Source organism: Microcoleus sp. B7-D4 (assembly GCF_036705125.1).
Taxonomy (GTDB): Bacteria; Cyanobacteriota; Cyanobacteriia; order Cyanobacteriales; family Microcoleaceae; genus Microcoleus.
In genome coordinates this window covers 1-57,671 of the sequence record NZ_JAUBTT010000022.1, presented here as the reverse complement: position 1 = coordinate 57,671, position 57,671 = coordinate 1, and the positions used below count along the sequence as shown (strand labels likewise).

Genomic DNA, 57,671 nt, shown 5'->3' with positions numbered 1-57,671 from the left:
AAAATCTGGGGATACGACGACTTTCGACCACCCCAAGGAGAAATCGTCGGTAGTTTATTAGCCGGAAAAGATACAATTATAATTATGCCGACAGGTGGCGGCAAATCAATCTGCTTTCAACTGCCAGCTTTGTTACAAACAGGCTTAACGTTGGTAGTTTCGCCGTTAGTCGCCTTGATGGAAAATCAAGTGCAAGAATTGCGATCTCGCAATCTTCCCGCTTCTCTCCTCCACAGTCAATTGCCAACAGCGCAGCGCCGACAAACTATGCAGTCGCTGCAACAAAACAAATTAAGATTGCTGTACCTGTCTCCCGAAACATTACTCAGCAAACCTGTTTGGGAAATTATCACTCAGCCACACATCCAAATCAACGGTTTAATATTAGATGAAGCTCACTGCTTAGTACAGTGGGGTGATACTTTTCGACCAGCTTACCGCCGTTTGGGAACAGTGCGATCGGCTTTGTTGAAAGCTAAACCAGCAAATAGTAAAATTGCGATCGCAGCTTTTACCGCTACCGCCAACCCGGAAGCACAGCAGATAATCAAAAATGTCTTGCAACTGCAAAAACCCGAAGCATTTTTGCTAAATCCCTACCGTTCTAACCTGCACCTGCAAGTGCAAACAGTCTGGACGCCGAGAGGACGCAAGCAGCAGTTATTAAATTTTATTAAAGCTCGACCAAAACAAGCTGGTTTAGTCTATGTCCGCACTAGGAAAGATAGCGAAAACTTGGCGAATTTGTTGGAAGCAGCAGGTTATGAAACAGCAGCATATCATGCAGGTTTAAGTCCCGAATCACGGCGAAAAATAGAAAACGCTTGGCTGAACAATGAGCTAAAATTCGTAACTTGTACCTCAGCATTCGGGATGGGAATTAACAAGCCCGATGTCCGGTGGGTTGTTCATTATCAAGCACCTTTGCTATTATCGGAATACATTCAGGAAATTGGTAGAGGCGGACGCGACGGCAAATCGGCGATCGCCCTGACATTGATTAGCGAACCGACGGGTTTGCTTTATCCCGAAGATAAACAAAGAAAGGAATTTTTTCAAGATAAATTGCGATCGCAATACCGAGAAGCTCAGCAATTAGCCAAAAAACTACCAGTTAAAGGTGATATAGAAGCAGTTTCCCGCGAATTTCCCGAAAGCACGATCGCCCTTTCGATTCTCCACAGCAGCGGACAATTAACATGGCAAGATCCTTTTAATTATGCGATCGACAAATCCGCACAGCAAAAAGCGGAAAAATCAAATTTTACCGCCGCTGAGGAAATGGTAAAATATTTGAAACATCGGCAGTGCAGGTGGCAATTTTTGCTGCAAGCTTTTGGGTTTGCAAATGAGGCGAAATCTATGCAGTGCGGCCACTGCGATAATTGTCGGTGAAACCAGTTCGTGGGGGCGGGTTTACGAGATTATAGGTTTTAGGCAATTATTATGGGTGAAACCCGCCCCTACAGGATATGTAGTGCATACAAATCGATCGATTTTAAATTAGCGATTACCGATTACCAAAGAAAGTAAATGATAGAAACAGACACTGCGGCACATATTTACACAGTAGAAAATACAGAGGAATTCGATCGCAGTAATGTCAATCAGCGATTAGATATTTGGCTGTCAAACCAGATACCGGACTTATCCCGATCGCGAATCCAAAGCCTCATATCACAAGGTAACGTCAAAGTCAACGACGAAACCTGCACCTCGAAAAAAATATCAGTAAAAACGGGCGATCGCATCCACCTCACATTACCTGAAGCCCAGCCCACAAAGTTGCAGCCCGAAGCAATTCCCCTCGACATCCTCTACGAAGACGACAGCCTAATTATCATCAACAAACCAGCCGGATTAGTCGTCCACCCAGCAGCCGGACACCAAGACGGTACCTTAGTCAACGCCCTCTTAGCCCACTGTCCCCTAGCAGAAATCGGCGGAGTTCAGCGGCCGGGAATCGTACACAGATTAGACAAAGATACAACAGGTGCGATCGCGATCGCCAAAACCGACATCGCGCACCAACACCTGCAAGCCCAACTCAAAACCAAAACGGCCCGCCGCGAGTATTTAGGCATAGTTTACGGGGCTCCCAACACCGAAACAGGCACAATAGACCTACCCATCGGGCGGCATCCCACAGACCGCAAAAAAATGGCGGTAGTACCAGTAGAAAAAGGCGGTCGCCCTGCAGTTACTCACTGGACAATCAAAGAAAGAATTGGCAACTATTGCTTAATGCACTATCAATTAGAAACCGGCCGCACCCATCAAATTCGCGTGCATACAGCGGAAATAAAACATCCCATTGTCGGCGACCCGATGTACAGTTCCAACCGTTCCATCGGCGTCAATTTAACCGGACAAGCCCTCCACGCATGGCGGCTGACTTTGCAGCATCCCGTAACAGGAGAATTAATAGAGGCGATCGCCCCTTTGCCCGATCAATTCAACACTTTGTTGAAAATATTGCGGTTGCGGGCTAATATTTGATATTTTGGGCAGTTAACACTGGTAATTTCTATGTCTAAATTTGAGGAACTTTGCAAAGCTTACGCCGCATCCCGGCAAGCATACCGCAAATCCTGCGAAGCTTGTCAGGATTTTAGTGAAATTTTTATCAAGCAAATGAGCGATTATTTGGAATGCCCGATTCAAAACCAAAATCATAAATTTGATGACAATGGCATACTGTATTTTGATGGTGCGATCAATGTTTGCGAAAATCCCGAAAATCCCGAAAATGGCGATCGCGAAACAGTCGAAATATCTTTGAGTGTTAACAAAGTTATTGACAATTTCATTCTCACGGTTTATCCTTGGGGTCACGAATTCAAGATTCTCATTGATGAACCCAGACACTTTGAAGAAGCTTTTGAATACATTTTTGATCGACTCCAATCAGCTTATACTGGCGTAAGCCTCTTACCGTCAGAACCTGATCCTGTACCTTTTTAATGACTAAACTCCTTACTATAAACCTTTTTTCCCCTTCCTTTTTTTTCATTAAACTTCTTGCCTAAATCTTTGATGTAAGAGGGAAACCGCAGATGAACGCAGATGAACGCAAATAGTTCAGGGGGTGACAACCCCGTCTTGACCCATAGCTAACAAAGGTTAGACCGATTTATGGTAAAAAAAGATGGGGTCAATTTTATAAGTAACCCTATCTATATGCAATCCTAAATCATTTGCATAATTATTGTAGGGGCAATCCCCCCGTGGTTGCCCGATAGATAGGGGGTAGGCACGGGGAGTAGGGGTAGCACTACCCCTACAAATGTATCTGAATCATTTAGGATTGCTATATATGCAATGTCACCTCCATTTTACCAAAATTGTTTCCCAAGACAACTAAAAAAATGGGTATTCAAAAATATGTGGGGCGCATCAAAGAAGAACCGCGAACTATACGCCGACATAGTATTTTTTGGATGGGATTGTATGGTCATTCTTGGGTAATAGAAATAGAATGTTGTGAAAAAATGATTGAGTAATTAATGGCAATAAGACGGAACAAGCTACCATTTTTTCAGAGGGCTTGAGGGCTATGTCCCTGATGAGACGGACGTTTTGAGGGCGTTGTCACCCCGTGAAGAAAAACCCTTTACTTACATCAAATCTGGCGGCTACTTTCCTAATTGATGTATCACCTTGTTCATAACTTTTAACAAAGCCAAAGCCGTCGCTTGACTGGTGGACTCCCAAATCCAAATAGTCAGCGCAAACGCGGAAATAGCGCTGCCAATCATCGAAGCAGCTTGTCCGAGCCAGAGTTGAATAAATTTTTGCATGAAATAGGCGATTAATAGGATTTAAAATTCCGAGGATAGGGGTTTTTAGGCAGGATAATGACCGAAAGCATCCAGGATACCCGCCACGTGATTCATTCCGAAAGCAGACTCAGGATCCAGAAATAAAAAACCTGTATCCGATGAAACTTGCCCCCCGAATTTATCTCGCGCAAGTCAATGCTTCAATTCTTTAATCTAAAATCTAAAATCTAAAATCTAAAATCGATTGACACCCGCATAAAATCCCACGCCGCTCTCATTAAAACCAAGGCCATTGCTGGCTAAGTGGAGATAATTCTTCATATTGCTGTCTCGCCTCCTTGCGGTAAAATTTCGCCAAATGCCGCTGCCGCCACATCAGGACACCCGTAACAAACAGTACAAACGCTGCTAATCCTGCGATCGCGTGTACCAACCGCAAGTAAATTCCGCCATAGCTGCCAATATGTAGCGGATAAAGTGAGTTGAGAATTCGATTTGCTACAGAAGCTGAATTTACACTGTCAGCCTGCAATATTTCGCCACTGTATTGGTCTATATAAATGGTGCTAACCCCGTTTGGGTGCGGCTCGTTGGGAAATTTTTTACGTACTTTAAAAATTGCTTCAGGCGTCAAAGGCAGAGAAATAAAAGTGGTTGTAGCTTCCGGCCAAACGGTATTAACTTGGTGTAATATTTCATCAATATTTTGCCTCGAACTGCTAGAGTGGAGATGAGAAGTCAAGGCTGGGTGTGGCTTTTCATTCGTTAGCCAATACAGAGTCGATTCAACGGGCGCGTAAAAAATTATCGCTGTCCCTGTAGCGGAGATGAGTATGAGAAAAGCGACCGAGACAATGCCAGAAACGTTATGTAAATCAAATACAGTCCGCTGCCAGTGAGCTTTCCAATTAATAGAAAATCCGCGACCCAAATTGCGCCAACCAGTCCACAATACCAAGCCAGTAAAAGTTAGTCCTAGCATTACTAGACCGCAAATGCCTACAACAAGATGACCGAATTCTCCTGCCGCTAATTCCGCGTGTAACGTAAAAATAAAACCTGTAAAAGTTTCTTTCTTAAGGCGCGCGCCCTTAATTTCTCCGCTGTAAGGATTGACATAAACGTTAACTATTTCCTCACTCTTTGACAGCATCGAAACTTGGCAAACTTCCTTCGCTGATCGCGGCAGCAAGATACTAAGAGCTTGATTTTGCGGATAAGCTTTTTCGACAATTTGCAGGACATTTTCCAGCGGTATCCGTTCGACTTGAGGAATTACTTGCAGGAGTTGGGGATTGAAGAACCGCTCGATTTCGGGACTAAAAACCAGTAAGCTGCCGGTTAAAGCAATTGCTGCTAGAAATATTCCTACTACCAACCCCAAATACAAGTGGAGTTTGAATGCGAGTTTGCGGAACTTCATCTCGAAATTTTCCTCGAAGCCGTTAACTGTTCTCATTAAGGTAAAACCGATAGTCCGACAGGGAATTCATTCCCTGTCTCAAAGCTAAAGTCCTCGCTATGAGGACTGAGAAAAACACTTTTCGACTCATTAGTCCTCTTGAGAGGACTTTAGCTATTAGACAGGGGTTTCAACCCCTGGCGGACTAGCGGGTGGGCGCGAGGACTGGCAGACTAATATCAAATCCGTTAGCATCGGAATAGTAAATTCGAGTTCACTGTTGACGGTTGGCTGTTGACAGTGAACAGTCAACCGTCAACAGTCAACATCATTCCGGTGTAACCGGAAATGATATAACAGCTTAAATTGACACCAATGGGTTCTTGGAGTGTCCCTACGGGGATATTGAATCTACCTCATAAACCTGCAATCTGCTGTAATTACCAGTTAAGGCGGTAATTAACACTGAGAGTCAAACCTCTCCCTGCATAATTAGAGCTGTCCAATCCAAATCCAGCGGAGTATTGCGACAGCACAGGAAAATATTGATTATTCAATAAATTCTCGACTTTGAGTTGTAGCAGCCCTTTTCCCAGTTGAATTGTGCTGATGTAATCCACTGTGAGATAGCTGCTAATCGGGCCGCCATCCGAGCCGTCTTTGAAGGCTTGATCGCGATTTCCAGAATATAATAACTGTAACCGATTGTTCCATCCCGGCAAAGTTTCGTTTTGGAGATAAGCTGTTAGTTTGAGCGGTGGAATTCGGCTGCTATCGATGGCGATGTAACGGTTGTCCTCCTCATATTCGCCTTGAATATAAGTAGCAGTCCCGCCGATCGACCATGTTCGTCCAGGTTGCCAATCCACAGTCCCTTCTAAGCCGTAAATGCGTTCTGGGGCACGGATTAGTTCCAGGCGGCCTGTGTTGCCAACGGGTTGAAAACTGACTCCTAGATCGGAGGTATTGTAAAAAGCGGCAAGCGACATTTGCACGGATTGCCACCCTCCTCGAATGCCAATTTCGTAGTTGTTGACTTTTTGCGGTTGAGTTACTTCTAACGAAGATTCAATTCCAACAAAATTGTCGGGGGGTTGGCGGAGAATGCGGGCGAAATCTGGAACTGAGAAACCTTGAGAAAAGTTGCCAAATATGTTGAAGTTGTCAGTAATTTTATAGACAGCCCCTGTATTAAATAGGGTGGCGTTAAAATTGCGATCGCCTCCTTCGATCTGGCGATCGTTAAAAGTGGTATAATCATTGACGTTTAACCCTACGCGTTCGTGACGTATCCCGCCACTTAAAATGACAATATCGTCAATATTCCATTCCAATTGACCGAAAAAGCCAAGGCTGTCGTAAGTGTAAGGAGGGACGAAAGGACGCTCGGAAATTTTCCGGTAAACCCGGCCACCACTTGCGTCGAATCTCTCCGGATCGTACAAGTCGAAACGCTGTTTGCTATCTTCAGTAATATAGTCAGAACCCCAAGTTAATCGAAGATTTTCGGCGCGGGATAAAGGAGTGCTAATCGCCAGTCTACCTCCTATCTGTTCGCTCTCGGCTCGCGAACGAGTAACACCGACAAACGGCCCAAAGAAGTCGGACGTGCGGTAATCTGAAGGAACACCTACATTGGAATTCGTTCGATAGTAGATTTGACTTTGAAGGGTGCTGCCAAAAAGGTTTTGGTTGGTGTAACTTAGGTTGATCTGTGTACTTTTATTTCCCGGTGTTTCCCCGTCAATATCCAAATCTCCGGTTCGGATGGCGCGGGCTTTTTGCCGTCCTTCCTGGTCGTCAACGCTAACGTCTGGGATCACATTAGGATCTTGGGTTTCGCGATAGTGATTGACCGTTAGTTGCAGCCGCTGGTTGGTGTCCAAATCTACCCCGACTTTGCCCATGACGTTGAAGAGCGTGCTGCTATCTCCGCCGATTTCAAACAAGGGAATGCGATCGCCTTTGGCATCGTAAAAAGCTCCACTTCTAGAGAGCGAGACAGTGCCGGTCATATCGAAATTGCCACTTCGGCCAGAAATCGTCTGCTGAGCGTTAAAGCCTAAAGCATCTCTTGTGTTTGTTAAAGGGCTACTGACGCCCACTTCAGTAACAGCAGTTAGCCTTTCCTCAGTTGGGCGACGAGTAATAATATTAATCACGCCACCTGTAGCCTGAGCGCCGTAGATTGCGGTAGACCCCCGCACTACTTCAACACGCTCGATCGCGCTGGGATCGATGTTTCTGAATTCTCTGCCAAAAGATTGAAGATTGGTCGTTTGTGGCACGCCGTCAATCAGAACGGAAACGTCGCGACCCCGCAAAGTTTGTCCATAAGTGGTCGTAGTTTGAGTGGGCGGCGCAAAACCGGGAACCTGATTTGCCAGAGCTTCCCCGACATTTCTCGATGGCCCTGTGTCCCGCTGAATTTCTTCTGAGTCTACCACCGTTATAGAGCGTGGCACGTTCGTCACTCTTTGTGAGGTTCGTGTTGCAGTGACGACGATTTCAATCGGGGATCTCCCCACCTGTGGCGTGCCAGGTGGCTGCGCTGTCGGCGGCAAGGGTTCTCCGGGTGTCCCAGGTGGCTGCGCTGTCGGCGGCAAGGGTTCTCCGGGTGTCCCAGGTGGCTGCGCTGTCGGCGGCAAGGGTTCTCCGGGCGTCCCAGGTGGCTGCGCTGTAGGCGGTAAGGGTTCTCCTGGTGTCCCAGGTGGCTGCGCTGTAGGCGGTAAGGGTTCTGCGGGTATCTCTACCGACTGCCCTGTCGGCGGCAAGGGTTCTCCGGGCGTACCTGGTGCCTGTGTTGTAGGAGCAGGTGCAGACGGGCGAGCAGTCATCTCCGAGGTGGGTTTTAAGCCCAGAATCAGACCTGCAGCGTTAGGAATCACCCGTGCCACTGGTTGACCCCTCTCGCCAACGACTTTGATTCGGATGCTGTTGTTATCTAAAGGAGTAACGGTGACAGAAGCAATTCCGGCAGCAGGCTTGTCTTGACGAAACTCATTTCCCCCCGGTAGTCGCAGTTGAGCGGTGATGACATCAACTTGTAAAGTTTCGCCAAAGCTGGCGCTGAAGACTTGCAGGGGTCTTCCATCTTCAGTGTCTAGGATGATTTCAATGCCTTCTGACGTGGGGTTGAGGCGAACGCCCGTCACCTGCGCGATGTTGGAAGCGCACGCGGGCCCAGCGACTAACGCCGACACGACTCCTGCCAGCCCAAGGCTATTTAATAATTTCTGCGATCTGTTCATTACTCTTGAATCAACAATTAATGGAACTTCGGATATGTGGTTTGCGTTGCTTGCACAACATGATTTGTGGCAGCGTTGCTGCTCTTCTGTGTCTCTTGAAACTGACCTGCCCAAGATCCGGCCCAGTTGTCGGGCGCAGTTCGATCCGATTCTCCCGTCGCTAGTGGCATTTGTCTGGGAATACAGGAGGCGCGTGAGGGCGAAAGCCTCATTCCGGTGGCGCTCTGGACGATCGACCACGGTTGGCACCGGACTCGGTTAAAGGAAGTAATCGCTGGGCGCTTAATGAGAAAGTGCCTTAATTAGATAACAGAGCACTTGCATCTGTCAAGAGTTAACTAATGAAAACTTTTTGCATTTTACGGATAGGGGGGTGTTACCCCTTACTCTAGTTACACACCACTTGCCTATTATGGTTTATGGTCAGGATCAGACAAACGATCGCCTAAAATGCTAGGGCAAAAGTTAGGAAAGATCATCATATAGGAAACGATAACAGTCAACAAATTGGCTGAAAAACTCTTGATAATTAATGTCATCTAGCCTAATATGCTTAAAGTCGATAGCCGTAAAGCCCCTGAAGCTGATATCGAAGCTGGCTGGGACTGAAATCGCCCCGGAGCCTGCAGCCGAACAGCCCGACAACAAAACGTGAAAACAAGCGCTCATACCCGGATTGAAGACTCAAACGCGCTGATGAGAGACTCGTAACGCCCGACAACTGTTCACAGAAAGTCTATGTGGAAAGAATTTGACCCAACTGGTTGGCGTACTGCAAACAAGATTTATTGGCGTTGCACAATTTGAGGATGATTCTTGTGGGGAGTAGGGGTTAGGCGTCCCGCCTGCTGTGAAAATACACGCCTTCGGGCTCATGGGCCCATCTCACAAAACAATCAAAATCATCCCGCAATTATGCAACGCCTTTTTAACTTCTTCCTTCTTCCTTCTTCCTTGTTCCTTCTGCTATAGTTTCTGGCGCGAACTCAGGTGAGCTTCAATTTCCGATCGCGATCGCCATACAGGGCGCAATTCCTTACGAGCAAAGAGCTGCCACCGATCGCCGGCGTGGGGCGAACCAGGTGGAGTGGCGTTGCCGTAACTGTTTAGCGCCATCGCTTTCACCGGAAGAGAGAACTCAATCGCAGCGACAAAAGAATCGCCCGCAACCGCTTGAAAGCGATCGTCTTTCCCTGGAGCGAACCATACTGAGCGAAATACACCCAAAGCACCGTCAGCTTCATTTGCAGCCAAATTCGCCTCCCCAGGCAATCGGAAGACTAAGGTTATTTTTGGAGCTGTCCCTGTTGCCAATTTCCCTCTACCTTCGTTCCATCTGCATATAGATAAGAACCTTGCCCGTGTTTTTGCCCGTTGAGGAATTCACCTTGATAGCGATCGCCATTGGCGTAAATGCAGGTACCTTTACCGTTGAACTGACCATCGCTAAATTCGCCTTCGCAGCGATCGCCATTCTTAAAAACGTAAACTCCTTTCCCGCTCATCTTACCCTTGACAAAAGTGCCTTTATAGCTATTTCCATTGGCGAACTCACGGACACCTTCACCACTAAATTCTCCATTGTCAAACGGCCCTTGATAACGTCCCCCTTCTTTAAAAGTAAACAACCCCTGACCTTGAGTGTTGCCCTTCACAAACTCTCCTTCATAGCGGTTGCCGTTCGGATATTCGCGAACCCCTTTACCGTGAAATTGCCCTTCACTAAATTGCCCCTCATAACGGCCTCCTTCAGCAAAGGTATAAATTCCCGGCCCGTGAGGCAAGTTATTCAGCAACTCTCCTTCGTAGCGGTTCTTATTAGCATATTGACAGACCCCTTTGCCGTTAACTTTTCCTTCTTTAATATCTCCTTCGCAACGAGTACCATTACTGAAGGTAAAAGCCCCTCGGCCGCTGGGAGAACCATTAGTAAAAGAGCCTTCGTAACGAATGCCGTTAGTTGAGGTAAAAGTGCCTGTACCGTCGAACTCACCGTTTTTAAAAGTACCTTCGTAGCGGTTGCCGTTAGCAAATTCGCGGACACCTTTACCGTTGAATTCACCCAAGGCAAATTCTCCTTGGTATCGACCTTCTTCTTTAAAGGTATAGATGCCTTGACCGTGAGGTTTGCCGTTGATAAATTGGCCTTCGTAGCGATCGCCGTTGGCATATTGACAGATGCCGGAACCGCTGAGTTTTCCCTCACTCAATTCTCCCTCGCAACGTCCGCCATCGGGTAAAGTAATTACTCCTGCCATTGCGCTGTGAGGGTTGGCAAACAACAAAGCCATTCCCAAGTTGGAACCAAGTAAGAGAGCGAGTCCAACTCGCGGAAGTTTACTTAATATTGCTGACGACATTCCCAAATTCATAATTCACAAAAAATTCAACTTTTAATTTTGCTATTCCTTGGACGGTGCTATAGAATTCCCAGCCAAATTGCTAGAGTTTCAAAAAAATCCCTACTTATCGAGCTGGAAGGTAATGGATGCTCTTTCTCCTTTAATGCCACTCTCTGATGAGGCAAGTTTCCATTTTTCTACTGCTTTAATCACTGCGCGATTCAAGTCGTTGTATTTGCTAGGAGTCGAAATCTTGATGTTGAATGGCTTACCGTTGGGGTCAATGTCAAACACGACTTCCACTTCGCCTTGCCGCCCTTCTTCTCTGGCTGCGCTCGGATATTCAGGTCTACCGCAGCTAATGCAAGTGTCGGGAAGCCGGCCGGAAGAGCCCGAAGGACTCCCCCCTCTTCCCGGATTTGTCGGTTTTGGCACTGGCCCGGAACCGCTGCCAAATGGCCCTGACGAACCTCCGCCGCCATTTCCACCTCCACCGGGTGATGAGTTCGACGCACTTCCGACCGGGCTTCCGCCTCCAGGGCCTCCACCTCCAGGGCTACCAGAGGTGGCGAGGTTTCCTAAACCTCCGCTCCCATTTCCAGAATTGCCACCGCCTCCTGGCCTGGTGGCCGTGACTGGCGAGCCAGCTGCAGGTGTTCGGGGCGATCGCCCCGAACCAGTCGCAAATGGATCTGACGAAGGTATGTTGCCATTTTCCCTGGCACCGGATGGTGAGTTCGGCGCACTTCCTCCGGGGCTACCAGAGGAGGAAGGGTTTGTGAGATCCCCGATCGCATTTCCAGAGTTACTACCGCCTCCTGGCCTAGTAGCTGTGACTGGTGAGCCAGCCGCGGGCGATCGCTGTAGGGGCCCGGAAGAAGGATTTAATGGCTCATCAGAAGGCTCCCCGCTACCCGCCGAAGCAGATGACGAGAGCGGGTTATTTTTTTCAGGGCTGTCGGAGGAGTTGGGATTTCCAGCATCTTTTGTAAAGTCTGTGGAACTTCCAGCACCCTTGGGGCGGGAGGCGGTAACGGGTGGTTCGCTTTTTGGAGGATCGGGCGAGGGGGTATCCGGTTCCTTGGCGATCGGGGTTTTAGGAGTTTCTGGGGAATTGAAATCCTGTTGAGGTGGGGGGGAAGGCTCGATGGGAGTTGGTGGCGAAGTTTCCGTTAAGGGCAGCTCTTTCTTAATCTCTGGTGGTGGCGTTACCGCTACGGGTGGCTCCTCTGGAATCGGCGGTGGCGTTACCGCTACCGGCTGCTCCTCTGGAATCGGCGGGGGCGTTGCCGCTACCGGCTGCTCCTTTGGAATCGGCGGTGGCGTTACCGCTACCGGAGGCTCATCTGGAATCGGCGGTGGCGTTGCCGCTACGGGTGGCTCCTCTGGAATCGGTGGTGGCGTTGCCGCTACCGGCTGCTCCTCTGGAATCGGCGGTGGCGTTACCGCTACCGGAGGCTCCTCTGCGGGAGTTGGCTCTGGTGGCGGTTCTGGTTTAAACGTCTCAGGCGGGGGAGATGCCTTTTCTGGAATAGTCGGCTCTGGCTCGGTTTCCTCTACTTTGGGCTCATCAAGCACAACAATTTCAATTGCATCCTCTGCAAATTCCGCAGGTTTGACCAACTTGAGGCTCAACGGCAGTGCGACACCGTGCAGTAAGGTTGAGGCTAACAGACTGATCGCCAGAACTTTTTTGAGAGCTTCTTCTTGTTGTTGTCTTTGCGTCGCCGAAACATTTGAAAAACTCATGCCTTATGAATCTCCTTGATGGATGGGTTGGCAACGTCCTCGCTGGCTCCCCGACATAACCCGAAACAAGCTACCAACTGCGGGTTGAGCTTGCTATCAATGATGAACTTACCCATCCTATAAGAAGACTGTCACCCTGTTCAAGACTCTTGCAATTAATTTTCATTATTAAACTGTAAGATAGCGACTAGACGCTATCAATCAGCATTTCCTTTGGGTGCACGTCGCTCTCGTGGGTGCTGTCAATGTTCTGATTCTGGCAGGGCTAGGTGCCAAAATGCCTGAACGGCAATACTCTCGCCCGTAATCAACCAACGAATTTCCACATTCTCAAGCTTTTCATAAATTTTAATTAATTAGCAAAACCAATTAAATTGATATATTTAATAAATAATGATTATCTTATAGGGTGGCTCATGACTTGACAAACCCTAAATTTTGTGGAAACCTAGTTGAGAATCTTTTGAATTATTGAAGGTTATTGTCAAGTCCTAACGCAAATATTTAGCAAAGAAGCACTGGCAGAACAATCTGTCGCGAGCTCGGTCGGGATCACAGTAGGAGCATTTTGGGTACAGACGAAGATAGTCACATACAGGTAGTGCGATCGCGCTTGCGATCGCGCTTGAGTAAAACAATTCGCAGCCTGAATCACTTGTGCCGACTTGACGCAGAAACTCTACCAGCCTTCTCACGGGCTAATTGCACCATTAGGCAGCTTGCGATCACTCAACAGAGCTAGCGAGAGTACAAAGCAATGGATAGTTTCATTTACATTTTTCGCGCCGCAGGCATTGTTGCTTGGCCGCTGTTTGCCTCGTCAATCGCAGCAGTCGCGCTGATCGTAGAGCGTCTTGCCTTTTGGTTTAGGGTAAATAGGCGGCAGCGGCGAGTGGTGCGAGAAGTGCTACAGCTTTACAGTCAAAACCCCGATTCCGCCATCAAAAAGTTACAAGTAAACGGCGATTTGCCCCTAGCCCGGATTTTTTTAGAAGCTTTAGAATTAGACTCGCCCAACATCGAAGAATTTCGTTTGGCCCTAGAGAGTGGCGCTCAGGCAGAAATCCCCATCCTGAAGCGATTCAATACAATATTTGACACCATTATCAGCCTTTCCCCACTATTTGGGTTGCTCGGAACAGTTTTGGGGTTAATTACCACGTTTTCCTCCCTCAAACTGGGGAATGCCACGGGCACCAATGCCACAGGCGTTACTTCTGGGATTAGCGAAGCCCTCGTTTCTACGGCAATAGGGTTAGTTGTGGCAATCTTTACGCTCTTATTTGCCAATATGTTTCGCGGGTTTTACTTACAGCAGATTGCTTTTATTCAGGAAGCTGGAGGCCAGTTAGAGCTATTGTACCGTCACCGCTACGAAAAATTACCAAGAGAATCTAATTATGCGCCTACCCGATGAACCTGATAGTATTCCCCAGATTAACATCGTGCCAATGATTGATGTGGTCTTCGCGATATTGACGTTTTTAATTGTTTCCTCTCTGTCTTTATCCAAATCCGAGGGTTTGCCCGTAAATTTACCGAAAGCCTCAACCTCTCAAGTTCAGGACTCGCCTGCTAAAATTACCGTCACCATTGATGATCGGGGAAAATTAATGGTTGATAAAAAGTTAGTCAACTTAGAGCAGATTGAGAGTACAGTGCGACAGGTAATGGGGTCAAATCCGAACTCATTAATTGTGCTGAATGCGGATAAAAACGTCAATCACGGAAATGTGGTGGAAGTTATGGATCGATTACGCCGAATTAAGGGAGCTAAGTTAGGGATTGCTACCGCAAAGTAGAGAGCTAATATAATTCCTAATTTGTAATCCCTCATACTTTTAAAGTGAAATTCCTCGGTGCAAATGTACTCAAAAAGCTGGCTGGGTGACTCCCGGCGGCGAATTTGCGGGGCTGTCAACCAAGCTTGTTGAAACCTAATCACTGGCTGTCCACTTTATTCTCAATGACTGGTTGAACCTGTGGCGGCACATTATACGGAATCCGGCTTTCAAAAGTCTGAAACAAATTAGTCAGAGGTTAACCAATGATAGTTGGTTAGATTCCGAATTTCTACCTGCATATTCTCCTGGAGAAACCGACATCGTTCAATTAATATTGTTGGGAGTTCATCTATAGTTTCAACACAAGTATTAGCCAACGGTTCATCCACCAATTTCCATAACCGATCGGCTGGTTGTAACTCTGGAGAATAGAGAGGAAGATGTTCCACCAATACGCTTGGGTTAGTGCTAAAAAAACCGATCGTGCGTAGGTTGGGTTGAAAAACGAACCCTCGGTTTCACTCCGCCCAACATTTGCGTTACAATTTTCCACGGGCCCAAGCGTATTGAGTTAGAACTAGATTTTTGAGTTTTTATAGATTAAAAAGATATGAATCATGCCCGTAAGGTCAATTTTGAGAGTCCTCCAACTGGTTGATGTGCTCCTGACACAGAATTCAGGGTATTTTTACTGACTATTATCTTGGGCTAAGGACTCTCAAGAGGCACCGCAACTGCGTGTGTGCGAGTTGGGGGTGCGGAATGTGGGTTAGATGCTAGTGCAAGTCTGGGATGTACTGCTGTGTGCAAATTGGTTGATGTCCAACATATCAATGTAGCCGTTTATCTCATTTCTCCCAATCTTATCTACTCCTCTAGGTGCGATCGAGTTCTTGCAACCCTGACACCAGATTGCCCAGTTCCATGACCAAAAGAATGGGATACAAGCCCCGTCCTTATAGGACGGCTTTAATTCTATAAATTCTGGAATTAACGTCAAATATATGGTAGTATAAGACAGCAGCCTGCCCAGGTCGAACCATGCTAGTTTTTGAGTTCAAAGCCTACGGGAAAAAGCAACAATACGACAAGATCGATGAAGCTATTCGCACGGGGCAATTTATTCGGAATAAATGCCTGCGGTACTGGATGGACAATCGCGGTGTCGGCAGAAAAGAACTGTATAAATATTGCACTCAATTGCGAGCAGAGTTTGGCCTTGTCAAAGACTTGTACAGTCATGCTTGTCAAGCTGCTGTTGAAAATGCCCAACGCGCGATCGATCGGTTTTTCGACAACTGTAAAAACAAAAAGCCGGGTAAAAAGGGCTATCCGCAGTTCAAGAAAAACAGTCGCTCGATCGAGTACAAGGTTGGTGGCTGGAAACTTTCATCAGACCGGAAACGCATTAACTTTACTGATAAGAAAGGTATCGGGATGCTGAAATTAAAAGGCAGTCGAGACTTGCATTTTTATCAGATAGAGCAAATTAAAAGGGTACGGATTGTCCGACGTAGTGATGGGTATTACGTGCAATTCTGTGTCGATGCTCCTCGGAGCGCTCTCAAAGATTGCAAGTCATCCAATCGTGCGGTAGGAATTGATGTCGGAATTAAATACTTTTTGGCTGATAGTGAGGGAGGGATAGTCGAAAATCCTAAATTTTATCGCAAATCAGAAAAGCAATTAAACCGCGCCAACCGGAAAAAGTCCAAAAAGTTCAAAAAGGGTAAACCGCAATCTAATAACTACAAGAAGGCCAAAAATCGGTATGCTCGGAAACATCTAAGAGTAAGTAGGCAGCGAGAAGAGTTTGTCACTCTTAGTGGCACTCCGTTACGTCCAATCTAACGATTTGGTCGCCTATGAAGACTTAAATGTTCAGGGCATGGTAAAGAACCGAAAACTGTCTAAGTCGATTAGTGATGCCGCTTGGTCTAAGTTTCGGACGTGGTTGGATTATTTTGGGAGCGTCTACGGAACAAAAACCGTAGCTGTATCGCCCCACAATACCAGTCAGAATTGCTCGAATTGTGGCAAAAAAGTCAGTAAGTCTCTATCAACTAGAACGCACATTTGTCCGCATTGCGGGTATTCGGCAGATCGAGACACCAACGCAGCAATTAACATCTTGAAACGCGCCCAAAATACGGCGGGGCACGCCGAAATTAACGCTTGGGGAGAGATGCCCTCTAGTTTAGTTGGGGAAACCCTGCTAGGTTATGGCGACTCATTGAACCAAGAATCCCCGTCCTTATAGGATGGGGAGTGTCAAGTAAGCACCCCTAATCTTCGTTTTGTTGCTAAAACTCACCTTGGCATCGCTAAATACAACTACTGGAGTGACCTTGGTTAACTTCTTAGCTTTTTTGATGGCCGTAGCTTGGTTGGCAATCTGTGCCAGAAAATCTTTCTTAAAATCTATCAATTTCCCGTAAGATTGACGCTTGAGCACATCCCCATCCAACAGAACTACGGTTGAGTGAGACTTCACATCGGGAGCATCTCACCTTTGCAGCCCTCCGCTAGAAATTGGAGTTTTGAGGCAGGAGGCAGGAGGCAGGAGGCAGAAGGAAAGAGGCAGAAGGAAGGAGCCAGAAGGAAGGAGCCAGAAGAAGTATTTTTACAAATATGAGATGCTCCCCTTCACATCAAGGATAAAATTGACTCCTTTAGGCGATCGCAGCCACACATCGATATCGCCTACTTCCGGCAATCTTAAGTTGTACTCAGCTATCCATCCAGATTGGATTAGGGACTTCAAAACTTGCTGAATCTTTTCTTCACCACAGGCCCCTTGGTCAAATCTCTGAGACGACTTCCAAAACGTTTTCCCGTCCTCAATCAACGGAAGGGCGATTAATGCCCCTATCAAAATAGCCGCGACCAAAAATAAAAATAAAGGAGCAAAAGGTGCTACCGCGTATACCAGCAGTGGCAACAACACCAACCCTGTTGCGGCACCTTACCTGTATAAGGCTTTGGTACGAAGCTCTTTAGCATGGCGACGCAATGATTTTCCAGCATTTTCGTTATATTGCGGCTGCATAAATGCACCTATGCACTTATAGTTAACAATGAGAAAAGGTCGAATTATTTTTCTTCCTAATGACTAATGACTAATGACTAATAACTAATGACTAATAACTAATGACTAATGACTAATGACTAATGACAAAAAATTATGAGTCCCGAGTTTTGGATTCCAAGTTTATCAAAAAACTCAAACCTCAAAACTCAAGACTCAAAACTCTCTCAGCCTAAAAGCCGATCGATTCAGTCGATCGCCCGACACAAATAATCGCATCAGGGCAGCATCAATTACCGGCGACGGGGAACCATCGTCTCGATATTGATATTAGCCAGAGCCACGCGCTGCGGCGGAGTAGTAGGAATGGGCATATTGCGCGCCATACCCAAATAGTTGGACGGATCGCCAGCCTTCGCCTGCTGTTCTTGAGGAACAAAACGGCGGACACTGGTTTGCCAGATGATTTGCGGGAAGCCAAGCTGCGAACGGTGGTACTCACCGTAGCGGGGCGTCTTCAAGTTGAAAGGAGTGTCCCCTCCAACTCGCTGAGGCAAAATTCGGCGCTGCTGGTAAGGTATTGTGTCATAGCCGAACTTTTCCAGGTACTCTTCGCTATTGACCAACTCGTCAATAAAGCCTTGAGGCCCCTTATTGGCTACCACGATCGACCAAGCAATCTTTTCGCGCTCGCTGTACACATCCCGGCCCAAAATGCGCTGCACGCACATTTCCACAAACCGGTAATTGCTGTTAGTTTGATAATTCCGCTCCAAGAAAGGAGAAGAAGTCGCCAAACCGCGAATAAAGTCCCGCACAGTAATTTGGCCGAACTTGAGTTGCGACTCCAAAGACTTTTGGCGGTTGCTCTTGAGGATTTGGTGTTCGCTGTAAATCTGGCGATATCCAGCCCAAATCAAATTTTCCATGTCTCCAGACGAGAGCACATTTTCAGTTGTGAAAATTCTCGGCTGCTCGTCGCCGCCTACTTCAAAACCCGCAACGCGCTGGTTTTGGCTCTTGGGGGCGTAGCTTAATAAAGGAAGCGCCACGTTAAAATCTCCGTTATCTCAAATTTCAGAAATAGTTGACACCGTGAGCTGCCAGCATAACGGATACAACTAACCAACATACAGATTAGGGGATTCCCGCAATCTAAATCTGATTTTCCTGAATTTTTGCAACAATCTGTAACATTTGTTGACTGTTGTCAGTTGTCAGTGGGCAGTGGGCAGTGGGCAGTGGGCAGTGGGCAGTGGGCAGTGGGCAGTGGGCAGTGGGCAGTCAGCAGTCAACAGTCCACAGTCAACATCCAACAGCCAAATTACCAACCCAGAGCCGAATAAAACTCGCTGGCGGCCACTTGATCTGCTGCCGCTTCTGATGTTGCATCCGAGTCTGGTTGCACCCGAATTTCGGTACAAAAAGTCGATGTGCTGAAACCGCCAAAGCGCTTTACGGTACTCGTCCGCATCCGCACGTTCGGATTAGCAAACCAGAAACGCTCGATCGAACTCATCGTCTCGTATTCCGTAATCAGCAGCAGCCCATCCTCGTCATCCATCTCAAAACGGCCAGCCACCGGCACAATTTCCGCATAGCCGCGTTCCCGCAACATCAAACCCTGCCGGGGATTTTCAGGATCGGGGACGATCGCGAACACCGTAGACCCTTTATGATTCTCATCATCCTTATCCCACGCCATCGAGCCGTGCCAAGTCACAAAAGCCCCCCCAGCAGCCCGGCTCGGATCAACTTCGTGCATCTTGCAAATATCGGCCACTCGCGCGTCATCCGCACCCAGCGCCGTTACCTGAATATTTGAATCCCCAATCTCCGCTTGGCGGAAAGCGAGGTGGTGAGTGCTGCGCTGAGAACGCCACTCCCCAGCACTGCTTTGAAAAAACTCCATTGCATCCATACGAACTAGCTCCTTTGGCTTAGGCTTCCCTGTCTTTACGCCTTTTTATGATAAGGCTCCCCCCACTTTGATGTACTTTTGCGACACAAATTAGTTTCAAAATGTCTACTTTGGACATATTGTCAAGGGAATGTTATGATAGTTTACAATGTAGGAGACACAACAAATCCTGCGAAACGTCATTGCGATCAATTTCGCATTAATCTCAGCAAACTGGAGGAGCGATTTATGGATATGCCTACAACCAGCCTCAGCATGGAACAGCAGTTCAAACTTCAAGTGCTGCGCGAAGAAGTCAAAAGGTTAAGCCAAGACCAAGCTCAGGAATACTTGCTCGAAGTTATGCGGCAAAGTATGGTTAAAGAAAACCTGTTCAAGCATTGGATGAAGAATATTTGACACTCCCCGCGCTGAAGCTGCGGGGATTCTTAAGACCATAATTTAAGTCTTAAAGGCGCTGACAAAGCACCCCTACCGATTCCGCTTAGATCGAGTCCAAGCATTATCGCTACTTTTCTACCAATGTTCCCACAACCATTGCAATCTGCATTAATCAACCAACCTTGAGCTGTTCTGTACAAACCACGCTTAACTCGTTTGCCAGTTGGAAGCCACCCTTCGGGTTTTTCGCCGAATGTAGGTAGCGAATCATTATCAACAAACGACGCTTTGGATGAATAAGATTCTTCCGTTTCCACAAATTTCAATCCGTACTGCTCACAAAGTTGAGCAATTCTATCTTTTAATCGGCCCGTAGGGATTTGCACAAACTTTTGATTAGTTGTGTTTCCCATATTGGCAGATTTTTTTTGTCCCTTATTCCAGCCGAATACAATCGTTCCTATCCGATTTTTTAAGCTGTGGTTTATTACCTTCCTTGCTGCCTTGTTGACGGCATCTCGCATTTGGCGGTTACGTTTCTCTGTTAAGCAGGCAAGTCTTTTAGACCAGAATTCATTAGCTTTTCCCTTCATCAGAAATGCCACCCGTTTGTTGTATCCCTGATTGAGCGATTTTAAATGCCTGCCATCAACAATAAAACTTGTACCGACATTGCTCACGCAAGTTAGCCAGTTATCTACGCCGTGGTCAATCATTAAGCACTTAGTCGGGTCTATATCTGCCTGTATTTGGTTTACTTTGTAGACCAATTCTAGGTAGAAACAGCCGTTACGAGGAAGAATGCGATACTCTCGAATCGACTTAAAATCAAGATTAGAGGGTATCGGTAAAAAGAACGCATCTAAGCCGAACCACGCTTTAACCTTGCTTCCAAGGGGGAATCTCAACATTCCATCTTTGAGTTTTACCGACCTACCTGTAAATGTCACAAGTGCCCTTCCGCCTTGACGATATTTTGGTAGTTTCGGGCGTTCCGTAATTACCCCACTTTTAAAAGCTCTTAGTAATCCCATAAATGACTTAAAAGACTCTGCTACGCCCGTCAATATTTGTTGGGCAGTATCAGAGTAGAACGCTTGATAGTGTCGGTTCCGATTTTCAGTCCCCAAAACTTTGTGCAACTGAGCACGGCTTGGGATTTTACCAGTTTTAAAGTATAGCTGGCGGCCATAGTAAGTTCCGCAATTAGAAAGCTTGGCAGCTTCGGAACACAGGTATTCAAGAATAGCTTGAACATCTGAATCAGCCCGAATTACATTTTGTTGACAGCCAAACATGAGTAGTCCTCCTTGTTGTAATATAATACAGCAAAACACCGGAAAAGAGCGTGAACAAACGTTGAGATTTTTTAGAGGCAGGAATCTAAATTGGCACTCGTTGAAGATCGCTGCAAATCTGTAGATAGAACTAAAACTGATGTATTTATAGTCAATCAGGAGCCTCAAGGTTAAGGAAAAGCCGTCCTGAAAGGACGGGGCTTCAGCCCTCCGCTACGCTCCGCCCAGTTTTTTGGTGAACTCTTCGAGCATTTCTTCACAAAAATCAGCGGCTTGTATCTGCAAAAAATGCGATCGAGCTATTAAACATAAAACCCAGAATCCCGCCTTCTCCAAGAAAGCGGGATTCTAAATTCAGAAAAGTTTTACGAGGTTTTTTTTGTCGCTACCAGACTCAGTAAATTAAATGTTTTTAGTCTCTTAAAGAGGGACGATAGTTTTTGTAGCGACACGTTTCAACCTGTCGGGGACTCAACCAAAACGGCCACTCACATAATCTAAAGTAGACTCTTCCTTCGGAGTTTGGAAAATTACCTCAGTCTTGTCACACTCCACAAGATAGCCAAACCGCTTCCCATCGTCAGAAAGTTTAGCATTGAAAAAAGCTGTGAGGTCAGAAACCCGAGAAGCCTGCTGCATATTGTGAGTAACGATCACAATCGTATACTTCTCCTTGAGTTCCCGCATCAACTCCTCAATCTTAATCGTAGAAATCGGGTCAAGAGAAGCGCAAGGTTCATCCATTAACACTACATCAGGATTAATCGCGATCGCCCTAGCAATACACAAACGCTGCTGCTGGCCACCCGAAAGAGAAAAACCGCTTTGCTTCAACTTATCCTTCACCTCATCCCACAAATAAGCTTGGCTGAGCGATTTTTCCACCAGCTCATCCATATCCCCCTTATAATTGTTCACCCTCGCACCGTAAGCAATATTGTCATAAATCGACTTCGGGAAAGGATTCGGCTTTTGAAACACCATCCCAATCTTGCGGCGCACCTCCACAGCATCAATATCAGGATCGTAAAGATTTTGACCCTTGTAATCAATTCTACCCTCTAAACGAAAACCGTTAACTAAATCGTTGAGGCGGTTAAAACATCGCAGAATTGTACTTTTACCGCAGCCAGACGGCCCAATCAAGGCAGTAATGCGATTTTTAGGAATTTCCATTGAAACATTTTTAACCGCGTGAAAAGCGCCGTAAAAAATATTGATATTCTCTGTCCGCAAAACTGTTTCCGTTTGCTTGTCTAAATCCATCATCATACAGGTAACAATCCTCTCAAATTTTACTCAAAACCTGGGTTACATTCGGCCTTCACCATAAGTGCATGAATGCCTTTTTAAAACTCACCCTTTAATACACTTTTTTGTGAGTAGCCCAGCGAGAAAGAATACTCGTCAGCAAAACCATAAACACCAAAATCAAAGATGCAGCCCAAGCCAATTCTTTCTGTGCCTTAAAAGGAACCGTTGCAAAGTTGTACACCAAAACCGAAAGACTCGGAGTTGGCTTATCAAATCCTGCCGGCCAAAAAGGCGAATTCAGCGCCGTGAAAATCAAAGGAGCAGTTTCTCCAGCAGCGCGAGCAATTGCCAGCGTCACACCCGTTAAAATAGCCGGAATTGCCGCAGGCAAAACCACCTGCAACACCGTTTGATAATTAGAAGCACCCACACCAACCGACGCCCATCTAATATCTTGCGGGACGATTTGTAGAGCTTCGTCAGTAGTCCGCACAATCGTCGGCAACATCAGCACGGCCAGCGCCGCGCCCCCTGCAATTGCCGAAAAACCTCCCATATTTACCACGAACAAACCGTAGGCAAATACCCCTGCAATAATCGAAGGAACGCCGCTGAGGACATTAGTAGCAAAGCGTACCCAGCGAGCTACTTGGCCGCTGCTGAATTCCGACAAATAAACGGCGGCCAATACGCCAAAAGGAACAGCAATTAAAGAAGCAATTCCCACCGTCATCAATGTACCGAGAATTGCATTAGCAATACCGCCTCCCGATAGTCCGGGCGGCGGTGGCAGCTTGGTAAACAAGTCTAAATTCAGGCGATTGAAACCTTGTACGGTGACATAGGAAAGAACTGCAAACAAAGGCAGCAGAGTGATGGCCAGACTAGCTCCAGCCAATACAGTCATCCCCAGACTAAACAGCGCTTGCGGGCTGTTTTTAACCTTCTTTAAACTGCCTGTTTTCGATACCAAAGGATTCTCATCGGAGACGCTATTTGACATAAACTAAAAATATGTAGGAAATGGCGGCAAACTTCTAGTTGTACTTCGCTCTTACTTGAGAAACAATCCACTCTGCCAAAATATTAACAATCAGTGTCATAATAAACAGAATTAGCCCAGTGTACATCAGAGCTGCTACTTGCAACCCGGAGGCTTCCGCAAACTGATTTGCCATCAGAGAAGCAATTGTATTTGCCGGAGCTAGCACAGAAAGACTTAACTGATTGGAATTGCCAATTAACAGAGTCGCAGCCATTGTTTCTCCCATCGCGCGACCGAGCCCAAGCATAATTCCGCCGACAATGCCGGAAAAAGCCGCCGGTACGAGTACCCTAAAAATCGTTGTCCACCGAGTAGCCCCTAAACCTAGAGATGCTTGTCGCAAATCGGGCGGGAGACTTGCCAAAGAGTCGCGGGAGATAGCAGTAATAATGGGCAAAGTCATGATTCCCAAAATTACTCCTGCTGGTAACATTCCCGGCCCAACTGGCGAGGTGCTAAAAATCGGCAGCCATCCGAAAGTGCCGTTGAGAAACTTGCCGAGAGTGGTAATCAGGGGAATCAATACAGCAATTCCCCACAAACCGTAGACTACGCTGGGAATGGCAGCTAAAAGTTCTACTAAAAAAACCAAAGCTGTGCGGACTGGCAGCGGCAAAAAATCTTCACTCAAGAAGATGGCAGTCCCTACTCCTAATGGTACAGCAATTAGGAGCGCGATCGCCGAACTGACGATCGTCCCGTAAATCATCGGCAGTGCACCGTACTCTTCTTTAACCGGATTCCAGCTACTGCCAAATAGAAATCCCAAACCGTACTCTTGAATCGCCGGTAAAGCCCTGTAACCAACGGTGAGGGCGATTACCAGCAAAATTACACCAACTCCTATTCCCAAAATCCGCGTCAGCCAGATAAAGCCTTGATCTAAGGATTTTTCTGCCCCAGAGCGCGATCGGCTCTGTGATGGAGCGCTGTTATTATCTGAAATCATAGAAAAAAAAACCAAATATATAGTAGCGGAAAATAGCCTGTTTCGGAAAAAGCTAGAAGGAAGCAGAAAGAAAGACGATAAATAAAATCAAAGAGGGGCGGGTTTATTAATCCCCTGACTTTTCAACAAATATTTCTGGTAAAACCCGCCCCTACAGAAATATCTCTCTTTTTTTCTTCCTTCTTCCCTCTTTCTTCTTCCGTCTTCCTTCTTCCTTCTTCCCTCTTCCTTCTTCCTTCAATTACTATTTGGCAACCTCAATCTTGTAGTCTGGGCTGATGCCGTCAGCGGCCGCGGCTACTTTTTCTTTAACGTTTTGGGGCAGAGGAACGTAGCCCAATTCGGAACTAACTTTTTGACCTTCATTCAAGCCGTATTCAACCATTGCCTCGATGGTTTTGGCTTTGTTGGGGTCAGTAACTGTTTTGGGGACTAGCATCCAAGTGTAGGTGACAATTGGATAGGATTGAGCGCCTTCGGGGTCTTCGATAAATGCTCGCAGGTTTTCCGGCAGCGGCACAGTCGCTAAAGCTTGAGAAGCTGACTCGTCGTTAGGTACTACAAATGTGCCTGCTTTGTTTTCCAAAGATGCAAATTTGAGATTGTTGTTTTTGGCGTAGCCGTATTCTACGTAGCCGATGCTGCCGACGGTTTGCAGGAGTTGGGCTGTGACGCCTTCGTTGCCTTTTGCGCCTACGCCTACGGGCCACTGTACTGTTTTGCCGTCGCCTACTGCACTTTTCCAGTCGGGGCTGATGGCACTCAGGTGTTTGGTGAAGACGGCGGTGGTACCGCTACCGTCGGAACGGTGGACGATGGTGATGGCTTGGTCTGGCAATTTAGCGCCCGGGTTTGCCGCTGCAATTTTGGGATCGTTCCAGTTGGTAATTTTACCGGCGAAGATATCTGTGTAAACGTCTCTCGGCAGTTTCAGTGGTTCGGTTAAGTCTGGCAGGTTGTAGCCCAGGACGATGCTGCCGGCTGTCATGGGCAGCAGTATCACGCCTTTGTCTGCTGGAACTTTGGCGATTTCGTCGTCTTTCATGCCGGTGTCGCTGGCCCCAAAGTCTACTGTGCCTTTGGTAAATTGTTCGACTCCGGCCCCGCTGCCTACTGATTGATAGTTAATTTGTACTTTGGGGTTGATTTTGTTGAAGTCTTGAAACCAACGCTGGTACAGGGGGGCGGGGAATGAGGCGCCGGCTGCGGTGATGGCTACGTCTGAGGCTAGGGCGAGTTTGGTGTTTTCCGCTGTGCCCGTGGCTGCAACGGGGGATGCGCCGGGGGATGCTGCGGTGTCGCCGCCGGGGCTGGGGCTGGTGCTCGTGTTTGGGCTGTCACTGCGGCAAGCTGCTACACTGAGGGCGATCGCCATTACGGTAATTGCTGTAGTCAGACGCTTTGGATTAATCAAGTTGAGACGAAAAAGCATAGGTATAAAAAATCTGCGATCGTTATATGGGTGTCCCGCATCAGCATAGCGCGCAAAAGTAAAGGTTAGGTTAAGAATCTTTACACTTAATGGCAATTTAATATTAATTAATATTATTAATGTTATATATGAGCTTGACAAGTGTCAACATATAAGGTATATGGCAGAAACCGAGCTACGGAAACAAGCAGTCGATCGCCCGTTAGCGAAGCCCTCGAAGAGGATCGCGAAAAATTCCCTATTAAATTATCACAAGATCGAGGCTTGAGAATCAGAAAACAATACAATGGTGGTTATTTTGATAGTAGTGCTATTATTAAGAATTTAAAAGCTGCGGGCATGGAAGCTTGCATCTGACAAATACATTCTGAGGAATGCCGTTTGATGATATAGCAACCGCCCTGACGGTTAGGACGTTCTTAATTGCACAAACATAAACGGTCGATTGCAACTTCGGTCTTCCTTCTTTCTTCTGCTATAATGCCTGCTCCTATTGAATTAATCTGGGCTGTTATTGGTTTGCTCCTGACGATAGGAGGCACTTTTTTGCCTGCATCTGTCACAATTCCGATTGGGTTGTGGGACGATCGAGGACTTCAGGCGTACTCTTTAGGTGTTACCTATCAAATTGGAGCCGTTTTGCTAGTAGGCTGCATGGGGGGGAAAAATGCTGCGGCTCTCTCGCAAATTGCCTATTTGGCATTAGGATTAACTTTGTGGCCAGTTTTTTCTCAAGGCGGCGGCATCGGCTATCTCAAAGAAGCGAGTTTTGGGTATTTGCTGGGTTTTGTGCCTGGTGCTTGGGTGTGCGGCTGGGTGGCTTTTAAGGTGGCTTCGCGGCTGGAATCTATGGCTTTTAGCTGTTTGTGCGGTTTGTTCACTGTTCACGCGATCGGCTTAATTTATCTAATTTTTACTTACTTGCTGCCTCCGGCAAAAACAACACCTTTATTCGATGAGATTCTTAAATATTCGGTTTATCCCCTGCCGGGACAATTGGCGGTAGTTTGTGCGATCGCAGTGCTGTCATTTACTTTGCGCCGCTTGATGTTTTATTGATTGCGAAGGAAGTTCGGCAACGGATTATGTAACGGATGTAACGGATGTAACGGATGTAACGGATGTAACGGATGTCAGGAAGAAGAAAGAAGGAAGAAGGAAGGAAGAGGGAAGAGGGAAGAGGGAAGAAGGAAGAGGGAAGGAGGAAGAGGTAACAGGTAATTGTGCAAAATAAGGTTATACTATACATTGCCAAACGGGAGAGTCATCTCGCTGCGGCTGGGATTGCTTTTATCCACTGCATTTTGCTCGCAATGACAAGTGAGATTGGAGTAAATTCTCTCATGTCCGATGCCCCATTTTCTATTGCTTAATTCATGCGTTTTAAAAGAAATCCCTTGTTCTGGGTTGCTGCTGTTATCAGTTTAGTTTTAGACCACCTGGCTAAGTTTTGGGTGGTGCAAAATTTTGAATTGACGGTTCCTCCGCAAACGCAGCCACTGTTACCTGGGGTGTTTCACTTCACTTATGTTGTTAATACCGGTGCGGCTTTTAGTCTGTTCAGCAATGGCGGGGCGATTTGGTTGCGCTGGCTGTCTTTGGCCGTTAGTGTCGGATTGATGGTACTAGCTTGGTTCGGGCCGCGAATTAACCGCTGGGAACAAGCTGGCTACGGTTTGATTTTGGGGGGAGCACTGGGGAACGGGATCGATCGATTTGTTTCGGGCCACGTTGTAGATTTTATCGATTTTCGGATAATTCGGTTCCCGGTATTTAATCTGGCCGATGTGTTTATTAATGCTGGGATTATCTGTTTGCTGATTGCAACTTTTCACAGTCCACCGCCGCCGAGAAGGCAAGACGATGGCGATTCTATTTCAGAGTAAATTTGAAGAAGCAATAAGGAAGTTCGCCAACCGATTCGCTTTCTTCGGATGTAACGGATGTAACAGCTAACTAACTGTAGGCTGCGTCAGGGGGGAGATTCTTAGTTTGTGGTCGCCACATTCAACCCTGACGCACCCTACAATGACTTTGGAAATGGCTTAAAATGAGATAAGAACAGACCTATTGTTAAAACTAAATTTGCCCGTGAATCCTAATCCATTTGCTCAAGAACGCTTACTATTTGCCCCAGCAACCCCCGATGCTGATGCTATCCCGACTATTTTTGCTTTTCCCAACGAGTACACGGTGGGTATTACCAGTCTCGGCTATCAGATAGTGTGGGCAACTTTGGCTGTGCGATCGGATATTGAAGTGGGCCGTTTATTTACTGATATCCGCGAACAACTTCCCCGACATCCAGAATTACTGGGATTTTCGCTTTCTTGGGAACTAGACTATGTAAATATTCTAAATTTATTGGAATCTCTCGAAATTCCGATTTGGGCTTCTAAACGAACTGATAATCATCCGATAGTATTCGGCGGGGGCCCGGTTTTTACTGCTAATCCAGAACCTTTTGCCGATTTTTTTGATGTGATTTTGCTGGGAGATGGCGAACATCTCATTGATAATTTTATTGATGCTTATAAAGAAGTCCGTACCGCCGACAGACAAACTAAATTGCGGCATTTAGCCCAAGTTCCGGGAGTTTACGTCCCCAGTTTGTACGAAGTAACTTATCTGGATGCGGCTGAGGGTATTAAATCGATTCAGCCTGTCGATTCGGGAATTCCCAGTATGGTTGAAAAACAGACTTATCGCGGCAATACTTTATCTGCTTCCACTGTGGTGACAGAAAAAGCGGCTTGGGAAAATATTTACATGGTGGAAGTGGTTCGGAGTTGTCCAGAAATGTGCCGTTTTTGTTTGGCAAGTTATCTGACTTTGCCGTTTAGAACTGCGAGTTTGGAGGCTTCGCTAATTCCGGCGATCGATCGCGGCTTAGCTGTGACTAATCGTTTGGGTTTGTTGGGTGCTTCGGTGACTCAGCACCCGGAATTTGAAGCGTTGCTGGATCATTTGAATCATCCGAAATACGACGGCGTGCGGCTGAGTCTTTCTTCGGTAAGGACGAATACGGTGACAGTTAAGCTAGCAGAAATATTGACAAACAGAGACAGCAAATCTGTGACAATTGCGGTGGAAAGCGGGAGCGATCGCATCCGCAAAATCGTTAACAAAAAACTCACAAATGACGAAATTATCCAAGCGGCGAGCAATGCTAAGGCTGGCGGCTTAAAGGGAATTAAACTTTACGGTATGGCGGGAATTCCCGGCGAAGAAATGGAGGATTTAGAGGAAACGGTGGCGATGATGCGGGCGATTAGAAAAGCTGTTCCCGGTTTGCGGTTGACTCTGGGATGCAGCACTTTTGTCCCGAAATCTCACACTCCTTTTCAGTGGTTTGGAGTGAATAAAGATGCGGAGAAGAGGCTGAAGTTTTTAGATAAAGAATTGCGGAAGTTAGGTTTAGAATTTAGACCTGAAAGCTATAATTGGTCGGTGATTCAGGGTTTGTTGTCAAAGGGCGATCGGCGGTTGTCTCGGCTGTTGGAATTAGTTCGGCATTACGGCGATACTTTGGGCAGTTATCGGCGGGCTTTTAAGGAGTTGCGGGGACAGTTGCCTGATATGGATTTTTATGTTTTTCAAGAGTGGGAATTGGATCAGGTTTTGCCTTGGATTCATTTAAAAGGGCCGCTACCGGAGGCGACTTTGAAGAAGCATTTGGCTGAGGCGATGAGTCATACAACACGACAGCCAAATCAAGAATGTGAGAATTCACTAAGTCCCGTTTAGTAAAAAGGAGAACTGGAAAAATGACGACGGGTTTAAAAACTCCTAGTAGCTACTATATGGAGATCATCACAACTTTTCCACCGCGTCCAATTACTTGTGAAGCTGAGTTAATCGCTACACAAAATCGGATTGATTCTATTGTGAGTCGGAGCCATCTCACGCAGGACGATCGAGATTACTTAAACGTGTTGGGTACTCTTGTTTATGATTACGAACAAAAACATGAGCCAATGCCAGTCTTGAAAGGTATCGCACTACTCAAAGCATTGATGGTTGAAGACAATATTCAAGAAAAAGATTTGGTTGATATTTTTGAATCCGAGTCTTGGGTATCTGAGGTGATGAATGGAAAGCGGGAACTGACGGCGAGTCAAATTCAAAAGTTAGCTAAGTTTTTCCATCTTTCCCCTGTAGCATTTCTTGAGTATAATTAATTGCCAGGATACTGGGATGAGTGACGCACTATAATATAATTATGCCCGAAGTCCAACCGAAAGAAATTCAGCGTTATACTACGCCAGACAACAGAGTGCCTTTCGATCAGTGGTTTGATTCACTGAGAGATATAAATGCTCAAGCCAAGATTATATCTAGGCTTAACCGAATTGCTGATGGTAATTTAGGAGACTATCGCTCCGTGGGGGAAGGCGTATGCGAACTCAAAATCAATTATGGGCCTGGCTACCGAATCTATTTTGGACAAATAGGAATGACAATTGTGATTCTCATCTGCGGAGGCGATAAAAGCACTCAAGACAGAGATATCCGCCAAGCTAAAGAATACTGGACCGATTATAGGAGTTAAGACAATGCCTAAAAGCCTACCTTATCATCCATTTTTGATTGAATCTCTCAGAAAAAAGCCAGAACTAGCAGCAGCCTATATAACGGCGACATTAGAGGAGGAAGAGCCGGAAGCTGAACTGCTAAAACGAGCTCTCAGCGATGTAGCAGAAGCTTTGGGTCTACCAAAAATGACTCCAGAACAATATGAATTGCACTTAAAAAAACTGGATGAATTGCTGTCACAGCAAGGAAGTGATGCGATTTATAATCTGGGAACTTGGCTGAATGCTTTGGGATTGAAACTAACTGTTGCTGTTTGTACTGATACAGAGGATAATACTGCAAATGCTGAAACGCGATCGCAAATAACTGTTTAACTTAATCTAGAAAATGCCCAATTTTAAATATTCATCCTTAATTAATGCTACCGTTGAAGCAGTCTGGAACTTTCACGAAAGGCCGGACATTCTGCAACTTTTGACTCCGCCTTGGCAACCGGTGAAAATCATTCGCCGCGAAGGGGGACTCGATGTGGGTGCTGTATCAGAATTTCGCCTGTTATTGGGGCCGATTCCTGTAAAATGGGTGGCGACTCACACTGAGTGCGAACAATATCGCTTGTTTGTTGATGAACAAACTGAGGGGCCGATGGCACGTTGGACTCACCGACACGAGTTTACCTCAGAAAATGGCAAGACTAGATTGACAGATGCGATCCTCTTCGAGGGCTTCGCTAACGCATTTTCGATACCGGGCGGCCCAATTGTCGATTTGTTGTTAGGTTGGTGGGTGGAAATGCGGTTAACAGATATGTTTCGCTACCGCCACGAAGTCACAAAAAGAGAGTGCGAGAAAGATGCAAACAACGGCTGAATATTACTGTGCTTTCTGCGGCGAACCGAGTACAACTTTTGTTGATATCAGCGGTGGTATGGAGCAATCTTATATCGAAGATTGTCAGGTTTGCTGTCGCCCGAATGTTCTGTATGTCAGAATAGATGAAGATACCCTGGATATTGAAATAGATACTGACTATCAAGAATAAGTGACTATCCAAATGTATGAATTGTTTGTGATGCTGACTTGGTAGAATTCATAAATTTTGAAGCTGCTGCTTCTACGAAAGCCTGAAAAATTCGAGAGTTAAATGAACAGTTTGGCGACATTTCCGGGTGCCATTGAATTGCTATCATCCAAGGGTGATAGCAGTGTTCCATTGCTTCTACCACAGTGTCAGGTGCATCGGCTACAATTCGCCAATCGGATGTTACCTTCCGCACTGCTTGATGATGCCAGGAAACAACTGTTGTTGAAGTTTTTCCCATAATTTTTGCTAGCCGACAGGTTGGCTCAATTTCAATGGTATGCTCGATCGCACGCGGGGGAATTCCCGATCCGTGATTAACCTCATCTCCGTAAGCATCCGGTACGTGAATCACCAAACTGCCGCCGCTGGCTACGTTCAAAATTTGCATTCCCCGGCAAATCCCCAACACAGGTATGTCAGCCTTCAAAGCTAGCTTTGCTAAGCTTAATTCAAAATTGTCGCGTTCTGCATTAACCGAGTAAACTGTGCGATCGACATAACCGCCATACAGTTCTGGGTTGATATCTCCGCCCCCGGAAAAAATCAAACCATCTACTGCATCCAAAATACTAGCCGGATCTAATTGATGGGGCGGCAGTAAAATCGGAATGCCACCAGCCGCCTGAACTGCATCAATATAAGTTCCATTTAAGCGATATTCGCCTGCTGAACAGCGGTTGTATGTTGTGATGCCAACAATAGGAAATTTTTTCATTTGCTAGAGACTGGGAGATAATTATTTACATTAATACTCAGATTTGGCAGTATTTGTAATCAGTGTTTCATGGGCGGGCTACTAGGAGCAACGACCCACAATAAAACTTACTTATGGTTGTGAAACAGGCATCTTGCCTGTTTCTTGTCTGATTACTTGTGATGGATTTCTAGATTAAACTGAAAATTCCCTGCACTGCTGTCTAATTTGTAACAGTTTCAGTATTAATTTCCGGTAGGGGTTTGCGCGTACACAGATAAGCCAGCGGCCCGAACAGCGGTACTAATGTTACTGCCCAAAATGCTGTAGAGTTCTGCATTCCTCGGCGCGCCATATCGTCTCCTAATAAGGCAGGAAATAGTAGGCAAAGCATACAAAAATCTAAACTCATTACATGGATAAAGCGGCTAGTCTGCCACTGCTGAATAAAATCAGACCAATCGCCGTTTGTCAAGCCAAAGGCAACTAAACCAACCGCAGCTAATGTTAAGAAAATTCCAGTAAAACGGGAGTCTAATATCTTTAAAAAGATATTTTTATGACCGGGAAATTCTGGATTCGGTTCGCGCAGGGCTAAATAAGGCAGCAAGGAAAAAGCGCCGACGCCAAAGGATAAAGTGGCAAATAACCATGCAGGTATTTTCTGGCCCCTGCCGTCAGCAAATAAGACGCAACTGTAGATGAGCGGCCAGACTCCCATGAGGTTGAATAACGCTACAATTAAAGGGTTGATGTCTGCTATTTTGCCTGTGGAAATATTGGTAATTAGTGTGATGGTTTTTTCTGGGCTGTCGGGTGGTGCAAATACAAAGGCGTAGGTGATAAATGCAATCCAAAGCAGCCCAAATCCAATTTTTCTGAACATAGTTAGTTTTTCTTACTTCTGATATTACTATAGCAAGCTTAAAGGGTTTTTCAATAAGACTTTTTTTATTTACCGCAGAGGACGCTCTTGACACAGAGGAAGAGAGGAGAATATCTGAATGTCTTGCTATTTGGTATTGCGGGTTTTGGGCAGATTGCTAAATTTTTGCATAAATTGGCGATCGATCCAATCTTTCCAGTACCACAGCAGCGCCGATTCCCACATCAAAGATCCGCGAGATGCGATCGCCCTTTTATTCCCAGTACCAATTAAGCCTAAGTATTGTTCTTGCGGTACAAAGGGTTTCAGCGGTTTTCCCAATAAAAACTGCTGCAAATTTTCAAACAGCGGTTTGCCCTGACGCACGGCAAACACGCCTGCTTTGGGACGAGGATAATTAACCATCGCAGCTATATCGCCCGCCGCAAATACGTTGGGGTGAGAGACTGATTGCAAGCAATCGTTGACTTGCATAAAGCCGTTTGAGTCTGCTGCTAAACCGGATTCTCTTATCCAATTGGCTGCCGATGCTTGTGTCACCCAAAAAATGATCTCGCACTCTAATTCTAAACCTGATTGACAGGAAATTTTGGCATTGGGCATTGGGCATTGGGCATTGGGCATCGGGCATTCTTGATTATCTTCTATGTCAATCGTTTCTGGCTTTTCTATAACACTAACTTTTTCCATTAAATGCAGTTTAATCCCACGACTAATCAAAATTTCTTTCAGGCGGCGACGCACTCGCTGGTTATGTGCCGGCATTAATTCAGCACCGCTGTGAAACAAATGAATTTCTGATGATAAATTTTCTAAATTTTCTTCCCTCTTCCTTCTTCCCTCTTCCTTCTTTCCTCTTCCTTCTTCCCTCTTCCTTCTTCCCTCTTCCTTCTTCCCTCTTCCTTCTTCCCTCTTCCTTTTTCCCTCTTCCTTCCCCAATCGAGATTGCATATTTAAGGCTAATTCTACGCCGCCTGCACCGCCGCCGACAATGGCTATCCGCAGCGGTTTTTGGGGATGATTTTGCCTTGCGGAAATTAACTGATTCCAGCTAGCTAAAAACTCCGGTACGGGTTTAGCTGCAATTGCATATTCTGCCGCACCCGGTACAGATAAAGTCGCAGGAGTGCTGCCGATATCCACAGAAAGCACATCAAAATTAATCGGAGGACGAGTTTGACAAATAACTAAATTTTTGTTAAGGTCGATCGCGATCGCCCGATCGATTAATATTTGACATCCGGCAAATTCAGCGAGCGATCGCAAATCGATGTGACATTCATCATAATCGTAAAACCCGGCAACGTGTCCCGGCAGCATCCCCGAATAAGGCGCGTGCAGCACATCGCTAATCAGAGTCAAACGCACTCCCGGCAGCGGGTTGATACCGAACATTTTTAATACTATAGCATGACTGTGACCGCCGCCAATTAACACTAAATGTTTCACAATTACAGATGTTCGATCGAGATATTCCAGCACCGATATTGTACAGCACTTGCACTCCTTGGGCCGCAGAGTCCGGTAAGGATAGCTGGCAGTGCGTAATTAATGATTTCCCAGCAGTTAGACAGAATGCTGTCACTTACCCTCTGTCTCAGAGATTATACTGAGCTCAGTTGCGATCGCATAATACCAATTTTTTATGAAGTTGCACATATCTCGCTCCCCCTAAATCCCCCTGATTGTTGGGGAGTAGGGGTTGACTTTGAGAAGAATCTTGTCCCCCCCTTAGTAGGGGCGGTGCCAAGAGTGCCCGCCCTCTTGGCTAGGGGGGATCGGATTCTATGCAACCTCATAAAAAATTGGTATAACATCAATTCACCCATTTCAGTTAACCGATCCCACATTCAGCGCAAATGGCTGTAGACTGTAGAGCGAGCAAATTTTATCACCAAATTATGCCGGGGTGTGTTTCAATAACTAACTCACCATTCAAAACTATGACATTACGCATCATTCCGCGCAGTTGGCAGCGATCGATTAAAACTCTTTTCCCGCTTCTGTTTGCCCTCTCATTCATTATAGTATTGCTGGCGAACAACTTCATTCCGGCGATCGCCCAGCAACCCCGCCAGGAAATTCGCGGCGTTTGGATGACGACAAACGACAAAGACATCCTCAGAGATCGTCGCAAACTAGGAGATGCTGTCAGCAAACTAAAACGGTTAAATTTCAACACAATCTATCCCGTTGTCTGGAATTCTGGCTATGCAATGTATCCCAGCGATGTAGCGCAGCAAAAAGACATTCAACCCTTTGTTTACAGAGGGTTAGAGGGACAAGATATGATCGGAGATTTGATAGCTCAATCTCACCGCCAAGGCCTGCTAGTAATTCCTTGGTTTGAGTTTGGTTTCATGGCTCCTCCCACATCAGAATTAGCCTTAAATCATCCCGATTGGCTGACACAAAAACAGGACGGCAGCCAAACATCAATCGGTGCAGGTGGCGAAGTAGTTTGGCTCAATCCATTTCATCCAGAAGTGCAGCAATTCATTACCCAACTCGTACTAGAAATCACCACTAAATATAACGCCGACGGTATTCAATTTGACGATCACATGAGTTTGCCGTCGGAATTTGGATACGATGAGTACACAGTTGCTTTGTATACCAAAGAAACAAAAAAAGCTCCGCCCAAAGATTTTCAAAACCCAGCATGGGTGCAATGGCGAGCCAATAAAATTACCGCTTTTATGTCGCAGCTAAATCAAGCCGTCAAAGCAGTCAAACCCAATGCAATTTTCTCAATTTCTCCCAATTACTACGAGTTTGCTTACAAACATCACCTACAAGATTGGCTGACTTGGGTGCGTTTGGATATTGCCGACGAGCTAATCGTGCAAGTCTACCGTTCCAATCTAGAATCATTTGTAGACAAGCTTAACCGTCCAGAAATGCAAGAAGCGCAGCAAAAAATTCCCACCGGAGTTGGGATTATGACAGGTTTGAGAAATAACCCAGTACCGATTCAGCAAATTAAATCTCAGGTGCAAGCAGTCCAAGAATACGGCTTAGGCGCCGCTTTCTTCTACTACGAAAGCTTGTGGGAATATGCACCAGAACCTCTAGCAGTTCGACTTTCTCAATTTAGCGGTTTCTTCCCGTCTTCTGCATTCCGAACAGCGCTACAAATACCCAGACGCGCGGCGACTTTCCCTCCGCCTGCACCACCAAAACCAGACCCGAAAGCTAAGCCAGAGCAACCTACCAAAAACAGCCCACCTTCGCCCTCGCCAACCACGTAAAAGAATTAAAGAGTCATCAGTCATTGGTAATTTAGTAGGGTGTGCCATTTGTCCGACAGTCCGACAGGGGTTTAAACCCCTGTCTCATAGCTGAAGTCGTCTAAAGACGACTGTAGCAATTCTATCAAAGCTGTTTTTGTATAGAGTTAGCGCAGAATATATGTGTAACTCTAATTTTCAAAATTGAAATTACTATTTGAGTCGGTTTTAACCGACTTATGCTATTAGACAGGGACTTGAGTCCCTGGCGGCCCGTGGCAGAATGAAACAGCTATACTGGGGGCTAGGCGATACCGAGTTATGTTCCTATAAAATATCCGTATTACCAACAACTACCATCAATAAAAATGCCAACTAACCAAAAACTTTTACTTCCAAAAATGGGCTGCGGCACTTGGGCTTGGGGCAACAGATTGCTCTGGGGCTACAATGAAAGTATGGACGAGGAATTGCAAGCCGTTTTCAATCTTTGTGTTAGTAACGCCGTCACTTTATTCGATACCGGGGACTCTTACGGAACAGGGAAATTAAATGGCCGCAGCGAGCAGCTTTTGGGGCAGTTTTCTCAACAATATCAAGGTGCAAATAAAGACAGTATTTGTATTGCGACAAAACTAGCTGCTTATCCTTGGAGACTGACGCGACAATCAATGATATCGGCTTGCAAAGCCTCGGCTGCGCGCCTCGGAAAAAATGTAGATTTGGTGCAAATGCACTGGTCTACAGCTAATTACGCTCCTTGGCAAGAGGGGGCTCTTTTAGATGGTTTGGCTGACCTTTACGAGCAAGGATTAGTTAAGGGAGTGGGCTTGTCTAATTACGGGCCGAAACGGCTGAAATGGGTGCATCAAAGATTTAGCGATCGCCAAATTCCTATTGTTACTTTACAAGTGCAATATTCGCTACTTTCCACCTATCCGGTGACAGAACTCGGGTTGAAAGATGTTTGCGATGAATTGGGGATAAAATTGATTGCTTACAGTCCTCTAGCCTTGGGGTTGCTGACGGGTAAATATTCCGAAAACGGCTCTCTTCCTAAAGGTATCCGAGGTTTGGCGTGCAAGCAGCTACTTCCGGGAATGCGATCGCTTTTGGAGTGTTTGCGAGAAATAGCGGCATTCAGAAACAAAACTGTTTCGCAGGTAGCAATCAACTGGTGCATCTGCAAAGAAACTATTCCGATTCCGGGGGCCAAATCTGCGACACAGGCGAGGGATAATATTGGTGCTTTGGGCTGGGAGTTAGACTCCGGGGAGATTGCAGAATTGGATAAGGCGGCGGCGAGTGTAGATAAAAAAATGGTGCAGAATATTTTTCAAACTCGGTAAAAAGACTCTCGCGTGGGGTGGGGGCGGGTTTATTTAAGCTGTCTGCATTCTTTAAATCTTTTGGTGAACCCGCCCCTACAGTTTTTTGACTGCGGGTGCAAGAGATCGGGTTAAATAGATATGATTGCTGTAGGGGCGGGTTTTACAAACTATCATTGCCTAAAATCAATAATCTCATAAACCCGCCCCCACCGGATGACACAATCTTTCATTGATTCACACAAAAATTTTCCACGCAGCGCACAAACATTTCTACACCCATCCCCAGCGCAGTTTCATCAAAATCAAAACGCGGGTGATGGTGCGGGTAAGCCAAGTTTTTCTCTGGATTTGCTGAACCCAAAAAGAAATAGCAACCGGGAACTTCTTGCAAAAAGAACGACATATCCTCGCCGCCCATTGTTTGACATTCTGGAACGATTCCCGCAGGAGTTTCTACAACTGATTCTGCCACGTCGCGCACCAATTCAGCTATTCTCGAATCATTAATAACTGGCGGATAAAGCGCACAATAATCTAATTGGTAATTGGCCCCATGACTCTGACAAATTCCGGCAATTACTTGCTCGATCCGCTGTGCAAAATAACCTTGATATGCTGGATTGAAATAGCGCACCGTGCCAGCGATTTGAGCAGTATCGGCAATCACATTGTGGGTGTGGCCTGCGTGGAATTTGCCGACAGTTACTACCGCTGAGTCGATCGGGTCAATGTTCCGCGCGACAATTGCCTGCAAAGCGCTGACAATTTGGGCTGTAACTACGATCGAGTCCACAGTCTGATGTGGCATTGCGCCGTGTCCACCTTTCCCAAAAATCGTGCAGTCAAAAACTTCCACAGCCGCCATCAAAGCGCCGCTGCGGACGCCTACAGTGCCCAAAGGTAGATTGTTCCACAAATGCAAGCCGACGATCGCATCAACATCAGGATTCTTCAAAACACCCGCTTCAATCATCGGTTTTGCGCCTCCTGGCCCTTCTTCGGCGGGCTGAAATATAAATTTTACTTTACCCGAAAAGCTGTGTTTGTGCTTTGCGAGATAACAGACAGTACCGAGGGCGATCGCAGTGTGGCCGTCGTGACCGCAAGCGTGCATAATTCCATCATGCTGCGATCGATAATCCACCTCATTTTCTTCTTGAATAGGCAAAGCATCCATATCCGCCCGAATTGCCAAAACCCGCCCCGGTTTGCCACTGTCTATAGTGGCGACAATACCAGTTTTAGCAATATTAGTTTCATGCTCAATTCCCCATTCCTGCAACTTTTGCGAGACAAACTGCGCCGTTAAATTTTCATCAAAACTCAACTCCGGTCTTTGATGCAAAAGGCGACGCCATTCGACTAGCTGAGGCTGCAAATTTCTAATTTCCAGCCGCAACTGAGATAAATCGACAGAGGTGAAATTCGGTAAAGTAGAAACCATTTTTTATTCTCCTTATAGCAATTCTGAATGAATAATTTGTGAAACTCTCTCTTCTCTTTCTCTGTGCTCTCTGCGCTCTCTGCGGTTAAAATAAAATCTTAGTTTTTAACCGCAGAGGACGCAGAGTACGCAGAGGAAGAGAAGAATGAGAAAGAGAGGTGTTGAGAATAGGGTTATTTAGAAGTCTGAGGAACTAAATTAACCCCTGGCAGTAACTGTTCTAAATCTAAATCTGAAGCAATTTTAGCTAATTTAGCAAGGTCAGTCGGGTCATCTAAATGCGGCAAAATACCCAACACAGGTATTTGAGTCAGCGACTGGATCAAATCAACGGGCGCTAAATCGGCAATTTCTTGTTCAGAATAAGCTTTAACGCAATTGAGCACAATTCCTCTCAGCTTAAAACCAGTGTGTCTGGCGAGAGCAACATTCGCCACAGCTTGCCCGATCGCCCCCAACCTCACAGGTACTACCAAAACCCCCCTCAGCCGCCAATCCCTGGCAATATCTGCCACAGTCAGTTCCCGCGTTACAGGCGATCCCAGCCCTCCCAAAGCTTCCACTAATACAAAATCCTTGCGCTCAGAGAGGCTTTGCCACGCCGTCCAGACCTTTTCGAGCTCGATACGTCTCCCCTCCCGTTCCGCAGCAATCGGCGGTGCTAGAGGCGCATCAAAGTGCAGCGGATTGAGTTCTTCGGGGGATTGGTCGAGGGAAAACAAACGGGTGTAGAGTTCGCGATCGCCCGTTCCTGTTTGCATGAGTTTCATAAGTCCCAAACTGCGATCGGGAAAATACATTTGCCAATAAGCAGCCAGAGCGCTGGTCAAAACAGTTTTGCCCGCGTCGGTATCAGTTCCAGCAATTAGCAGCGAGTTCATTGACAAATAGCTAACAAGTAATTGGCCTCAACCTCAGTCTAGGGGAATTTTGCCAGAAGTTTAGAGTTCTGGCGATGGTGCGGGTGTTGGTGCTGGTTCCGGTTCCGGCGCTGGTTCCGGTTCCGGTTCCGGCGACGGTGCAGGAGTTGGGGCAGGTTCCGGTGACGGTGCGGGAGTTGGGGCAGGTTCCGGCGATGGTGCGGGTGTTGGAGCCGGTTCCGGTGTTGGCGCGGGTGTTGGCGCGGGTGTTGGCGACGGCGCGGGCGTCGGTTTGGGTGCGGGAGTTGGTGCGGGCGCCGGTTTGGGCGCCGGTTTGGGCGCGGGAGTCGGCGCGGGCGTCGGTTTGGGTGCCGGAGTTGGTGCCGGAGTTGGTGCTGGGCTTGGTTCCGGCAAAGGTTCTGGGTTCGGTTCCGGCAAAGGTTCTGGGCTTGGTTCCGGCAAAGGTTCTGGGCTTGGTTCCGGCAAAGGTTCTAGGGTTGGTTCCGGCAAAGGTTCTGGGCTTGGTTCTGGCACAGGTTCTGGGCTTGGGGTTGCCAAAGGTTGCGGGGTTGGGGTTGGCAAAGGTAGCGGGTTTGGTATCGGAGTTAGTGTCGGCGTGGGATTTATGAGTGCTGGCGTAGTCGGAGTGGGTTTGGGGCGCGAATTGTTGAGAAATGAGCCGACTAAAGCCCAGGAACCGAAGCCTGTCAAGATGACTAAGCCGGCCAGCAGTCCGATCGCAGCAATGGGATTGTCCCAAAAAGACTCGGCAGCAGGCTCAATTAACGGGTCTGGCTGGTTTTTTTGCGGGTGGGAACTCTGGGCGACGGGCTCTGGCGGTCTGCCCACGGCCACCGTTGCTATTAGCGAAGGGTTTGTCGGTACCACTGCTGGCGGCGCGGGCGGTACAGTTGGCTGGCTAGGTTTAGGATTAGTTTGGGCGTCGAGTGCTTGGGCGACTTCGCTGACAGATTGATATCGATCGCCCGGAGACCGGCTCAACATCCGATTGAGCACCAAAGCCAAACCCGTGCTCACCTGCGCTTGCTGCTGCCAATTCCACTGCAGCGTTGTTTGATCGAGCAATTCCTGCGGTTCTTTGCCTGTCAGCAGGACGATCGCCGTTACAGCTAAAGCGTAGAGGTCGCTGCTGGCTGTTGCCCGCCCGCTTTGCAACTGTTCCATCGGCGCGTAGCCGATTTTACCGACAGTTGTTGCGTGGGCTGTTCCTTCGGGAGACTGGACTTTGGTGGCGAGTTCCTTCACCACTCCAAAGTCAATCAGCACCGGCATTTGGTCGTTTTCGCGCCGAATTATATTTTCTGGGGAGATGTCGCGGTGGATGATGCCGCGGGCGTGGATGTGAGCGAGTACCGGCAGCATTTGCCGGATAAATACCAAGACTTCGGCTTCGGTGAAGGTGCGACCATTTGAAGTTCGATCGAGCATTAGTTCGCGGTAAGTCATCCCTTCCACGTAATCCTGCACTAAAAACAAACGCTGGTTTTCTTCAAATATTGCCCGAAACTGGGGAATTTGTGGGTGCCCAATTTGGTAAAGTATTGCCGCCTCTCTTTGAAACAATTCCTTCGATTTTTCCAAAACGTATGGCCCGCTTTGCACCGGAATCAATTCCTTCAGGGCGCAGCGTTCTTGAAACCGTCCCAAATCTTCTACTAAATAAGTCCTGCCAAATCCTCCTTGACCTAAAATATTCACCAAACGGTAGCGGTTTTGTAGGAGAGTTCCAATAGCAATAGGTGGCTGCATAAGTTTAAGTAGAAACTGTTAAAAAATAGACGATCGCTCACAGACTTAGTAATGCTAGGTCTTTAATGCTCTTGAGCAGACTTCACTCTCTGTAGTCCCCAGTCCCGACCAAAGTTAGTATTTTACATTTTTTTGACATTCTTGGACGCCATGATGGTCAGAAACCGGGTTTTTTCACGAAAACACAGAGGTTGCCACCTGCATATCCGATCGAAAACCCGGTTTCTGCGTCAATATCTCAAGGGAGAAATGCACGATTTTTCGTAGAAACCGGGTTTTTTGGCCTTAGCCCTAATAAATTGTCGCCCCCCGGCCTAAGCCCTACATCTCTATAAAGCTTGAGATTATTTATGGGAGATGTCTACTGACTACTGTCAACTGCCAACTGCCAACTGCCAACTGTCAACTGTCAACTGTCAACTGTCAACTGTTAAGCTTTGCTTTCACCATGTCTTGAATTCTGTTACCGTCTGCTTTGCCCTTAAGCTGCTGCATTGCCTTACCCATCACCTTGCCCATATCTTTTGCAGAAGTAGCGCCAACCGAAGCAATCACTTCGTCAACGACTTGACTCACCTCTTCGTCTGACATTTGCGCCGGCAAATACTCTTCAACAATTGCCAACTCCGCCTCCTCTTGTGCCACTAAATCTTCGCGGCCACCTTTGCGGTATTGTTCGATCGAATCCCGGCGCTGTTTGGCTATTTGCATCAAAATTTCCATTTCTTGAGCTTCTGTCAGCGTTTCTTGCCCGGAGGGACGAAGGCTGACTTCTTTTTCGAGAATAAATTTCTTGATGCCGCGAACTGTTTCCAAGCGAACTTTGTCCTTGGACTTCATGGCTGCTTTGATTTCTGCGTCAATGCGTTCTCTTAAGCTCATCGATTTCTACCTTGCTTTGCCCGATATCAAAAATCTGGAGTATGCTCCGATTCTTAACTTTTTTTACAGTATTTTTCCAGTTTATTGCCTGTTGGTGGCATTTTTATCGCCTTGAACCCGGATGCCTTGGGCTTTCGCCTGAATTTGGGGTGGCTGCACTTGCAGCCTCAGCCCCAAATTGACTCTCGCTAGAATTTTTAGACGCAGGGGCACAAGTGCGATCGTACTTCGGCCAGTACAGAGTTCGCTAGAACTCACATCTTGCACCATTCTCAAGAACAGGCAAGATGCCTGTTCCACAAAGAGTAGATTTTCTTGTGGAACAGGCCGAAAAGCCTGTTCCTAAAAAGCTTATTGACAATGGTGCAACTTTTCAGCTAGAACCCACATTCCACACGCTGGGGGTGTCACACAGCATAATTACGCAGAATGCTCTATCTTTACAGTAATAAATTATGCCCTTAAAAAGTAATTTATCCGTTAATGTACGGTATTCTAGTATAACTTATAGTTTTATTAGTGGATAAAAATAAGTAAAAACCGATTGTGACCGTTGAGGGTGCCGAAAGTGGGCTAGAAACCCGGTTTCTCGGACATATTTCTGCAAGTGCTATTCAATTGGCCTAACTTAACACTTGTGGTCGCCTCGAAAGTTAAATCTATTAAAAAATTGGCTAATATTTCTAGTTTCAGATGGTAAGATAGCGATGGAATAAACGTCCTGCAAGAGGCCTGCTGTGATCCGTTCTGCTACTTTACCGCTTCCGCTTCCCGAGCCGCCGGTTTCCGCTCATGACCGTCTGCGGCTGTTCTCCGGTTCTGCTAATATTCCCCTCGCCCAAGAGGTGGCTCGCTATCTGGGGATTGATTTGGGGCCGATGGTTCGCAAGCGGTTTGCTGATGGGGAACTCTACGTTCAAATTCAAGAATCGATTCGGGGTTGCGATGTTTACTTGATTCAGCCAACTTGCTGTCCGGTAAACGATCGCCTCATGGAATTGTTAATTATGATCGATGCTTGTCGCCGCGCTTCGGCTAGACAAATTACTGCTGTCATTCCCTATTACGGATATGCTAGGGCTGACCGCAAAACGGCCGGAAGAGAGTCGATTACGGCAAAATTAGTGGCTAATTTGATTACGGAAGCTGGGGCAGGTCGCATTTTGGCGATGGATTTGCACTCGGCTCAGATTCAAGGTTATTTTGACATTCCTTTCGATCACGTTTACGGTTCGCCGGTGCTTTTGGATTATCTGGCGAGCAAGCAATTGACGGATATTGTTGTGGTTTCGCCGGATGTTGGCGGAGTCGCTAGGGCGAGAGCTTTTGCCAAAAAGCTTGGTGATGCTCCCCTGGCAATTATTGACAAGCGCCGCCAAGCTCACAACGTGGCAGAAGTGATGAACCTCATCGGTGATGTCAGGGGCAAAACTGCTGTGTTGGTGGACGACATGATCGATACTGCCGGCACGATTTCTGAAGGTGCGAGATTGTTGCGCCGCGAGGGTGCGAGGCAGGTTTATGCTTGTGCTACTCATGCGGTGTTTTCGCCTCCGGCGATCGAGCGTTTGTCTAGCGGGATTTTGGAAGAGGTAATTGTTACAAATACAATTCCTGTGCCGGAAGAGAACCGTTTTGAGCAGTTGACGGTGCTTTCGGTAGCGAATTTGCTCGGAGAAACTATTTGGCGGATTCACGAAGATAGTTCTGTAAGTAGTATGTTCCGCTAGACAGGAAAGGCGCTTTTTGAATGTTTGTTTTAGGGTGCGTTAACAAGAGTGTAACGCACCGTTTTTTTGCCCAATAGTGCGATCGTTTCCCGCAAGTAATCAGCCCAGGCGCATCTAAATTTTACTGTCAAGTCCCATCAAATTCTTGTGGAGTCGGCGTCCCGCCCGCCCGGAAAATACAATTTAGATGCCCAACAGCTTATCCAGTTCCTCGGTAAAATAACGGTTATAAGTTTGTAGTAAGGACTCAAGTCCTCATAAAATTCGCTCGGACTTTAGTTCTCACTACGAACCAATGTGACGATCGCCGATCGATCGCACTTGGTACCACCGGAACAAGAGATGGTAGAATTCTATCTTGTTGTTGGAAGAGGGCGACTTTTTTATATTCTAGATAAGTCTCATCACAATAAGGAGCCAATAGGGAAAAATCATGAAACATTCACTTGTACGAACAGTGGCCGCACTGGCAGGTTCAGCAATTTTAACACTTGGCGCGATCGGTTCGGCTAAAGCATTTACTTTTGACGAAACCGAAATTAACCAAGACCGAGTAATTGTCATCGCCCAACCCCGCCCTTTCGGCGGCCACCAATTGCTAATTGTAGAACAAGTATCTGACAAGCGAAAATGCTGGAGCGAAAGCGGATCTAATCCCGTGAAAGTCGATCCGTTATTAGTTACTTTTGATTTTACCGGTATTTGTGGCCGCGCAACAGACAGCAACGGCTTTTCAATTCGCATGGCCGGCACAGATTTAGCATTAAAATACACCCTGACTTTGGAAAGTGTTGATGGTAACGTTCTACTAATGGGAACCCCGGTAGATTACCAAGGTAAATCTGTGATTATCGGTCGCACAAATGGCGATCTTAACGAATTCATGAAAATTACTCTCGATCCTGCTTGGCGCTTGAGTAAAAGAGCTTATCAAGGCCGCACATTAGGTCACTTTTATTTCACTACCAATCAATCCGCACCGGGAGAAATTGGCAATGCCGGAGGCAATACCGAAGTAATACCGCAGCCAACACCGCAGCCAACACCCCAGCCAATACCGCAGCCAATACCGCAGCCAATACCAATACCCATACCGCAGCCAGTACCGCAGCCAGTACCGCAGCCAGTACCGCAGGAAATACCAATACCGTAGGCAATACTGGCTTTTCTACCATTCGGAGATAGCTACCGATGATATGATATCTACGCTTCGGAAATCAAAGAAGCTGTGGGCTTTGGGTTTGTAGCCCGGTTTTCTCAAAATAATACTTTGCGGCCGCAACTTGCTGTTACCAGAGAGCAATTGGTATCTTTAGTTGGGGAATCTTTGAAATGAATACAAGGTGCTAATATCACATTTCCTAGCCATATTTCTCTCCCTCAATTTAGCGACGTTGATATTTCCCGCTGGAGTGCCGGAAAAGTTCTATTTGCGCGAGACAACAAGATAGTTAGCGGCTATCAAGATGGAACTTTTAAACCTACGCAGCCCGTCACCCGCGCTGAATTGATGGGGTGCGCCATCGAGGGGCGGAATTTGCTTTGTCGGCGGGAATGCAGCCGAATTTAGTTGCTAAAGAGTGGTCTAAAACTTTTTCAGACATTCAGAATTATTGGGCTGCTTCTATTATTACTCAAATGTCTTCTTAGGAATGAGAATTAAATAAAATCCACTTTTCCTGTTTGTTGTGGGATGGGCGTCCCGCCCGTCCCCGATAGACGGGCGGGACGCCCATCCCACAAGAAAAAAGGGAAATTATTTAATTGAGGATCCTTATTGTTCTGTTGCTGCCACTATTAACGAAATGGACTCGGTTTGCTTTCGAGAATTCTGCAAAGCGCAATTACGCGGTGGCTACTTTGCGGATGCTGAAATGCGTCAACGCTTAGTAGGATTATTGTAGGGTGCGTCACGGAAGCGAATGCAAAATAATTGGGATTTTCCCAAGTGACTCACCCTACCTGATAATAGTACGTCACAGGAGGAAGTACAAAATAATGGGTGTTTTCTATCTAAAGAGACGGGCCCTATATTAAGTGGACATTTGTCAACTGTCAACTGTCAACTGTCAACTGTCAACTGTTTACGCTACACCGTAATCAGTATACGGCCGTTTGTATGGGGGTTGCAATCCCAAAACAATATCCTCTCTCGGTACTCCCATTGCAACTAATTCCTCCGCCGGATTTTGGTCGGTTAAATTTTGCTGAAGCCAGATTTTTCCATCTTTGATGTCAATGTGAATGATGCTTCGATAAATCCGGGTTAAGTGTTCCCAGCCGACATTCATCCACTGATAATGATCTCGTTCTGTGTCGCAGATAAGTTGCACTTCGACTTCATCATCGGAAACATCATCTTCGGCATAACGGGTGATTAATGTCTGAACATATTGACGATATTGAGCTAGTTTGTCCATTGCACAATTACCTCATTTGTTGGATCGTATACGATTAGCAACACCTGATACTGTTGTACCGCAGTTTGAGTAAACTCATACTGAAAAAATGTTCTATACACTTCAAATGGAACTGCCAAGTACAATTTGCGATTGGGTTCCACCGATGCCAAGGCAAGCCGATAACTGAGAAATTGCCCCAATGCAGCATAAAAGTCTGTAATCGCAGAGGAATTGAGGAAGCTTTTGATTTCGACTGCAATTTTCTCCCCACCTCGCTCCGCTGCGACTAGCCTTTCTGCTCCCAAATCGACCTGAAAGTTAACATTACCAAACTTAAACTTTAGTGGATCGGCAGTAATCACCCACTGTTCTTTTTGAAGGGCCCGTTTTACGGATTCGTGGAAGGTATCTTTGGCAGACACAAACAAATTCTCAGCGCGATTGCAAATAACTATTAATTATACCGAAATCGCGGTATATTGTCAATCGGTACAATACTAATTGTATAAATAGTTTCAATTTTTAAGTTAATTAGGACTAAAGTCCTCATATTACTTGTTTCCTGACTCTGTTTCCTTGCGTTTCTTCTTAGAGGCTGGTTTCCGATTTTTCGGAACCGGGATTGTCTCTGATTCTTGCTGTGCGATGTCTGGGGTTACTTTACACAAGTCATTTAAGGAAAGTTTTTGTTGCGATTCGAGTTCGTTTAGCAAGTTGGAGGCTGTTTCTAATATTTGTTTTCCCTGTCTAGCTTGAATAGTAGTTTTATTTTCGATCGCATCTAGCAACACAAAAACTGAGACTGTTTGCCAAATATCTAAATCGTCGCCGACGACATCGCAAGCAGAGACAATTTTGCCGTTTTGTGGGGCGTGAATTCCTAAGCCGGAATCTTGAATTAACGGCTGGATTTCTGCTAGACTTAAATTCGCAAGGTCGCTAATTTTATGTTCGAGCGATACTAAATCTGCTAAATCTGGCAAGTTGACCGATTCTGCGGCTAAAGCATCGAATTTAAAGGTAAGAGTTTGATTCAGCGGATCGGAAATGGCATAAATTGATTGAATTTGCGATCGACTAACCGCACCTTTAGCGAAAAAATCTCTACCTTGCGGGGCGATCGCAATTTTCCCATTTTCAGCCACCTCCAAGCTTTCCAAACTAACCAGAGTCGCCGCCGTAGTCTTCACAAAAATCTCGTCTAACCCCAGCAAATCCGCCAATTCCTTCAAAGTTGGTGCAGGTTCAAACTCAACACCCGCCCGCAAAATGAACTCTTCCAACACGTTAAACTCGCGCGGTTCGCTAATCGCCACCTCCAGCGGAGTTTGGCGGATTGCAAAGCGGAATTGACGCGCCGCCAACACAGACAAACCCGGATTTTGTTGCTCAATTTGTTCGGCTAGCGAACTTAAATTCGAGTCAATTGGTTTAGTTGAGGACGCTAGAGACATCTACAAAACCTCCGCAGTGACGCACCGTTTTTGAAACTTCCTGATACATTTTTCCCACTGTACCTGTTTGTTGGGTAAATAAATCGTGGCAGCCGACAACTACCAGCAATTCTTGAGCGCGGGAAAATGCCACATTCACCCGTTCCGGTTCCTTAGCAAATCCAATATCGCCCCTAACATTATTGCACACTGTGCTGACAATAATTACAGGCCTTTCCATGCCTTGAAATATGTCAACCGTACCAGTGCGGATGCTCAAAGCAGGGAATCTATCGCCTTCGATTCTGTCTTTAATTGCATTTAATTGAGCAGCATAAAAAGTGATAATTCCGATTTCTTTCGGTGGTTCACCGTCGGCAACTTTGGGCTGCCAAGCTATCTCCATTTGTTCGCACAAACGCTCGATCGCATCAATCTCCTTGACATTCAACCGCGAAGTACCCTGTTTTTCCTCTTCAAACCCTTGTGCCACGGGCGTTTTCACCCACAGAATGTGATTATTTTCTTGAATGATTCTACCTGCGAGGTTGTGGGCGCGTTTGGTGTCTGCTTCCTGAATGCCACAGTTGAGCTTTTGCTGGTAAAACTGATTGATTGCGCCCATAATTTGCGGGTGCATTCGGTATTGAGTTGTCAGCATCTTTTTGATGCTGTCGCTGGCAGTTTCAAACAATACTTTGAACAAAGATTCTTTTATGAAGCTAAGTTCGTCTCCGGTACAGCCGATGTCTTCGGCAATATCGTCGATCGTACTTTGATTAAACATCGGCGGCAATTGCCGATGATCGCCCACTAATACTAACTTTCTACCTTTCAAAGCGGGGATTAACAACTCTGGGGGAGTGCATTTGCTAACTTCGTCAATGATGACTGCATCAAAGCTGGGAAAGTTTTTAGTAAAATCGAAACTGGCAGCTTGCACGCAAGTAATGCCGATAACGTTGGCATTGTCAATATAAATTTGCTTTAAATCGTTGCGGTCTTTTTCTGATGGATTGCGGAGTTTTTGAATCCAATCTGTCACAAAGGTTTGAGAACGATTTAGCGCTGTTTCTTCTTGTTCTAATTTCCTCTGCCAAGTTTTGAATAAACGCTTAATTTTGTTCAAAAAAGCTACGGTGAATAATCCTGTATTCGGAACTTCTGGCTGATATTGAGTCGGGATAGTTTGCCATGCTGACTCCCACCAATTTCTTTCGACAAGTAATGCTGCTGTCGGTTGCTGCTGTTGCAGTTGAGCGTTAATTTCGCTCAACTCTGCTTGAAGTTCGGCGAGTTGCTGCTGCGAAGTTGCAGCCGCAGTTTGCAGCGGGGATAAATGCTCGTCAAGACTATTTTTGATAGTCTCCAAAACCCCAAAAGGATCTAAGTCAGCAATTGATTTTTCAAGCTGAATCAGGCTGGCTTTCCAAGCCTCAACTTGCTTGACAAACTGCTGCGGTTGCTCCCAAATATTCGATTTTTGGGCGAGATATTGTTCGGCTAAAATTCGCAATTTTTCAGGGACGTTTGGCTGTTGGACAATTGCTTGCAATAAATTAGTAACTTCGCTAATTTTTAAGTTTGCCTCTTGCTGCGCTGTTTCTACCTGAAGTTTAGCGGCGGCTATTTGCTGCTGGCTTAATGTTTGACCGATTTTATCTAATAATTGTTGCTGTTTGATAAGCTGCTGTTCGGTTTCGGTTTTCAGGGGAACCACGCACTGACGCGCATTGGCGAGGATACTGTGCAGCAATTCTTTGACTAGGCGATCGAAGGTAGCCTGGATCTGATTTGGCTGCAAGGATTGACTGTAAAATTGTTGAATGCTACCTAAGAAAGTGCGAGCTTTTTCGATGATAAATTTGCGCTGACTTTGGCTGACTTGGGAGTAGCTGGCGAAGTCTTTGGCTAGTTGCTGCCACTGTGTTCGATCGCCCGCAGAGAGCACGATCGGCGTTTGACTCAAATTTAGGTGCAGAAACTCGCTAAACCGGAACTGTTGCCCTTGTAGATCCTTAAAACCTGCGGTTTCTTCGTGGGATATCGCCTTTTGCAACCGATCCAAATCGGGCAAATTGATTTTGCATTTGGGCGGCACGATCGGCAATTTGAGCGATCGGGCAATTTTCAGCAATCCTGCGGGCAATTCTACCATATCATCCGTCAGCATTGCGCCCGTTTCCCAGCAAGTTTTCACAACTTCATAGAGCCCCGTATCAGCCGTCTCAATCCACTGTGCAACAGCGACGACAACGGCTGCAATTTCCGCTTTTCGCAGTTCCAAATTCTTGATTTTCTGTTCGAGATTTTGGCGGTGTATCTGATTTTGCCGATCGCCCAATTCGAGTTGATTCACAGCCTCAGACATCTGCCGCGACACCCGCAACGACTCTGCAACCGTTGACATAGCGTGACAAATATCATCAGCGCGATCGAATGCCGTCTTAAATTCCGATATTTGCGCCGCTACAGTTTCCTGCAGCCAAACAGCAATCCCAAACGCGCCGCAAGCAGGGCGATCGAAGCCTATTTGAATAGCATGGCTAGCGGCAATCCGCACATTTGCCATAAAGTTTTCTACTAAAACATTGCCTTCTGAATAGGGTTTTAGTCGGGGCATAAACTCGGCAACTTCGGGAGATTCCCAGTTGACATTAGGCGCATCCAGCAGATTTTCTAACCCACTAACTAGAGATTCAAGCTCGCTTTTGTCGGTTAAATTCCGTTCATAATCTGCTGCTTGCTGGTTGCACTTTTCCTCAATATTTGCTTTACTGTCGTGCAGGTGTTTTAATTCATTAAAAAAATCTCTCTCTGCGGCACAGTAGGCGGTAAATCGCTCTGAGTCTGCCACCAACTGCCGCAAAGATTTGACATTAGTCAGGCGCTGCGAGAGCTTTTGTTCGCAGTCAGTCGCCGTATTTTGCAGCCAAGTGCCGATCGCATTTTCCTCCAAAAACGGCTGCCCTTCTTCCTGCACCTTATGAGCTTTTCCCTTCCGCAAAGCCCGAATCGCCGGATTGTGAACTAACCGACTCAAAGCATTGTCTACAGCCAAATTTGCTTGGGAAGCAATGAGCGTTTTGCCACCCTGACGGGCAATTTGATAGCAAATCTCCGCAATCACAGTCGTTTTGCCCGTTCCCGGCGGGCCTTGAATCAAAATTAAATCCCGCGCCGAAAGCACCGTTTCTACGGCGGCCAGTTGATCGTCATTAGCATTGCGATTTAATAAGTTTTCCCGATCCAATTTAATCATTTTTTCGGGCATTCTCGCCTGAGAAGAGTCGAATAAAAACTCACTCAAATAGGGATTTTGAGCGCGGCCATCTGTCAGCATTTTTAAAGCTTTTTTCTTACGTTCAATCTGACTGATATCGCCCGCCGCCTCAAAATACAAGAATCCTTGTTTGGGCATTTGATATCTGCCGCCCGCCATGCGAGATCCTAAATCAACATCTAACTTAATCCGTAATTTACCATGTTCAAAGTCTATTTCGGCGATGCTGCCTAATGTCTCTCCATCGCGGCTGCTTCTGCTTCCGGGCGGCGAATCAAACAGGATAATTTCTTCATTTCTGGCTTTTTTCAGCCTTTCGCGAAAGTCGCCCAATTCTAAGGGATTTTCCTCATAGCCATCAAGAGTTGCGGAATTACGCTCAATTTCAAAAGTGACGATTTTGAAGCCGGAACCGTAATTGTGTCCTCGGAAAGGTACACAAAATTGACGCGCTTCGGCGATGCGTTTTTCCACATTTAAAAAAGTATGCCAAACTTTTAGTTGTTCCGTAGTTGGTATGTGTCTGTCGTCCCAAAATGGCATTTGTTGGACGCGGGCGATCGACTTTACAGGAATTGGCGCTCTACTGTTAGCCAAAAGTCGCAACTGAACCGGCAAAGAATACCCATCTTTCCTCCCTCTGGGAACCGCCACCAAACCAGCATCCAGCAGTTTTAAACCGCCAATTCCGTCTTCACAGCGTACAGTTGCTAACAACCGCAAAGTGCGATCGGCTTTTTGCAACAATTGGGGTAATTCAAAATCATCTCCATCCGTAGCAAGCAGCAATTCCCAGATTTCTTCTTCCGAAAATCTCTCATTTACCTTTTGGCGACGCACGTAGAAAAGATTGTGGGATTTGCCAGCTATCTCCGACATCAGAATTTCCGCACGTTCTCTGCATTCCCAATCGCAATATTTCCCTAAAGCCGCTTCTCCTTCTATATCCCGAATAAACTTATTAATTGTGCGATCGCCACTAAATTTATATCCCCAATCTTCTGTTACTAAAGATGGCATATTTAGATTTTAGATTTTAGATTTTAGATTTTAGATTGGATTTAAGATTAGCACATCGGAACTTGTACCGACACATTGGTGTCAATAACCAGCCTGAAACCCCTGAGAAATCTCGCTTTTCGCTGAGTCTAGATCCCCCTAAATCCCCCTTAATAAGGGGAGTAGGGGTTGACTTTGAGTACGCTCTTGTCCCCCCCTTATTAAGGGGGGTTAGGGGGGATCGCTCCCTAACTGTCAAACAGCAGACCCATACTACTTTTAACGTTAAGTTGACACAAATGATGCCGACAGAACCGCTAAATCCCAAAGATTAAGGTGTGCCGAAGCCCACCCGGAGGCGATCGAATTAAACAGTTGAGAATCAAAAGGGCGAACGATGGGACTTGAACCCACGAATGGTGGTACCACAAACCACTGCCTTAACCACTTGGCTACGCTCGCCGTATCTGTTTTAACTATAGCATCATATCTCAGCACAAGTCTAGGGGTAAGGCAAAAATATTTTGAAATATTTCTGAGCGTCCCTGAACCGGACAGATCGATGGTGCCTCAAGTTCCAAGCACAGTAAGACTATAGCACAATTTTCGCTCCGCGCGATCGGCCTGTGCGATCGGCAATTATCTCGCCCTCAGCACTTATGCGGCGTGGGTTCGGCAGCTCTGGCAGCGTCCCGATTCGATCCAGCGCATTAAAATAGCCTTATCAGCCCAGGCGCATCTAAAGTCCAGTTTGGTAAAACTCACCTCTGGCACCATTTTTAAGAACAGGCTTTCCGGCCTGTTCCACAAAGAATGAATTTCTTTTAGGGTGGGCTCTTCTAGCCCGCCCCTAAAAGCCTGATTGAGAATGGTGCAACATCTCAGATGAAATGCTTGTGGGGTGTCCAGCCCGAAAAATACAACGCCAGAAGCGGGACAGTTATGAACCCTCTCTCTTCTGTCTCTTCTCTCTTCCCTATTCCTTCGCGCCGCTTCGCGTCTTCGCGGTTCGTTTAAAAAAAACTCTTCTCCGCAATCCAAAATCTAAAATCTAAAATCTAAAATCGATATGAGCTACTGTATCAACCCAGAATGTCAAAATCCTCAAAACTCCCACACCGCCAAATTTTGCTTAAACTGCGGCTTTAACCTGTTGCTGAGACAGCGATATCGCCCGATTGAACTTTTAGGTAGAGGCGGATTTGGTAAAACTTTCCTAGCAATTGATCAAGACATCCCATCTGTACCGCGCTGTGCAGTCAAGCAATTTTATTTTTACGACCGTGACCCCGAAATTTTCAACAAAGCCGTTGAATTATTTCGCCAAGAAGCCGTCCGTTTAGACGAACTAGGAAAACACCCGCAAATCCCCACATTATTAGCCTGCTTTGAACAAGAAGGTCATATTTATTTAGTTCAAGAGTTTATAGAGGGAGCGACTCTTAAACAAGAATTAGACAAGAGTGTATACGATGAAGAGCAAATTTGGCAAGTGCTGCAAGACTTATTGCCCGTGCTGCAATTTATCCACGACAAGCGCGTAATTCACCGCGACATCAAACCCGAAAATATTATCCGCCGACAGTCAGACAACAAACTCGTATTGATCGATTTCGGCATAGCCAAACTGCTGACTGATTCAGCGATACTCCGTTCAGCAACGCTCATCGGCAGTCAAGATTATGTAGCTCCCGAACAAATGCGCGGCAAAGTATTTCCTGCTAGCGACCTTTACAGTTTAGGGGTTACTTGCATTCGCCTAATGACGCAAGTTCCTCCCTTGGATATGTACGACTGCAACAACGAGCGCTGGTGGTGGCGCGAGTTTCTTCCCAAAGCCACGAGTATTAGCGATGAGTTAGGTGAAATTTTAGATAAATTGCTGCAAACTCGTCTCACTCAGCGGTACAGTTTTGCTACGGAGGTTTTGCAAGATATCACAGCAGCTTTAGATATTCGCCATCAACATTTGCTTTCGCCCAAAAAGCCGATCGCTCCTGCTCTTAATCATAGCGACAACTCAACCGATATCAGCGCGCTACAAAGTCCTGATTCTCGGATTTTACCCACAAATGCCGTAGCCAATTCCGCAGAAACTTTTCCCTTATCTGTTACTTCAAATCTCGATCAAACCATGATTTCTGCACGGGGAATTAATTATACCAAACTACGAGATTTTTTGTCAAACAAAAAGTGGAAAGAAGCCGATCGCGAAACTTGGGGCTTGATGTGTCAATCTCTTTCCCAGCAACCGGGAACTCAGCTAGAAATTAGCCAAATTTACCAGATCCCCTGCGAAGATTTGCACACAGTCGATCGCCTTTGGCTGCACTACAGTCAAGGTCGGTTTGGCTTCAGCGTCCAAAAACAAATTTATGAAAGCGTTAAGGGAGACTATATCAGATTTTGCGATCGGGTCAACTGGCAAACCTACAATTCTGCTACTACTTTAGGGCAGATTAAATTTAGTCAGCAAGCACCAATCGGACACCTCCCCTCTCGCAGTTGGGTTGGCGGCATTCAGTGGCTGCGACACCTCGATGCCCTGTCAGCAAAATTAACCGAGTGCGACAATAATCCTGCTTGTAAATTGTAATTTGGTCTACCGACTCACTAAGTAAAATTTCATATTTAAACTCTACCTGAAAGCAGAGAAATTTGTCGAGCTAGATGTATCCATCGACCGAGGCTCGGTGCGATCGCTTGTCGCACAATGGATTAAGGCGAACACAGATAAAGTCTGCCATCCTTGAGACTTTAACAACAGAACTAAAAAGAGGTACCGATCCATGTTTTTTCATAAAAAAGAATTAATGGCTGCAGTCACAGTAGACGAAGCCAACCCCCGTTTTGCCCAATTGCTGCTAGAACAGTTTGGCGGAGCAACAGGAGAACTGACAGCAGCTTTGCAATACTGGGTGCAGTCATTCCACTGTGAAAATCCAGGGATTAAGGATATGCTCCAAGATATTGCGATCGAAGAATTCAGCCACTTAGAAATGGTGGGCCAACTCATAGAAATGCACACCAAAAACGTTGACCAAACAGAAGCTTACAAAAGCACTTTGTTTGCCGTGCGTGGCATAGGCCCACACTTGTTGGACAGCCAAGGTCAAGCTTGGACAGCAGCTTATATCAACGAAGGCGGGGATGTGGTGCGCGATTTGCGCGCTGATATCGGCGCGGAAGCAGGAGCCCGCCAAACCTACGAAGAGTTGATTAAACTAGCACCGGATATGGGAACGAAAAAGACGTTGCAGTTTTTGCTGACTCGCGAAATTTCTCACACTCAAATGTTCATGAAAGCTCTGGAATCTCTCGGTAAACTCACCGATCCGATGTTCGGCAACATTCCGCCAGATAACACCGTAGATCTCTACTTTAACTTGTCCACAAATGGCAAGGATGAACGCGGCCCTTGGAACTCGGAACCCACTTTCAAATACATTGCCGATCCCGCTCCCAAAGGTTAATTTGTGAGTTGTGTAGCGTGTGTGGCTTAGAAGATTTAAGCCCAGTGTTAAGTAATTTTTAAGCCGCACACCTTCTTTTTGAGGGTGTGCGGCTTAGAAGATTTAAGCCCAGTGCGTAGGTTGGGTTGAGGAACGAAACCCAACATTTTCTCTACAATTTTCCTTAACTGAACCTTATTGATTTTTAAGCCACGCACCCTAGGATATCGAACTTTTGTGTTGAGTATTTTTCAAGTCACGCGCCCAACGGTGTTATAATTATTTGAAATCCGGCTCGAACATTAACATCAAATCTATATTGAAATTGCGATCGACCTATTTATTAGTCTCTCACGGCAGCCGTGACCCCAGACCCCAACTAGCTTTGGAAAACCTAGGTCAACTGCTGTCTCAAACATTGGCTGACTCATTCCCCGCAGTCGCAACCGCCACCTTAGAACTCGGCCCCGCACCGCTGCACGAACAAATTTGCAGTTTTGGCGAACGTACACTGTCCCTGGGACTGACAGAATTGCAAATACTGCCTGTATTTTTATTGCCGGGAGTTCACGTCGCCGAAGACATACCGGCAGAGGTGGAAATTGCCCAACAAACTTTTGGTGACAAGCTAAAAATTGAATTGCGCCCGCATTTAGGTTCTCAGGAAGCAGGCTTAACAAAATTGGTGAAAAGTCAGATGGAAGAGGTGGCTTTTCTCCCCAATCTGCTATTGCCAAAATGGATTTTATTATCTCACGGCAGCCGTCGGCCCGGAGGTAACTCGACTGTTGAGAAAATCGCCAGCAAACTCGGTGCACAGACCGCTTATTGGTCGGTAAAGCCGAGTTTGTCAGAACAAATTGACAGTTTGGTTCGTGGTGGACAGCAGCAAATAGGAATTGTGCCATACTTCTTATTTAATGGAGGAATTACAGATGCGATCGCCAAAAATGTCGCACAGCTAAAGCAGCAATTTCCTGCGGCGGAACTTCATCTCGCAAATCCTCTAGGCCCAAGTGTACAATTAGCAGACTTAATTGGGAATTTAATTCAAAAATGAACCGCAGAGGCACAGAAGAGGTAAAGGAAGCAAGAAAAATGTCTTTAGGAAAAGTGTATTTAGTAGGTGCGGGGCCCGGAGATCCGGGTTTGATGACCTTGAAGGGAAAAGCTTTGTTAGAGTGCGCGGATGTGGTGATTTACGACGCTTTAGTCAGCCCTCAAATTTTGGCAGCAATCAACCCCCAAGCAGAACGAATTGATGCCGGAAAACGCAAAGGGCGTCACTCGTTAATGCAGGACGAAACAACTCAGTTAATGATAGAAAAAGCTGGAGATAATGCGATCGTAGTTCGTCTCAAAGGCGGCGATCCGTTTATCTTCGGCCGCGGTGGCGAAGAAATGGAAGAGTTGGTAAAAGCTGGAGTGTCGGTAGAAGTTGTGCCCGGTGTAACTTCTGGGATTGCGGCCCCTGCTTATGCAGGAATTCCTTTAACACATCGATCGTACAGTTCCTCAGTCACCTTTGTCACCGGTCACGAATCAGCGGGAAAATATCGACCGGAGGTAAATTGGCAGGCGATCGCCCGTGGCTCCGAAACCATTGTAGTATACATGGGAATCCACAATTTGCCTTACATTATCGGCCAGTTAACAGCAGCAGAATTAAGTGCAGAAACGCCCATAGCGTTAGTGCGCTGGGGAACGCGGCCGGAACAAGAAGAATTGATCGGGACTTTGGGTACAATTGTAGAGCAAGTTGAGGCGATCGGATTTGCAGCACCTGCGATCGCCGTAATCGGAAATGTCGTCAATTTGCACTCGATATTGTCTGGCTGTCGGCCCGTTTCTCAGACTGTAGAATAAGCGGGGAAATTGCCCCTAAATCCTCGTAGGGTGCGCCGGGCCGCGCACCTTACTGCTAAATCTATTTTTGGCGATTAGTTATGCTCGCCAACAACTAAGGATCGCGAATTAAATAACTTACAATTTTAATTGTTATTGTGGGATGGGCGTCTCGCCCGTCCAAAAAGGACG

At 46.4% G+C, this 57,671-nt stretch carries 56 protein-coding genes and 1 tRNA gene (1 of these 57 running past the window's edge); 29 read left to right on the top strand and 28 right to left on the bottom strand.

The features are described 5' to 3' along the window. The 3 genes from QUB12_RS11445 to QUB12_RS11435 form a co-directional block, all read left to right on the top strand. On the top strand, window positions 1-1,395 hold the 3' portion of the coding sequence (locus QUB12_RS11445; protein ID WP_333306777.1) for a RecQ family ATP-dependent DNA helicase. It extends 54 nt beyond the left edge of the window; only the last 1,395 of its 1,449 coding nucleotides appear in the window; its start codon lies beyond the left edge, outside the window; its stop codon occupies window positions 1,393-1,395. Window positions 1,396-1,533: 138 nt separating this feature from the next. After that, window positions 1,534-2,499 (top strand): RluA family pseudouridine synthase, encoded by a 966-nt coding sequence (locus QUB12_RS11440; protein WP_333306775.1) that lies wholly within the window; start codon window positions 1,534-1,536, stop codon window positions 2,497-2,499. A gap of 30 nt (window positions 2,500-2,529) precedes the next feature. Continuing rightward, window positions 2,530-2,964: a hypothetical protein gene (locus QUB12_RS11435; protein WP_333139528.1), complete on the top strand. Its 435-nt coding sequence runs from the start codon at window positions 2,530-2,532 to the stop codon at window positions 2,962-2,964. A 671-nt stretch (window positions 2,965-3,635) separates the two neighbouring features. Here the strand turns inward: QUB12_RS11435 and QUB12_RS11430 are convergent. The 6 genes from QUB12_RS11430 to QUB12_RS11405 form a co-directional block, all read right to left on the bottom strand. Continuing rightward, window positions 3,636-3,800 (bottom strand): hypothetical protein, encoded by a 165-nt coding sequence (locus QUB12_RS11430; RefSeq protein ID WP_333139526.1) that lies wholly within the window; start codon window positions 3,798-3,800, stop codon window positions 3,636-3,638. 259 nt (window positions 3,801-4,059) lie between these two features. After that, on the bottom strand, window positions 4,060-5,205 hold the full coding sequence (locus QUB12_RS11425) for a PepSY-associated TM helix domain-containing protein (RefSeq protein WP_333300294.1): 1,146 nt from the start codon (window positions 5,203-5,205) through the stop codon (window positions 4,060-4,062). 419 nt (window positions 5,206-5,624) lie between these two features. Beyond that, window positions 5,625-8,435: a TonB-dependent receptor domain-containing protein gene (locus QUB12_RS11420; protein ID WP_333306772.1), complete on the bottom strand. Its 2,811-nt coding sequence runs from the start codon at window positions 8,433-8,435 to the stop codon at window positions 5,625-5,627. A gap of 966 nt (window positions 8,436-9,401) precedes the next feature. Continuing rightward, the gene (locus tag QUB12_RS11415; protein WP_333300296.1) at window positions 9,402-9,689 is read right to left on the bottom strand and encodes a penicillin acylase family protein; all 288 of its coding nucleotides are present in this window, start codon (window positions 9,687-9,689) and stop codon (window positions 9,402-9,404) included. A gap of 32 nt (window positions 9,690-9,721) precedes the next feature. Next, window positions 9,722-10,795 carry a hypothetical protein gene (locus tag QUB12_RS11410; RefSeq protein ID WP_333139518.1) on the bottom strand — a complete coding sequence of 358 codons (1,074 nt, stop codon included), beginning with the start codon at window positions 10,793-10,795 and terminating at the stop codon, window positions 9,722-9,724. A 102-nt stretch (window positions 10,796-10,897) separates the two neighbouring features. Then, on the bottom strand, window positions 10,898-12,526 hold the full coding sequence (locus tag QUB12_RS11405; RefSeq protein ID WP_333139516.1) for a TonB family protein: 1,629 nt from the start codon (window positions 12,524-12,526) through the stop codon (window positions 10,898-10,900). Between the two features lie 568 nt (window positions 12,527-13,094). On the opposite strand from QUB12_RS11405, the gene QUB12_RS11400 reads away from it, so the two are divergent. The 5 genes from QUB12_RS11400 to QUB12_RS11375 all read left to right on the top strand — a co-directional run bounded on the left by QUB12_RS11400 (window position 13,095) and on the right by QUB12_RS11375 (window position 16,570). Then, window positions 13,095-13,268: a hypothetical protein gene (locus QUB12_RS11400; RefSeq protein WP_333139514.1), complete on the top strand. Its 174-nt coding sequence runs from the start codon at window positions 13,095-13,097 to the stop codon at window positions 13,266-13,268. 15 nt (window positions 13,269-13,283) lie between these two features. Next, complete coding sequence (locus QUB12_RS11395) at window positions 13,284-13,943, top strand: MotA/TolQ/ExbB proton channel family protein (protein WP_333139512.1); 660 nt, start codon at window positions 13,284-13,286, stop codon at window positions 13,941-13,943. Then, window positions 13,927-14,328, top strand: coding sequence for a biopolymer transporter ExbD (locus tag QUB12_RS11390; RefSeq protein ID WP_333139509.1), 402 nt, complete (start codon window positions 13,927-13,929; stop codon window positions 14,326-14,328). The genes QUB12_RS11395 and QUB12_RS11390 overlap by 17 nt, the downstream gene beginning before the upstream one ends. Before the next feature lie 1,023 nt (window positions 14,329-15,351). Then, window positions 15,352-16,161 (top strand): transposase, encoded by an 810-nt coding sequence (locus tag QUB12_RS11380; RefSeq protein WP_333139508.1) that lies wholly within the window; start codon window positions 15,352-15,354, stop codon window positions 16,159-16,161. Continuing rightward, window positions 16,124-16,570, top strand: coding sequence for a transposase (locus QUB12_RS11375; protein ID WP_333300298.1), 447 nt, complete (start codon window positions 16,124-16,126; stop codon window positions 16,568-16,570). Before QUB12_RS11380 ends, QUB12_RS11375 begins: the two co-directional genes overlap by 38 nt. Here the strand turns inward: QUB12_RS11375 and QUB12_RS11370 are convergent. Next, entirely contained in the window at window positions 16,565-16,804 is a 240-nt protein-coding gene (locus tag QUB12_RS11370) for a hypothetical protein (protein ID WP_333139504.1), read from the bottom strand. The two genes, QUB12_RS11375 and QUB12_RS11370, sit on opposite strands and share 6 nt — an antisense overlap. A gap of 18 nt (window positions 16,805-16,822) precedes the next feature. Between QUB12_RS11370 and QUB12_RS11365 the strand changes: the two genes are divergently transcribed. Continuing rightward, window positions 16,823-16,945: a hypothetical protein gene (locus QUB12_RS11365; RefSeq protein ID WP_333306770.1), complete on the top strand. Its 123-nt coding sequence runs from the start codon at window positions 16,823-16,825 to the stop codon at window positions 16,943-16,945. Here QUB12_RS11365 and QUB12_RS11360 read toward each other — a convergent pair. The 3 genes from QUB12_RS11360 to QUB12_RS11350 form a co-directional block, all read right to left on the bottom strand. Beyond that, window positions 16,934-17,251, bottom strand: coding sequence for an NERD domain-containing protein (locus QUB12_RS11360; protein WP_333139502.1), 318 nt, complete (start codon window positions 17,249-17,251; stop codon window positions 16,934-16,936). The two genes, QUB12_RS11365 and QUB12_RS11360, sit on opposite strands and share 12 nt — an antisense overlap. A gap of 380 nt (window positions 17,252-17,631) precedes the next feature. Further along, window positions 17,632-18,390 (bottom strand): phycobilisome rod-core linker polypeptide, encoded by a 759-nt coding sequence (locus tag QUB12_RS11355; protein ID WP_333139500.1) that lies wholly within the window; start codon window positions 18,388-18,390, stop codon window positions 17,632-17,634. Window positions 18,391-18,662: 272 nt separating this feature from the next. Further along, a complete protein-coding gene (locus QUB12_RS11350; RefSeq protein WP_333139497.1) occupies window positions 18,663-19,259 on the bottom strand; it encodes a phycobiliprotein lyase in 597 nt (198 codons plus the stop codon). A 135-nt stretch (window positions 19,260-19,394) separates the two neighbouring features. On the opposite strand from QUB12_RS11350, the gene QUB12_RS37565 reads away from it, so the two are divergent. Further along, the gene (locus QUB12_RS37565) at window positions 19,395-19,658 is read left to right on the top strand and encodes an NblA/ycf18 family protein (RefSeq protein WP_445252011.1); all 264 of its coding nucleotides are present in this window, start codon (window positions 19,395-19,397) and stop codon (window positions 19,656-19,658) included. A 29-nt stretch (window positions 19,659-19,687) separates the two neighbouring features. Here QUB12_RS37565 and QUB12_RS11340 read toward each other — a convergent pair whose 3' ends face one another. The 5 genes from QUB12_RS11340 to pstS form a co-directional block, all read right to left on the bottom strand. After that, a complete protein-coding gene (locus QUB12_RS11340) occupies window positions 19,688-20,938 on the bottom strand; it encodes a transposase (RefSeq protein WP_333139493.1) in 1,251 nt (416 codons plus the stop codon). Between the two features lie 471 nt (window positions 20,939-21,409). After that, the gene (gene pstB / locus QUB12_RS11335; protein WP_333139491.1) at window positions 21,410-22,210 is read right to left on the bottom strand and encodes a phosphate ABC transporter ATP-binding protein PstB; all 801 of its coding nucleotides are present in this window, start codon (window positions 22,208-22,210) and stop codon (window positions 21,410-21,412) included. Between the two features lie 91 nt (window positions 22,211-22,301). Continuing rightward, window positions 22,302-23,195, bottom strand: coding sequence for a phosphate ABC transporter permease PstA (pstA, locus tag QUB12_RS11330; protein WP_333139489.1), 894 nt, complete (start codon window positions 23,193-23,195; stop codon window positions 22,302-22,304). 34 nt (window positions 23,196-23,229) lie between these two features. Next, window positions 23,230-24,186: a phosphate ABC transporter permease subunit PstC gene (gene pstC / locus QUB12_RS11325; protein WP_333139487.1), complete on the bottom strand. Its 957-nt coding sequence runs from the start codon at window positions 24,184-24,186 to the stop codon at window positions 23,230-23,232. 244 nt (window positions 24,187-24,430) lie between these two features. Continuing rightward, a complete protein-coding gene (gene pstS, locus QUB12_RS11320; RefSeq protein ID WP_333139621.1) occupies window positions 24,431-25,618 on the bottom strand; it encodes a phosphate ABC transporter substrate-binding protein PstS in 1,188 nt (395 codons plus the stop codon). Between the two features lie 141 nt (window positions 25,619-25,759). On the opposite strand from pstS, the gene QUB12_RS11315 reads away from it, so the two are divergent. From QUB12_RS11315 to QUB12_RS11275, 9 genes are all read left to right on the top strand, one after another. Beyond that, complete coding sequence (locus QUB12_RS11315; RefSeq protein WP_333139485.1) at window positions 25,760-25,975, top strand: hypothetical protein; 216 nt, start codon at window positions 25,760-25,762, stop codon at window positions 25,973-25,975. Between the two features lie 123 nt (window positions 25,976-26,098). Next, window positions 26,099-26,677, top strand: coding sequence for a biotin transporter BioY (locus QUB12_RS11310; RefSeq protein ID WP_333139483.1), 579 nt, complete (start codon window positions 26,099-26,101; stop codon window positions 26,675-26,677). 317 nt (window positions 26,678-26,994) lie between these two features. Then, window positions 26,995-27,504, top strand: a complete 510-nt coding sequence (lspA, locus tag QUB12_RS11305) for a signal peptidase II (RefSeq protein WP_333139481.1) — start codon at window positions 26,995-26,997, stop codon at window positions 27,502-27,504. Window positions 27,505-27,709: 205 nt separating this feature from the next. Then, window positions 27,710-29,365, top strand: a complete 1,656-nt coding sequence (locus tag QUB12_RS11300; RefSeq protein WP_333139479.1) for a radical SAM protein — start codon at window positions 27,710-27,712, stop codon at window positions 29,363-29,365. 20 nt (window positions 29,366-29,385) lie between these two features. Then, window positions 29,386-29,799 (top strand): transcriptional regulator, encoded by a 414-nt coding sequence (locus QUB12_RS11295; RefSeq protein WP_333139477.1) that lies wholly within the window; start codon window positions 29,386-29,388, stop codon window positions 29,797-29,799. A gap of 41 nt (window positions 29,800-29,840) precedes the next feature. After that, window positions 29,841-30,170: a type II toxin-antitoxin system RelE/ParE family toxin gene (locus tag QUB12_RS11290; protein ID WP_333139475.1), complete on the top strand. Its 330-nt coding sequence runs from the start codon at window positions 29,841-29,843 to the stop codon at window positions 30,168-30,170. 4 nt (window positions 30,171-30,174) lie between these two features. Next, a complete protein-coding gene (locus tag QUB12_RS11285) occupies window positions 30,175-30,528 on the top strand; it encodes a transcriptional regulator (RefSeq protein ID WP_333139473.1) in 354 nt (117 codons plus the stop codon). Window positions 30,529-30,541: 13 nt separating this feature from the next. Further along, on the top strand, window positions 30,542-31,024 hold the full coding sequence (locus QUB12_RS11280) for an SRPBCC family protein (RefSeq protein WP_333107082.1): 483 nt from the start codon (window positions 30,542-30,544) through the stop codon (window positions 31,022-31,024). Further along, a complete protein-coding gene (locus QUB12_RS11275; protein WP_006635525.1) occupies window positions 31,008-31,196 on the top strand; it encodes a CPXCG motif-containing cysteine-rich protein in 189 nt (62 codons plus the stop codon). The genes QUB12_RS11280 and QUB12_RS11275 overlap by 17 nt, the downstream gene beginning before the upstream one ends. Before the next feature lie 4 nt (window positions 31,197-31,200). On the opposite strand, the gene QUB12_RS11270 is transcribed toward QUB12_RS11275, so the two are convergent. The 3 genes from QUB12_RS11270 to QUB12_RS11260 form a co-directional block, all read right to left on the bottom strand. Beyond that, the gene (locus tag QUB12_RS11270) at window positions 31,201-31,953 is read right to left on the bottom strand and encodes a gamma-glutamyl-gamma-aminobutyrate hydrolase family protein (protein WP_333139471.1); all 753 of its coding nucleotides are present in this window, start codon (window positions 31,951-31,953) and stop codon (window positions 31,201-31,203) included. Between the two features lie 202 nt (window positions 31,954-32,155). Further along, on the bottom strand, window positions 32,156-32,818 hold the full coding sequence (locus QUB12_RS11265) for a DUF2834 domain-containing protein (RefSeq protein WP_333139469.1): 663 nt from the start codon (window positions 32,816-32,818) through the stop codon (window positions 32,156-32,158). A 126-nt stretch (window positions 32,819-32,944) separates the two neighbouring features. Then, entirely contained in the window at window positions 32,945-34,213 is a 1,269-nt protein-coding gene (locus tag QUB12_RS11260; RefSeq protein ID WP_445300661.1) for an FAD-dependent oxidoreductase, read from the bottom strand. 464 nt (window positions 34,214-34,677) lie between these two features. On the opposite strand from QUB12_RS11260, the gene QUB12_RS11255 reads away from it, so the two are divergent. Both QUB12_RS11255 and QUB12_RS11250 read left to right on the top strand, forming a co-directional pair. Next, window positions 34,678-36,069, top strand: coding sequence for a glycoside hydrolase family 10 protein (locus tag QUB12_RS11255; RefSeq protein ID WP_333306765.1), 1,392 nt, complete (start codon window positions 34,678-34,680; stop codon window positions 36,067-36,069). Window positions 36,070-36,416: 347 nt separating this feature from the next. Next, window positions 36,417-37,397, top strand: coding sequence for an aldo/keto reductase (locus QUB12_RS11250; RefSeq protein ID WP_333139464.1), 981 nt, complete (start codon window positions 36,417-36,419; stop codon window positions 37,395-37,397). Between the two features lie 208 nt (window positions 37,398-37,605). Here the strand turns inward: QUB12_RS11250 and QUB12_RS11245 are convergent, their stop codons facing one another. The 5 genes from QUB12_RS11245 to QUB12_RS11225 form a co-directional block, all read right to left on the bottom strand. After that, a complete protein-coding gene (locus tag QUB12_RS11245) occupies window positions 37,606-38,823 on the bottom strand; it encodes a M20 family metallopeptidase (RefSeq protein WP_333204539.1) in 1,218 nt (405 codons plus the stop codon). A 173-nt stretch (window positions 38,824-38,996) separates the two neighbouring features. Continuing rightward, window positions 38,997-39,704, bottom strand: coding sequence for a dethiobiotin synthase (gene bioD, locus QUB12_RS11240; RefSeq protein WP_333107093.1), 708 nt, complete (start codon window positions 39,702-39,704; stop codon window positions 38,997-38,999). A gap of 60 nt (window positions 39,705-39,764) precedes the next feature. Further along, complete coding sequence (locus QUB12_RS11235; RefSeq protein WP_333204542.1) at window positions 39,765-41,453, bottom strand: serine/threonine-protein kinase; 1,689 nt, start codon at window positions 41,451-41,453, stop codon at window positions 39,765-39,767. Between the two features lie 423 nt (window positions 41,454-41,876). Beyond that, entirely contained in the window at window positions 41,877-42,335 is a 459-nt protein-coding gene (locus QUB12_RS11230; RefSeq protein ID WP_333139456.1) for a GatB/YqeY domain-containing protein, read from the bottom strand. 81 nt (window positions 42,336-42,416) lie between these two features. Next, window positions 42,417-42,635, bottom strand: a complete 219-nt coding sequence (locus QUB12_RS11225) for a hypothetical protein (RefSeq protein ID WP_333306763.1) — start codon at window positions 42,633-42,635, stop codon at window positions 42,417-42,419. A gap of 437 nt (window positions 42,636-43,072) precedes the next feature. On the opposite strand from QUB12_RS11225, the gene QUB12_RS11220 reads away from it, so the two are divergent. The 4 genes from QUB12_RS11220 (at window position 43,073) to QUB12_RS11205 (ending at window position 45,635) form a co-directional block, all read left to right on the top strand. Then, window positions 43,073-44,065, top strand: a complete 993-nt coding sequence (locus tag QUB12_RS11220) for a ribose-phosphate pyrophosphokinase (RefSeq protein ID WP_333153616.1) — start codon at window positions 43,073-43,075, stop codon at window positions 44,063-44,065. Between the two features lie 433 nt (window positions 44,066-44,498). After that, window positions 44,499-45,218, top strand: a complete 720-nt coding sequence (locus QUB12_RS11215; RefSeq protein ID WP_333306761.1) for a DUF3747 domain-containing protein — start codon at window positions 44,499-44,501, stop codon at window positions 45,216-45,218. Between the two features lie 75 nt (window positions 45,219-45,293). Then, window positions 45,294-45,401 carry a hypothetical protein gene (locus QUB12_RS11210; RefSeq protein WP_333306760.1) on the top strand — a complete coding sequence of 36 codons (108 nt, stop codon included), beginning with the start codon at window positions 45,294-45,296 and terminating at the stop codon, window positions 45,399-45,401. Further along, the gene (locus QUB12_RS11205) at window positions 45,402-45,635 is read left to right on the top strand and encodes an S-layer homology domain-containing protein (protein WP_333306804.1); all 234 of its coding nucleotides are present in this window, start codon (window positions 45,402-45,404) and stop codon (window positions 45,633-45,635) included. Between the two features lie 514 nt (window positions 45,636-46,149). Here the strand turns inward: QUB12_RS11205 and QUB12_RS11200 are convergent. The 5 genes from QUB12_RS11200 to QUB12_RS11180 all read right to left on the bottom strand — a co-directional run bounded on the left by QUB12_RS11200 (window position 46,150) and on the right by QUB12_RS11180 (window position 52,644). After that, window positions 46,150-46,485 (bottom strand): XisI protein, encoded by a 336-nt coding sequence (locus QUB12_RS11200; protein ID WP_333306758.1) that lies wholly within the window; start codon window positions 46,483-46,485, stop codon window positions 46,150-46,152. Continuing rightward, window positions 46,473-46,889: a XisH family protein gene (locus QUB12_RS11195; protein ID WP_333207195.1), complete on the bottom strand. Its 417-nt coding sequence runs from the start codon at window positions 46,887-46,889 to the stop codon at window positions 46,473-46,475. The genes QUB12_RS11200 and QUB12_RS11195 overlap by 13 nt, the downstream gene beginning before the upstream one ends. Window positions 46,890-47,018: 129 nt before the next feature. Then, window positions 47,019-47,921: a hypothetical protein gene (locus QUB12_RS11190; protein WP_333306757.1), complete on the bottom strand. Its 903-nt coding sequence runs from the start codon at window positions 47,919-47,921 to the stop codon at window positions 47,019-47,021. Further along, window positions 47,899-52,203, bottom strand: a complete 4,305-nt coding sequence (locus QUB12_RS11185) for an AAA domain-containing protein (protein WP_333306755.1) — start codon at window positions 52,201-52,203, stop codon at window positions 47,899-47,901. Before QUB12_RS11185 ends, QUB12_RS11190 begins: the two co-directional genes overlap by 23 nt. Window positions 52,204-52,571: 368 nt before the next feature. Continuing rightward, window positions 52,572-52,644 (bottom strand) — tRNA-His (locus QUB12_RS11180). A gap of 607 nt (window positions 52,645-53,251) precedes the next feature. Here QUB12_RS11180 and QUB12_RS11175 point away from each other — a divergent pair. The 4 genes from QUB12_RS11175 to cobA all read left to right on the top strand — a co-directional run bounded on the left by QUB12_RS11175 (window position 53,252) and on the right by cobA (window position 57,500). Continuing rightward, entirely contained in the window at window positions 53,252-54,778 is a 1,527-nt protein-coding gene (locus QUB12_RS11175; RefSeq protein ID WP_333306753.1) for a serine/threonine-protein kinase, read from the top strand. Window positions 54,779-54,971: 193 nt separating this feature from the next. Further along, window positions 54,972-55,655, top strand: a complete 684-nt coding sequence (locus tag QUB12_RS11170) for a manganese catalase family protein (protein ID WP_333107647.1) — start codon at window positions 54,972-54,974, stop codon at window positions 55,653-55,655. A 262-nt stretch (window positions 55,656-55,917) separates the two neighbouring features. Then, window positions 55,918-56,694, top strand: a complete 777-nt coding sequence (locus tag QUB12_RS11165) for a sirohydrochlorin chelatase (protein ID WP_333300307.1) — start codon at window positions 55,918-55,920, stop codon at window positions 56,692-56,694. Then, complete coding sequence (cobA, locus tag QUB12_RS11160) at window positions 56,691-57,500, top strand: uroporphyrinogen-III C-methyltransferase (protein ID WP_333306752.1); 810 nt, start codon at window positions 56,691-56,693, stop codon at window positions 57,498-57,500. The genes QUB12_RS11165 and cobA overlap by 4 nt, the downstream gene beginning before the upstream one ends. Window positions 57,501-57,671 lie beyond the last annotated feature (171 nt).

Excerpts from the sequence above, each read along its gene's own strand:
- QUB12_RS11440 (WP_333306775.1), top strand. The coding sequence starts at position 1,534 with ATGATAGAAACAGACACTGCGGCACATATTTACACAGTAGAAAATACA.
- QUB12_RS11435 (WP_333139528.1), top strand. The coding sequence starts at position 2,530 with ATGTCTAAATTTGAGGAACTTTGCAAAGCTTACGCCGCATCCCGGCAA.
- QUB12_RS11430 (WP_333139526.1), bottom strand. The coding sequence starts at position 3,800 with ATGCAAAAATTTATTCAACTCTGGCTCGGACAAGCTGCTTCGATGATT.
- QUB12_RS11425 (WP_333300294.1), bottom strand. The coding sequence starts at position 5,205 with ATGAAGTTCCGCAAACTCGCATTCAAACTCCACTTGTATTTGGGGTTG.
- QUB12_RS11420 (WP_333306772.1), bottom strand. The coding sequence starts at position 8,435 with ATGAACAGATCGCAGAAATTATTAAATAGCCTTGGGCTGGCAGGAGTC.
- QUB12_RS11410 (WP_333139518.1), bottom strand. The coding sequence starts at position 10,795 with ATGTCGTCAGCAATATTAAGTAAACTTCCGCGAGTTGGACTCGCTCTC.
- QUB12_RS11405 (WP_333139516.1), bottom strand. The coding sequence starts at position 12,526 with ATGAGTTTTTCAAATGTTTCGGCGACGCAAAGACAACAACAAGAAGAA.
- QUB12_RS11395 (WP_333139512.1), top strand. The coding sequence starts at position 13,284 with ATGGATAGTTTCATTTACATTTTTCGCGCCGCAGGCATTGTTGCTTGG.
- QUB12_RS11390 (WP_333139509.1), top strand. The coding sequence starts at position 13,927 with ATGCGCCTACCCGATGAACCTGATAGTATTCCCCAGATTAACATCGTG.
- QUB12_RS11380 (WP_333139508.1), top strand. The coding sequence starts at position 15,352 with ATGCTAGTTTTTGAGTTCAAAGCCTACGGGAAAAAGCAACAATACGAC.
- QUB12_RS11350 (WP_333139497.1), bottom strand. The coding sequence starts at position 19,259 with ATGGATGCAATGGAGTTTTTTCAAAGCAGTGCTGGGGAGTGGCGTTCT.
- QUB12_RS37565 (WP_445252011.1), top strand. The coding sequence starts at position 19,395 with ATGATAGTTTACAATGTAGGAGACACAACAAATCCTGCGAAACGTCAT.
- QUB12_RS11340 (WP_333139493.1), bottom strand. The coding sequence starts at position 20,938 with ATGTTTGGCTGTCAACAAAATGTAATTCGGGCTGATTCAGATGTTCAA.
- pstB (WP_333139491.1), bottom strand. The coding sequence starts at position 22,210 with ATGATGATGGATTTAGACAAGCAAACGGAAACAGTTTTGCGGACAGAG.
- pstA (WP_333139489.1), bottom strand. The coding sequence starts at position 23,195 with ATGTCAAATAGCGTCTCCGATGAGAATCCTTTGGTATCGAAAACAGGC.
- pstC (WP_333139487.1), bottom strand. The coding sequence starts at position 24,186 with ATGATTTCAGATAATAACAGCGCTCCATCACAGAGCCGATCGCGCTCT.
- pstS (WP_333139621.1), bottom strand. The coding sequence starts at position 25,618 with ATGCTTTTTCGTCTCAACTTGATTAATCCAAAGCGTCTGACTACAGCA.
- QUB12_RS11310 (WP_333139483.1), top strand. The coding sequence starts at position 26,099 with ATGCCTGCTCCTATTGAATTAATCTGGGCTGTTATTGGTTTGCTCCTG.
- lspA (WP_333139481.1), top strand. The coding sequence starts at position 26,995 with ATGCGTTTTAAAAGAAATCCCTTGTTCTGGGTTGCTGCTGTTATCAGT.
- QUB12_RS11295 (WP_333139477.1), top strand. The coding sequence starts at position 29,386 with ATGACGACGGGTTTAAAAACTCCTAGTAGCTACTATATGGAGATCATC.
- QUB12_RS11290 (WP_333139475.1), top strand. The coding sequence starts at position 29,841 with ATGCCCGAAGTCCAACCGAAAGAAATTCAGCGTTATACTACGCCAGAC.
- QUB12_RS11285 (WP_333139473.1), top strand. The coding sequence starts at position 30,175 with ATGCCTAAAAGCCTACCTTATCATCCATTTTTGATTGAATCTCTCAGA.
- QUB12_RS11280 (WP_333107082.1), top strand. The coding sequence starts at position 30,542 with ATGCCCAATTTTAAATATTCATCCTTAATTAATGCTACCGTTGAAGCA.
- QUB12_RS11275 (WP_006635525.1), top strand. The coding sequence starts at position 31,008 with ATGCAAACAACGGCTGAATATTACTGTGCTTTCTGCGGCGAACCGAGT.
- QUB12_RS11270 (WP_333139471.1), bottom strand. The coding sequence starts at position 31,953 with ATGAAAAAATTTCCTATTGTTGGCATCACAACATACAACCGCTGTTCA.
- QUB12_RS11265 (WP_333139469.1), bottom strand. The coding sequence starts at position 32,818 with ATGTTCAGAAAAATTGGATTTGGGCTGCTTTGGATTGCATTTATCACC.
- QUB12_RS11260 (WP_445300661.1), bottom strand. The coding sequence starts at position 34,213 with ATGTTCGGTATCAACCCGCTGCCGGGAGTGCGTTTGACTCTGATTAGC.
- QUB12_RS11255 (WP_333306765.1), top strand. The coding sequence starts at position 34,678 with ATGGCTGTAGACTGTAGAGCGAGCAAATTTTATCACCAAATTATGCCG.
- QUB12_RS11250 (WP_333139464.1), top strand. The coding sequence starts at position 36,417 with ATGCCAACTAACCAAAAACTTTTACTTCCAAAAATGGGCTGCGGCACT.
- QUB12_RS11245 (WP_333204539.1), bottom strand. The coding sequence starts at position 38,823 with ATGGTTTCTACTTTACCGAATTTCACCTCTGTCGATTTATCTCAGTTG.
- bioD (WP_333107093.1), bottom strand. The coding sequence starts at position 39,704 with ATGAACTCGCTGCTAATTGCTGGAACTGATACCGACGCGGGCAAAACT.
- QUB12_RS11235 (WP_333204542.1), bottom strand. The coding sequence starts at position 41,453 with ATGCAGCCACCTATTGCTATTGGAACTCTCCTACAAAACCGCTACCGT.
- QUB12_RS11230 (WP_333139456.1), bottom strand. The coding sequence starts at position 42,335 with ATGAGCTTAAGAGAACGCATTGACGCAGAAATCAAAGCAGCCATGAAG.
- QUB12_RS11215 (WP_333306761.1), top strand. The coding sequence starts at position 44,499 with ATGAAACATTCACTTGTACGAACAGTGGCCGCACTGGCAGGTTCAGCA.
- QUB12_RS11200 (WP_333306758.1), bottom strand. The coding sequence starts at position 46,485 with ATGGACAAACTAGCTCAATATCGTCAATATGTTCAGACATTAATCACC.
- QUB12_RS11190 (WP_333306757.1), bottom strand. The coding sequence starts at position 47,921 with ATGTCTCTAGCGTCCTCAACTAAACCAATTGACTCGAATTTAAGTTCG.
- QUB12_RS11185 (WP_333306755.1), bottom strand. The coding sequence starts at position 52,203 with ATGCCATCTTTAGTAACAGAAGATTGGGGATATAAATTTAGTGGCGAT.
- QUB12_RS11175 (WP_333306753.1), top strand. The coding sequence starts at position 53,252 with ATGAGCTACTGTATCAACCCAGAATGTCAAAATCCTCAAAACTCCCAC.
- QUB12_RS11170 (WP_333107647.1), top strand. The coding sequence starts at position 54,972 with ATGTTTTTTCATAAAAAAGAATTAATGGCTGCAGTCACAGTAGACGAA.
- cobA (WP_333306752.1), top strand. The coding sequence starts at position 56,691 with ATGAACCGCAGAGGCACAGAAGAGGTAAAGGAAGCAAGAAAAATGTCT.